50 protein-coding genes, 2 pseudogenes and 1 riboswitch (2 of these 53 cut by a window edge) are annotated in these 56,401 nt (G+C 72.3%); of the genes and pseudogenes, 22 read left to right on the top strand and 30 right to left on the bottom strand.

Annotated features, from left to right (window positions below; translation table 11 throughout):
• The 7 genes in view from DTB53_RS27850 to DTB53_RS27820 are tightly spaced (at most 9 nt apart) and all read right to left on the bottom strand, a layout consistent with a single transcriptional unit that may run on beyond the window.
• On the bottom strand, positions 1–26 hold the 5' end (the start) of the coding sequence (locus tag DTB53_RS27850) for an ornithine cyclodeaminase family protein (RefSeq protein ID WP_012378672.1). Its footprint begins 940 nt before the window's first position; the window shows 26 of its 966 coding nt (coding positions 1–26); the start codon lies at positions 24–26; its stop codon lies off the left edge, out of view.
• A complete protein-coding gene (locus DTB53_RS27845) occupies positions 23–1,126 on the bottom strand; it encodes a proline racemase family protein (protein WP_012378673.1) in 1,104 nt (367 codons plus the stop codon). Before DTB53_RS27845 ends, DTB53_RS27850 begins: the two co-directional genes overlap by 4 nt.
• Entirely contained in the window at positions 1,123–2,124 is a 1,002-nt protein-coding gene (locus DTB53_RS27840; protein ID WP_012378674.1) for a proline racemase family protein, read from the bottom strand. The genes DTB53_RS27845 and DTB53_RS27840 overlap by 4 nt, the downstream gene beginning before the upstream one ends.
• 1 nt (position 2,125) lies before the next feature.
• Complete coding sequence (locus DTB53_RS27835; RefSeq protein ID WP_003965666.1) at positions 2,126–3,040, bottom strand: dihydrodipicolinate synthase family protein; 915 nt, start codon at positions 3,038–3,040, stop codon at positions 2,126–2,128.
• Positions 3,041–3,049: 9 nt separating this feature from the next.
• Positions 3,050–4,546, bottom strand: a complete 1,497-nt coding sequence (locus DTB53_RS27830) for an NAD(P)/FAD-dependent oxidoreductase (RefSeq protein WP_012378675.1) — start codon at positions 4,544–4,546, stop codon at positions 3,050–3,052.
• Positions 4,539–4,793, bottom strand: a complete 255-nt coding sequence (locus DTB53_RS27825; protein WP_012378676.1) for a (2Fe-2S)-binding protein — start codon at positions 4,791–4,793, stop codon at positions 4,539–4,541. The genes DTB53_RS27830 and DTB53_RS27825 overlap by 8 nt, the downstream gene beginning before the upstream one ends.
• Positions 4,790–5,950, bottom strand: coding sequence for an NAD(P)/FAD-dependent oxidoreductase (locus tag DTB53_RS27820; protein ID WP_003965670.1), 1,161 nt, complete (start codon positions 5,948–5,950; stop codon positions 4,790–4,792). The genes DTB53_RS27825 and DTB53_RS27820 overlap by 4 nt, the downstream gene beginning before the upstream one ends.
• Positions 5,951–6,096: 146 nt before the next feature.
• On the opposite strand from DTB53_RS27820, the gene DTB53_RS27815 reads away from it, so the two are divergent.
• Entirely contained in the window at positions 6,097–7,881 is a 1,785-nt protein-coding gene (locus tag DTB53_RS27815; protein WP_012378677.1) for an aldehyde dehydrogenase (NADP(+)), read from the top strand.
• Here the strand turns inward: DTB53_RS27815 and DTB53_RS27810 are convergent.
• Both DTB53_RS27810 and DTB53_RS27805 read right to left on the bottom strand, forming a co-directional pair.
• The gene (locus DTB53_RS27810; protein WP_012378678.1) at positions 7,865–9,091 is read right to left on the bottom strand and encodes an FAD-dependent monooxygenase; all 1,227 of its coding nucleotides are present in this window, start codon (positions 9,089–9,091) and stop codon (positions 7,865–7,867) included. The genes DTB53_RS27815 and DTB53_RS27810 overlap by 17 nt on opposite strands.
• Positions 9,088–10,485: an MFS transporter gene (locus DTB53_RS27805; protein ID WP_012378679.1), complete on the bottom strand. Its 1,398-nt coding sequence runs from the start codon at positions 10,483–10,485 to the stop codon at positions 9,088–9,090. The genes DTB53_RS27810 and DTB53_RS27805 overlap by 4 nt, the downstream gene beginning before the upstream one ends.
• A 121-nt stretch (positions 10,486–10,606) precedes the next feature.
• Between DTB53_RS27805 and DTB53_RS27800 the strand changes: the two genes are divergently transcribed.
• The 5 genes from DTB53_RS27800 (at position 10,607) to DTB53_RS27780 (ending at position 14,776) form a co-directional block, all read left to right on the top strand.
• Positions 10,607–11,260 carry a TetR/AcrR family transcriptional regulator gene (locus tag DTB53_RS27800; protein WP_003965675.1) on the top strand — a complete coding sequence of 218 codons (654 nt, stop codon included), beginning with the start codon at positions 10,607–10,609 and terminating at the stop codon, positions 11,258–11,260.
• A gap of 111 nt (positions 11,261–11,371) precedes the next feature.
• Positions 11,372–12,019: an RNA polymerase sigma factor gene (locus tag DTB53_RS27795; RefSeq protein WP_012378680.1), complete on the top strand. Its 648-nt coding sequence runs from the start codon at positions 11,372–11,374 to the stop codon at positions 12,017–12,019.
• Positions 12,016–13,053, top strand: coding sequence for a CU044_5270 family protein (locus DTB53_RS27790; RefSeq protein WP_012378681.1), 1,038 nt, complete (start codon positions 12,016–12,018; stop codon positions 13,051–13,053). Before DTB53_RS27795 ends, DTB53_RS27790 begins: the two co-directional genes overlap by 4 nt.
• A gap of 56 nt (positions 13,054–13,109) precedes the next feature.
• Positions 13,110–13,925 carry a histone H3 family protein gene (locus tag DTB53_RS27785; protein ID WP_012378682.1) on the top strand — a complete coding sequence of 272 codons (816 nt, stop codon included), beginning with the start codon at positions 13,110–13,112 and terminating at the stop codon, positions 13,923–13,925.
• A gap of 149 nt (positions 13,926–14,074) precedes the next feature.
• Complete coding sequence (locus tag DTB53_RS27780; RefSeq protein WP_106431686.1) at positions 14,075–14,776, top strand: hypothetical protein; 702 nt, start codon at positions 14,075–14,077, stop codon at positions 14,774–14,776.
• A gap of 41 nt (positions 14,777–14,817) precedes the next feature.
• Here the strand turns inward: DTB53_RS27780 and DTB53_RS27775 are convergent, their stop codons facing one another.
• Positions 14,818–15,756 (bottom strand): EVE domain-containing protein, encoded by a 939-nt coding sequence (locus DTB53_RS27775; protein ID WP_003965680.1) that lies wholly within the window; start codon positions 15,754–15,756, stop codon positions 14,818–14,820.
• 339 nt (positions 15,757–16,095) lie between these two features.
• Here DTB53_RS27775 and DTB53_RS27770 point away from each other — a divergent pair, with 339 nt between their 5' ends.
• Positions 16,096–16,680 carry a S1 RNA-binding domain-containing protein gene (locus DTB53_RS27770; RefSeq protein WP_012378685.1) on the top strand — a complete coding sequence of 195 codons (585 nt, stop codon included), beginning with the start codon at positions 16,096–16,098 and terminating at the stop codon, positions 16,678–16,680.
• A gap of 377 nt (positions 16,681–17,057) precedes the next feature.
• Here the strand turns inward: DTB53_RS27770 and DTB53_RS37590 are convergent.
• From DTB53_RS37590 to DTB53_RS27755, 3 genes and pseudogenes are all read right to left on the bottom strand, one after another.
• A pseudogene (locus DTB53_RS37590) lies at positions 17,058–17,288 on the bottom strand (bifunctional 2-methylcitrate synthase/citrate synthase); the annotation flags it as partial.
• Positions 17,289–17,315: 27 nt separating this feature from the next.
• A pseudogene (locus DTB53_RS27760) lies at positions 17,316–17,579 on the bottom strand (enoyl-CoA hydratase/isomerase family protein); the annotation flags it as partial.
• Positions 17,580–17,594: 15 nt separating this feature from the next.
• A complete protein-coding gene (locus DTB53_RS27755) occupies positions 17,595–19,001 on the bottom strand; it encodes a short-chain fatty acyl-CoA regulator family protein (RefSeq protein ID WP_012378687.1) in 1,407 nt (468 codons plus the stop codon).
• 378 nt (positions 19,002–19,379) lie between these two features.
• On the opposite strand from DTB53_RS27755, the gene aceA reads away from it, so the two are divergent.
• From aceA to DTB53_RS27740, 3 genes are all read left to right on the top strand, one after another.
• Entirely contained in the window at positions 19,380–20,663 is a 1,284-nt protein-coding gene (aceA, locus tag DTB53_RS27750; RefSeq protein WP_012378688.1) for an isocitrate lyase, read from the top strand.
• A gap of 95 nt (positions 20,664–20,758) precedes the next feature.
• Positions 20,759–22,357, top strand: coding sequence for a malate synthase A (aceB, locus tag DTB53_RS27745; protein WP_012378689.1), 1,599 nt, complete (start codon positions 20,759–20,761; stop codon positions 22,355–22,357).
• Positions 22,354–23,247: a 3-hydroxybutyryl-CoA dehydrogenase gene (locus DTB53_RS27740; RefSeq protein WP_012378690.1), complete on the top strand. Its 894-nt coding sequence runs from the start codon at positions 22,354–22,356 to the stop codon at positions 23,245–23,247. Before aceB ends, DTB53_RS27740 begins: the two co-directional genes overlap by 4 nt.
• A gap of 882 nt (positions 23,248–24,129) precedes the next feature.
• Here DTB53_RS27740 and DTB53_RS27730 read toward each other — a convergent pair.
• Positions 24,130–25,542: a prenyltransferase/squalene oxidase repeat-containing protein gene (locus tag DTB53_RS27730; RefSeq protein ID WP_012378692.1), complete on the bottom strand. Its 1,413-nt coding sequence runs from the start codon at positions 25,540–25,542 to the stop codon at positions 24,130–24,132.
• 579 nt (positions 25,543–26,121) lie between these two features.
• On the opposite strand from DTB53_RS27730, the gene DTB53_RS27725 reads away from it, so the two are divergent.
• Genes DTB53_RS27725 through DTB53_RS27700 form a run of 6 tightly spaced genes read left to right on the top strand, consistent with a single transcriptional unit; the run spans position 26,122 to position 34,055 of the window.
• Positions 26,122–28,917 carry a prenyltransferase/squalene oxidase repeat-containing protein gene (locus DTB53_RS27725; protein ID WP_012378693.1) on the top strand — a complete coding sequence of 932 codons (2,796 nt, stop codon included), beginning with the start codon at positions 26,122–26,124 and terminating at the stop codon, positions 28,915–28,917.
• Positions 28,914–29,861, top strand: coding sequence for a hypothetical protein (locus DTB53_RS27720; RefSeq protein WP_012378694.1), 948 nt, complete (start codon positions 28,914–28,916; stop codon positions 29,859–29,861). The genes DTB53_RS27725 and DTB53_RS27720 overlap by 4 nt, the downstream gene beginning before the upstream one ends.
• Positions 29,862–29,865: 4 nt before the next feature.
• Positions 29,866–31,050, top strand: coding sequence for an energy-coupling factor transporter transmembrane component T (locus tag DTB53_RS27715; protein ID WP_012378695.1), 1,185 nt, complete (start codon positions 29,866–29,868; stop codon positions 31,048–31,050).
• On the top strand, positions 31,047–32,702 hold the full coding sequence (locus DTB53_RS27710; RefSeq protein WP_012378696.1) for an ABC transporter ATP-binding protein: 1,656 nt from the start codon (positions 31,047–31,049) through the stop codon (positions 32,700–32,702). Before DTB53_RS27715 ends, DTB53_RS27710 begins: the two co-directional genes overlap by 4 nt.
• Positions 32,699–33,523 (top strand): ECF transporter S component family protein, encoded by an 825-nt coding sequence (locus DTB53_RS27705; RefSeq protein WP_012378697.1) that lies wholly within the window; start codon positions 32,699–32,701, stop codon positions 33,521–33,523. The genes DTB53_RS27710 and DTB53_RS27705 overlap by 4 nt, the downstream gene beginning before the upstream one ends.
• A gap of 40 nt (positions 33,524–33,563) precedes the next feature.
• Complete coding sequence (locus DTB53_RS27700) at positions 33,564–34,055, top strand: DUF4430 domain-containing protein (RefSeq protein WP_012378698.1); 492 nt, start codon at positions 33,564–33,566, stop codon at positions 34,053–34,055.
• A 115-nt stretch (positions 34,056–34,170) separates the two neighbouring features.
• Positions 34,171–34,372: riboswitch (cobalamin riboswitch) on the top strand.
• Positions 34,373–34,426: 54 nt separating this feature from the next.
• On the opposite strand, the gene DTB53_RS27695 is transcribed toward DTB53_RS27700, so the two are convergent.
• Both DTB53_RS27695 and DTB53_RS27690 read right to left on the bottom strand, forming a co-directional pair.
• Positions 34,427–35,755, bottom strand: coding sequence for a class I SAM-dependent RNA methyltransferase (locus DTB53_RS27695; protein WP_012378699.1), 1,329 nt, complete (start codon positions 35,753–35,755; stop codon positions 34,427–34,429).
• Between the two features lie 256 nt (positions 35,756–36,011).
• Positions 36,012–38,060, bottom strand: a complete 2,049-nt coding sequence (locus DTB53_RS27690) for an APC family permease (protein ID WP_003965716.1) — start codon at positions 38,058–38,060, stop codon at positions 36,012–36,014.
• 322 nt (positions 38,061–38,382) lie between these two features.
• On the opposite strand from DTB53_RS27690, the gene DTB53_RS27685 reads away from it, so the two are divergent.
• Together DTB53_RS27685 and DTB53_RS27680 are read left to right on the top strand one after the other, a co-directional pair.
• Positions 38,383–39,051, top strand: a complete 669-nt coding sequence (locus DTB53_RS27685; protein WP_007454533.1) for a potassium channel family protein — start codon at positions 38,383–38,385, stop codon at positions 39,049–39,051.
• The gene (locus tag DTB53_RS27680; RefSeq protein WP_003965719.1) at positions 39,051–39,728 is read left to right on the top strand and encodes a potassium channel family protein; all 678 of its coding nucleotides are present in this window, start codon (positions 39,051–39,053) and stop codon (positions 39,726–39,728) included. The genes DTB53_RS27685 and DTB53_RS27680 overlap by 1 nt, the downstream gene beginning before the upstream one ends.
• A 96-nt stretch (positions 39,729–39,824) precedes the next feature.
• On the opposite strand, the gene DTB53_RS27675 is transcribed toward DTB53_RS27680, so the two are convergent.
• The 8 genes from DTB53_RS27675 to DTB53_RS27640 all read right to left on the bottom strand — a co-directional run bounded on the left by DTB53_RS27675 (position 39,825) and on the right by DTB53_RS27640 (position 47,476).
• Positions 39,825–40,616 (bottom strand): DUF3159 domain-containing protein, encoded by a 792-nt coding sequence (locus DTB53_RS27675; protein ID WP_003965721.1) that lies wholly within the window; start codon positions 40,614–40,616, stop codon positions 39,825–39,827.
• 3 nt (positions 40,617–40,619) lie between these two features.
• Positions 40,620–41,036: an OB-fold nucleic acid binding domain-containing protein gene (locus tag DTB53_RS27670; RefSeq protein WP_172595300.1), complete on the bottom strand. Its 417-nt coding sequence runs from the start codon at positions 41,034–41,036 to the stop codon at positions 40,620–40,622.
• A 75-nt stretch (positions 41,037–41,111) separates the two neighbouring features.
• The gene (locus tag DTB53_RS27665; RefSeq protein ID WP_003965723.1) at positions 41,112–41,807 is read right to left on the bottom strand and encodes a response regulator; all 696 of its coding nucleotides are present in this window, start codon (positions 41,805–41,807) and stop codon (positions 41,112–41,114) included.
• Positions 41,808–41,928: 121 nt separating this feature from the next.
• On the bottom strand, positions 41,929–44,472 hold the full coding sequence (locus tag DTB53_RS27660; RefSeq protein WP_003965724.1) for a DUF4118 domain-containing protein: 2,544 nt from the start codon (positions 44,470–44,472) through the stop codon (positions 41,929–41,931).
• Between the two features lie 178 nt (positions 44,473–44,650).
• On the bottom strand, positions 44,651–45,385 hold the full coding sequence (locus DTB53_RS27655) for an ABC transporter ATP-binding protein (RefSeq protein ID WP_003965725.1): 735 nt from the start codon (positions 45,383–45,385) through the stop codon (positions 44,651–44,653).
• A 204-nt stretch (positions 45,386–45,589) separates the two neighbouring features.
• Positions 45,590–46,363, bottom strand: coding sequence for a DUF3710 domain-containing protein (locus DTB53_RS27650; RefSeq protein ID WP_003965726.1), 774 nt, complete (start codon positions 46,361–46,363; stop codon positions 45,590–45,592).
• A 1-nt stretch (position 46,364) separates the two neighbouring features.
• Positions 46,365–46,895 (bottom strand): dUTP diphosphatase, encoded by a 531-nt coding sequence (dut, locus tag DTB53_RS27645; protein WP_012378702.1) that lies wholly within the window; start codon positions 46,893–46,895, stop codon positions 46,365–46,367.
• Positions 46,892–47,476, bottom strand: coding sequence for a PaaI family thioesterase (locus tag DTB53_RS27640; RefSeq protein WP_003965729.1), 585 nt, complete (start codon positions 47,474–47,476; stop codon positions 46,892–46,894). The genes dut and DTB53_RS27640 overlap by 4 nt, the downstream gene beginning before the upstream one ends.
• Before the next feature lie 58 nt (positions 47,477–47,534).
• Between DTB53_RS27640 and DTB53_RS27635 the strand changes: the two genes are divergently transcribed.
• Positions 47,535–47,993 (top strand): DUF3093 domain-containing protein, encoded by a 459-nt coding sequence (locus tag DTB53_RS27635; protein WP_003965730.1) that lies wholly within the window; start codon positions 47,535–47,537, stop codon positions 47,991–47,993.
• 115 nt (positions 47,994–48,108) lie between these two features.
• Here DTB53_RS27635 and DTB53_RS27630 read toward each other — a convergent pair whose 3' ends face one another.
• The 4 genes from DTB53_RS27630 to DTB53_RS27615 all read right to left on the bottom strand — a co-directional run bounded on the left by DTB53_RS27630 (position 48,109) and on the right by DTB53_RS27615 (position 51,666).
• Entirely contained in the window at positions 48,109–49,065 is a 957-nt protein-coding gene (locus tag DTB53_RS27630) for a hypothetical protein (RefSeq protein WP_012378703.1), read from the bottom strand.
• A gap of 13 nt (positions 49,066–49,078) precedes the next feature.
• Positions 49,079–49,369, bottom strand: a complete 291-nt coding sequence (locus tag DTB53_RS27625) for a DUF4193 domain-containing protein (RefSeq protein WP_069455706.1) — start codon at positions 49,367–49,369, stop codon at positions 49,079–49,081.
• Between the two features lie 405 nt (positions 49,370–49,774).
• Positions 49,775–51,007 (bottom strand): sensor histidine kinase, encoded by a 1,233-nt coding sequence (locus DTB53_RS27620; protein WP_012378705.1) that lies wholly within the window; start codon positions 51,005–51,007, stop codon positions 49,775–49,777.
• 5 nt (positions 51,008–51,012) lie between these two features.
• On the bottom strand, positions 51,013–51,666 hold the full coding sequence (locus DTB53_RS27615) for a response regulator transcription factor (RefSeq protein WP_003965735.1): 654 nt from the start codon (positions 51,664–51,666) through the stop codon (positions 51,013–51,015).
• A gap of 383 nt (positions 51,667–52,049) precedes the next feature.
• Between DTB53_RS27615 and DTB53_RS36970 the strand changes: the two genes are divergently transcribed.
• Positions 52,050–52,223 carry a hypothetical protein gene (locus DTB53_RS36970; RefSeq protein ID WP_003965736.1) on the top strand — a complete coding sequence of 58 codons (174 nt, stop codon included), beginning with the start codon at positions 52,050–52,052 and terminating at the stop codon, positions 52,221–52,223.
• Positions 52,224–52,325: 102 nt separating this feature from the next.
• Here DTB53_RS36970 and DTB53_RS27610 read toward each other — a convergent pair whose 3' ends face one another.
• Complete coding sequence (locus DTB53_RS27610; protein ID WP_012378707.1) at positions 52,326–53,129, bottom strand: inositol monophosphatase family protein; 804 nt, start codon at positions 53,127–53,129, stop codon at positions 52,326–52,328.
• A gap of 29 nt (positions 53,130–53,158) precedes the next feature.
• Entirely contained in the window at positions 53,159–54,286 is a 1,128-nt protein-coding gene (locus tag DTB53_RS27605; protein WP_003965738.1) for a ferrochelatase, read from the bottom strand.
• Between the two features lie 207 nt (positions 54,287–54,493).
• Between DTB53_RS27605 and DTB53_RS27600 the strand changes: the two genes are divergently transcribed.
• Complete coding sequence (locus DTB53_RS27600; RefSeq protein WP_003965739.1) at positions 54,494–55,741, top strand: MFS transporter; 1,248 nt, start codon at positions 54,494–54,496, stop codon at positions 55,739–55,741.
• Positions 55,698–56,401, top strand: partial view of a D-arabinono-1,4-lactone oxidase gene (locus tag DTB53_RS27595; protein ID WP_003965740.1) — the 5' portion only. Its footprint extends 619 nt past the window's final position; 704 of the gene's 1,323 nt are visible here — the first part of the coding sequence; the start codon lies at positions 55,698–55,700; the stop codon falls past the right edge of the window. The genes DTB53_RS27600 and DTB53_RS27595 overlap by 44 nt, the downstream gene beginning before the upstream one ends.

Raw genomic sequence — 56,401 nt, 5'->3', positions numbered from 1 at the left:
TCCGCGGCGTCGAGCGTCACCGTCATCGCAGCACGAACCCGGGCAGGAGGGCGTCGTCGGGATCGACGGTGAAACGGCTCGTCCCGGTGGCGTACGCGGTTCCCGTCACGGCCGGGACGACCGCGGGGCGGCCGTGGACGGTGGTGGACCGCTCGATCCGGGCGCGGAAGACGGAGCCCACCACCGACTCGTGCCGCAACTCGTCGCCGGGGCGCAGCTGCCCGTCGTCGGCGAGGAGCGCCACCCGGGCCGCTGTGCCCGAGCCGCACGGGGAGCGGTCGACCTGGCCGTCCGCGAACACCGTGACGTTGCGGTGGTGCAGCAGCCAGGTGCCGTCGAGCCGTTCGACCGGGGCGCCGGCCTCCTCGGTGAACACCGTCCCGTAGACGCCGGACAGCCGGGCGTCCTCGGGGTGTTCGGCGGCGTGGGCCGCGTTCAGGGCGTCGCGGATCTCGCGGCCGGCCGCGACGAGCGCGGTGACGTCCCGGGGCCGGACCCGCAGGCCGAGCCGGTACGCGGGGAGCACGGCGTACATGGCGCCGCCGTAGGCGATGTCGACGGAGACCGTGCCCTGCGAGGTGGCCACCTCGACGCCGCGGGCGTGGACATGGCCGGCGACGTTGACGAACGTCACGTCCGCGACCCGGCCGCCTGCCGTGCGCACGCTCGCCGTGACGCGGCCGGAGGGGACGTCGATGACGACGTCCGTCGTGCCGTCGGCCGGCGCCGCGACCAGGCCGGTGGCGACCGCCCAGGCGCCGAGGGCGATGGTGCCGTGCCCGCATGCCGTGGAGAAGCCGTCCTTGTGCCAGAAGAGGGCGCCGAGATGGGCCCCGGCGTCGTCCGGCGGCACCAGGAAGGCTCCGTACATGTCGGCGTGCCCGCGCGGTTCACCGCACAGCAGGGCTCGGGTCCACCGCACCCCTTCGTCGGCCATGGCGGCCGTGCGGCGCTCGGCGACGGTGGGCCCGTGCCCGGTCACGGCCGGCGGGGGCGCGGTCACGATCCGGAACGGTTCGCCCCCGGTGTGCCAGTCGACCGTGTCGATCGGCCCGGTGTACGGGAGTGCCGTCCCGGCCGGCCCGGTGTACGGGAGTGCCGTCCCGGCGTACGGGTCGGAGGTCATACGGTGAATCCCGTCGGATAGGGGTCCGTGGGGTCGAGGAGATACTGCGCGGTCCCGGTGATCCAGGCGCGGCCGGTGACCGAGGGCAGGACGGCGGGCCTGCCGCCGACCGTGGTCTCGCCGAGGATGCGGCCGGTGAAGCGGGAGCCGATGAAGGACTCGTTGACGAAGTCCTGCCCGGCCTTCAGCAGCCCCCGCGCGTGCAGTTGGGCCATGCGCGCGCTGGTTCCCGTACCGCAGGGCGAGCGGTCGAACCAGCCGGGGTGGATGGCCATGGCGTGCCGAGAGTGCTCGGCGGTCGAGCCGGGCGCCTCCAGGTAGACGTGGTGGCAGACGTCGATCGCGGGGTTCTCCGGGTGGGCCACCGGGTTCCGCTCGTTGATCGCCCCCATGACGGCGAGGCCCGCCTCCAGGAGCCGCCCCTTCTCCGACCGGTCGAAGGGGATGCCGAGGTCCTCGGTGCGCACGACGGCGTAGAAGTTGCCGCCGTACGCCATGTCGTAGCGGACCGGGCCGAACCCCTCGACCTCGACGATCTGGTCCAGCGCGTGGCTGTAGGAGGCGACGTTCTCCAGGGTGACGGACTCGGCGCGGCCCTCGCGCACGGCGACCCGTGCGGTGACGAGACCCGCGGGGGTGTCGAGGCGGATCAGGGTCTCCGGCTCGACCGCCTCGACCATGCCCGTCTCCACGAGGACCGTCGCCACGCCGATGGTGCCGTGGCCGCACATGGGCAGGCAGCCGGAGACCTCGATGAACAGCACGCCGAAGTCGGCGTCCGGCCGGGTCGGGGGCTGGAGGATCGCTCCGGACATGGCCCCGTGCCCGCGCGGCTCGCACATGAGCAGGGTGCGCAGTCCGTCGCGCTCCGCGATGAACCGCTGCCGTCGCTCGGCCATGGTCGCCCCCGGCAGGACACCCACCCCGCCGGTGACGACCCGGGTCGGCATGCCCTCGGTGTGCGAGTCGACCGCGTGGTAACAGACCGTGGAGCGCACGTCAGTTCACCCCGGCGTCGATGAGGGCCTGGGTGGCGGCGCGGACGACGGCCTCGGTCTCCGGGTCGAGGGCCTGCCGGGGCGGGCGGCAGCCGCCGCCGGTCCGGCCGATCATGTCCTGGCCGAGCTTGATCGCCTGGACGAACTCGGTCCTGCTGTCCCAGCGCAGTACGGAGTGGAGCTGCCGGTAGAGCGGGAGCGCGGTGGCGAGGTCGCCGGCCAGCGAGGCGTTGTAGAGGTCGAGGCAGGCGCGCGGAAAGACCTGGGGGTAGCCGGCGACCCAGCCCTTGGCGCCGGCGACGCCGACTTCCAGGAGGGTGTCGTCGGTGCCGACGATCAGGTCGAGTCCGGGGGCCAGCTCGTTGATGGCGTAGCAGCGGCGGACGTCGCCGGAGAACTCCTTGACGCCCACGATGAACCCTTCGGCGTGCAGCTTGGCCAGCAGCTCCGGGCGCAGGTCGACCTTGGTGTCGATGGGGTTGTTGTAGGCGGTGACGGGGAGTCCGGCGGAGGCCACCATCGCGTAGTGCTCCAGGACGGCGCGGTCGTCGGCCCGGTAGGCGTTGGGCGGCAGGCACATGACGGCCTGGCAGCCGGCGTCCTTGGCGAACCGCGCGTGCCGCCTCGCCTCGATCGCGCCGTACGCCCCGACGCCCGGCATCACGGTGAAGCCCTCGGGGGCGTTCGCGACGGCGGTCTCCACGACGCGGTCGCGCTCCTCGTACGTCAGGGTCTGGTACTCGCCCAGCGAGCCGTTCGGGGCGACGCCGTGCAGGCCCTGCTCGGCGAGCCAGGCGACGTTGTCACCGAAGGCGCCGTGGTCGACGGCGTGGTCCGGGCCGAACGGGAGGCTCGTCGCGACGATGACGCCGTGCCAGGGCATGCGGGTGGGAAGGGAGGTGCGGTCCAGGTCCATGGGAACTCCTCAGGTGTGATCGGAGGCGGGCTCGGCGGAATCGGCGAGCGCACCGAGAGTGACGGGGGTCGCGACGAGCCGCTCGGCGGGGGTGTACGGCTGGTCGCGGGCGGCGACGAGGCAGTGGACGGCGGGCCCGCACATACGGCCCTGGCACCAGCCCATACCGGCTCTGGTCAGCTGTTTGACCTGCCGGTGGTCGGCTGCCGCGTCGTCGGCGCGGGCGGACCGGACCGCCCCCGCGGTGACCTCTTCGCACCGGCAGACCGGTGTGTCGTCGGTCAGCCACGCGGGCCAGGCCGGGGGCAGGGGGTGCGCCCGTGCCATCGCCCGTGCGAAGGCGCGGTGCCGGGCCACGGCCCGGTGGTCCGCGGCCGGGCGGCGGGTGCCGGGCCGCCCGGGGGCGGCGAGGTCGGTGAGCACCGAGACGGCGGCGAGGCGGCCCTCGCTCACCGCGAGGGCGGCCCCGCCCACGCCGCAGGTCTCGCCGGCCGTGTACAGCCCGGGCACCGTGGTGCGCTGTCCGTCGTCGACGGCGGCGGCCATGGTGCCGTCGCCCGCGTCGGCGAGGTCGCAGCCGAGCGGGAGGAGCAGGTCGAGTTGGGGGACGAAGCCCCAGCCGACGCCCACGGTGTCGGCCTCGATCCGGCGCTCGGTGTCCGGGAGCGGGCGCCCGGCGGCGTCCAGGGCGGCGGTCCGCACGACGGCGACCCGCCCCCGCGTTCCTTCCGCGCCGACGATCGCGGTGCGGGTGCGGACCGGGACGCGGTGCCGGGCGAGGGTGGCCGCGTACCGGGCGCCCTCGGCCCACTTGGCGGGGTTGCGCAGCAGCGCGCCGGGGTGGCGCAGCCAGGCCGAGGGGGCCGCCGCCTCGCACACGGCGACGACCTTCGCCCCGTGCGCGGCGAGGGCGGCGGCGACCGGCAGCAGGAAGGGGCCCGTGCCGCCGAGGACGACCCGCCGTCCGGCGACGACTCCCCCGCCCTTGAGGAGCGACTGGAGCCCGCCGGCGGTGAGCACTCCGGGCAGGTCCCAGCCGGGGAAGGGGAGTTGGCGGTCGTAGGCGCCGGTCGCCACCAGCAGCGCCGGTGCGCGCAGCACGACGGCCCGTTCCTCGGGAGCACGGCCGCGGTCCACGGCGTGGACGGTGAAGCCGTCCTCGTCGCGGGCCGCGGTCCACACGTGGTGGTTCAGCAGCAGCGTGAGCCGTCCGGTGCGTTCGTGGGCGGAGAGGGCGGCGCACAGCGCACGGTAGGCGCCGAGCCCGTGGTGCAGACCGTCGGTCGGCACGGCCTCGCGCGCCGTGAGCGGCGGGTGGCGCCAGAACTGTCCGCCCGGGGCGGCGCCCGAGTCGACGAGAACGACCCGCAGCCCGCCGTCCAGGGCGGTGACGGCGGCGGCCATGCCGGCCGGTCCCGCGCCCACCACCACGAGGTCGCGGGGTTCGCCCGGCGCCACGGGGTCACGGACCTCGGGAGTCGTCCCGGGGCCGCGGGGCTCACTCATCGTCGGCCTCCCCGGTCGTGACGGCCATGCCCGCGCGGGCCTGCACCAGGCAGGCGCGCTGCCCGCGCGTTCCGTCGACGGTCACCAGGCAGTCGTAACAGACGCCGATCCCGCAGAAGATCCCCCGGGGCCGCCGCCCCTCCCGGGTGGTCCGCCAGGCGACCCGGCCGGAGGCGACGAGCGCGGCGGCCAGGGTCTGTCCCGCGACGAACGGCAGTGGTTCGCCGTCCACGGTGAACACGGTCACTGGGGCACACCTCCGGGGGCGAGGAATCGGTCGGGCAGGAGGCCGGTGTGGGCGGCCGGATCGGCTCCGCGCCACGGGCGGCCGAGAAGATGGGCGGTGACCAGGGCGCCGGTTCCGGGGGCGAGGCCGATGCCGGCGCCCTCGTGGCCGCACGCGTGGATGACACCGGGGACGCGGGGGTCGGGGCCGATGACGGGCAGGTGGTCGGGGCAGTACGGCCGGAAGCCCCGGTAGGCGCGGATCAGGTGGACGCCGCGCAGGAACGGGAAGAGGCGGCACGCCTGGGCGGCGAGCGTCGCCACCACGGCCGGGTTCATTGAGGTGTCGAAGCCGACGCGTTCGCGGCTCGCGCCGATCAGGATCGTGCCCGCGCGGGTCCCCTCGACGACGCACGAGGTCTCCAGGCCCTCGTCGCTGGAGGCGACGTTGGCCACGTAGTCGGCGGAGTAGACCTTGTGCCGGATCATCGGGGGCAGTGGCTCGGTGACGAGGACGAAGCCCCGACGGGGCAGGATCTCGACGGGCGCTCCGAGCCGGCGGCCGACCTCGCCGCCCCAGGTGCCGGCGGCATTGACCACGGCGTCGGCGGGCAGCACCGCGCCGTCGGCGGTGCGCACTCCGGTGATCCTGCCGTCGGCCCCGGTGACCGCGCCCGCGGCCTCGCCGGTGTGCGTCCGTGCCCCGTGCCGGACCGCGGCGCGCAGCAGTGCGGCCGCCGCGAGAACGGGCTGCACCTGGGCGTCCTCGGGGTAGTGGACGCCGCCGGGGAGGCCGGGAGCGCTGTGGGGTTCGAGGTCGCCGACGTGCTCGACGGCCTCGGTGCGCACGCCCGCGGCCGTCTGGCGCGCGGCGAACGCGTGCAGGGCCCCGAGGGCTTCGGGGGTGCTCGCGACGACCAGGCCGCCCTTGGCCTCCAGCTCCAGGGATTCCGGCCCGAGTTCCTCCCCGGCCCGGTCCCAGAGGTCACGGCTGAGCCGGGCCAGCTCCAGTTCGGGGCCGGGCTCCTTGTCGGAGAGGAGGATGTTGCCCTCCCCCCGGCTGGTGGTGCCCGCGCCGACGGGACCACGGTCGAGGACCGTGACGCCGAGCCCCGCCGCGGCGGCGTGGAACGCGCACGCGGCGCCCACGATGCCCGCTCCGACGACGACGACTTCCATGGCCGCTCCTTAGTGCAATGTCACATGCCATTGCTTAGGCTATACATCCGGACGACCCGAGGACAACGCCACCGCCCCGGTGACTTTCAGCCGGGCACCCGACGACGGCACGCCGCCCACCGGCGCGCACAGGGAGACGCATCGCTGTGAACCCGACCGAGAACCCGCCCCTGCCCGGGGACCCGCACCCGGACCGGCCCGCCCCCGCGCCCCTGACCGGACACGAACCCCCGACCGGGAAAGCACCGTTGCCCGGCCACGCACCCCCGGCAGGCACCGCCCCCCTCACCGGGGACGCACCCCCGCCCGGGAACGCACCCCCGCCCGGGCATGCGCCCCTGACCGGGCCCCCGCCCCCGACCGAGCCTCTGCCCCTGACCGGCCACTCGCTCCTGGCCGGTCGCGAGGTCCCCGGCACCGGGGACGCCTGGTACGCGGTCGCCGCCGCGACCGGCGAACCGTTCGGCCCCCCGCGCCGGGACGCCTCGACGGAGCAGGTCGCCGAGGCGGCCCGGCTCGCAGCGGCGGACGCCCGCGCCTTCCGCGCCCTGCCGCCCGAGCGGCGGGCGGCGTTCCTCGACGCCTGCGCGGAGGAGATCGAGGCCCTCGGTGACGTCCTGACGGCACTCGCCGCCCGGGAGACCGGGCTCCCGCCGACCCGGCTGACGGGCGAACGGACCCGCACCTGCGGGCAGTTGCGCCTCTTCGCCGACCTCGTCAGGAGTGGGAGCGCCCTCGGTGCCCGCATCGACTCCGGCCCCTCGGGCACGGACGTACGGCTCCGGCGGGTCCCGCTCGGCCCGGTGGCCGTGTTCGGGGCGAGCAACTTCCCGCTGGCGTTCTCGGTCGCGGGCGGTGACACCGCGTCCGCGCTCGCCGCCGGCTGCCCCGTGGTGGTCAAGGCGCACCCCGCGCACCCGGGCACCGGGGAGGCGGTGGCCCGCGCCGTCTCGGCCGCCGCCGCGCGCACCGGCATGCCGGCCGGCGTGTTCTCCCTGCTGGTGGGCCGGGGCCACGACGTCGGGCTCGCCCTGGTCGGCGACCCGCGGATCGCCGCGGTGGGGTTCACGGGCTCCCGGCCCGGCGGGCTGGCGCTGATCGCCGCCGGCCGGGCGCGCCCGGTGCCCGTGCCGGTCCACGCCGAGATGTCCGCGGTCAATCCCGTGATCATGCTCGACGGGGCCCTCGCCGAACCGGAGGCCGCGGCCGACGCGTATGTGGCGTCGCTGACGGCCGGCGCGGGGCAGTTCTGCACGAACCCCGGCCTCCTGCTGCTGCCGGCCGGACCTGCGGGCGACGCCTTCCTCTCCGCCGCGGCCCGGGCCGTGAAGGCCGCGGCGGGCCAGGTCATGCTGACCCCCGACATCGCCCGGGCGTACACCGAGGGCGTACGGCGGTGGGAGGGCGTCCCCGGCGTACGGGAGGTGGCCCGGGGCGCGGCCGGGGCCGGCCCGTACGCACCGGCCCCCGTCGTCCTGGCCTGCGACGCGGCCACGTACACCGCGCACGAAGATCTCTCCGGCGAGGTATTCGGCGCGGCGGGGCTCGTCGTGCGCTGGTCGGACACGAACGAACTCCTGCGCCTCCTCGTGGAGTTGGAAGGCCAGCTGACGGCCACCCTGCACGCGACGGACGCCGACCGTCCGACGGCCCTCGAACTGCTGCCGGTGCTGGAGGAGCGGGCGGGCCGCGTCCTGTGGGGCGGCTGGCCCACCGGCGTCGAGGTCTGCCACGCGATGGTGCACGGGGGGCCGTGGCCGGCGACGAGTTCGCCCGGAGCGACGAGCGTCGGCACCCTCGCCGTCGAGCGCTGGCTGCGCCCGGTCTGCTACCAGTCCTTCCCCGATGCCCTCCTGCCCTCCGAACTGCGCGACGGCAACCCGCTGGGGGTTCCCCGGCAGACGGGGGCGGTGCTCACCGCGGGATCCTGAACTCCGGCAGCACCAGCGCCTCGTGGGCCGGCCGCCCCTCCGCCGGGGGCGGCAGGGCGCCCAGTCCGCGCAGCAGGGCGTTGCGCCGCTCCAGCCCCCGGGCGGTGGTCGGGAAGAGGGTGGCGTCGCCCTCGCCGACCTGATCCTGGTTCAGGGTCACGAACGCACGGGTGTCGCGCTCGTAGGCGGCGAAGCCCGCGGTGTGGTCGCGTTCGGCCGCCAGGGAACCGGCGAGCATGTACGCGCCGACCAGGGCGAGGCTGGAGCCCTGGCCGGTGAGGAAGGAGGGCGCGTACGCGGCGTCGCCCACCAGCGCGACCCTGCCGCCGGACCAGCGGGGCATGCGGATCTGGCTGACCACGTCGAAGAACAGGTCGTCCGCTTCGCGCAGCGCGGCGAGCATGCCCGGGACCTCCCAGCCCGCGCCGACGAAGACCTCGGCGACCAGGTCCCGTTGGGCCGTCGGGTCACGGAACGCGTCGAGCGGCGGTTCCGCGCGGGCGAAGGTGAGGAAGCCGTGCACATCGCTGTCGTCGCCCACGGCGTACAGCACGGCGGCCCGGCCCGGGGCGTTCCACATCGCGGTCTCGCGGACGAGCCCGAAGGTGTTGCGCAGGGTGAACCCGGCGAAGCAGTGGCCGAGATAGCGGTGGAAACGCTCCTCGGGCCCGAACAGGAGCGCGCGGGTGCGCGAGTGCAGTCCGTCCGCCCCCACCACGAGGTCGAACGTACGGACACCTCCCCCGCGGAAGGTGACGTCGACGCCGCCGCGGTGCTGGTCGAGGGTGTCGACGGAGTCGTCGAACAGGAACTCCACCTCGTCCCGGACGGCCTCGTGGAGGGCGTCGGCCAACACCCCGCGGCGCACCTCCAGGTCCCTTCCCGCGACCCCGCCGGTGACGGCGTGCGGGTCGACCGATGCCACGTGGGAGCCGTCCTCGTCGAGGAAGGTCAGCCGGCGCAGATCGACGTGCGCGTCCCGCAGCCGCGGCAGGAGCCCCATCCGCCGGACGACGTCGAGCGCGGTGCCGCGCACGTCGACGGGATAGCCGCCGTCGCGGACCGCGCCCGCCTTCTCGACCACCGTGACCGCGAATCCGTGGCGGTTCAGCCAGTACGCGAGGGCGGGCCCCGCGATACCGGCCCCCGAAACCAGGACCGTGCGCCCGGGTGCGGCGGGCCCGGTCACCGTTGTGTCGTGACGGGTCATTCCTTGACTCCTTTGTTCAGGGTGCGGACGACGAGCAGGGACAGCACGGTGACGGCTCCGGCCAGGACGAAGCCGAAGACGTAGGCCGATTCGGCCGGGAGGTCGGACCCGGCGGGGGTTCCGGCGGTGAGGATCGCGCCGCTGATCTGGACCCCCACGGCGAAGCCGATCACGCGCGTGACCAGGACCAGACCGGTGGCGATGCCGGTGTCACCGCGGTCGACGGAGGTGGCGGTACCGGTCACCGTCGCGGTGACGCAGAGCCCGTTGGCCAGCGCGATCAGCGTCTTGCCGACGACGAGGTGCCAGACCTCGGTGTGCACGGCCGCCAGGCCGAACAGGCCGACGGCCATGATGAGGATCCCGGCGGTGACCACGGCCCGCGAACCGAACCTCCGCACCCCGAAGCCGCCGAGCGGCCCGGCCAGCGAGGCGGCCACGGCCCCGGGCAGCAGGAAGAGGCCGATGTGCGTCGCGCCGGCCCCGAACCCGTACGCGTCGGCGTCCACCGCGAACAGCGCCGGGACGAGGTAGGCCGCCACCGACGTACCGACGCAGATCGTGAACGTCAGCACGCACGCCTTCCACACCTCGGGCCGCGCCACCATGCGCAGATCGACCACGGGCGAAGCGGCGCGACGTTCGACGGCCACCCATCCGCTCGCGAGGCAGGCGAGCAGCGCCAGGAGGGCGAGGAGTACGAGGGGCCGCGCGAGGATCTCGGGCGCCAGCGCCAGGACGAGCATCAGCGTGACGAGCGTTGCCCCCAGCAGGACCAGGCCCGGCCGGTCGATCCCGGCGCCGCCCGACCGGCGCGGCGGATCCTCGGGCATCAGCCGGCGCACCAGCGCGGTGGCCCCGATGACCGCGAACGTCGGCAGCGCGAACATCCAGTGCCGGGACAGCCCTTCGGCCACCGGTCCGGCCGCCAGCGTCCCCGCCATCGTGCCGGCCACGAACAGCCCGCTGACCACCCCGATGGCCACCTTGGACCGGCCCTCGGGCAGGTGTTCGCGCACCAGGATGAACGACAGGGGCAGCGCGCCCACCATCGCTCCCTGGAGTATCTGGCCGAGCAGCAGCACCGGCAGGTTCGGCGCCAGGGCGGAGACCAGACCCCCCGCGCAGACCACCGCCATCAGCCGGACGAGGACCCGTTTCCCGCCGTAGCGGTCGCCTAACTTCCCCGCCACCGGCGTGATCAGCGCACCGGTGACGAGGAGCACGATGCTGAGCAGCGCCCCTTCGGCGTGGCTCATGCCCAACTCGCGCCGCAGCAGCGGGAGCGTCGGCGTCACCACCGATTCCAGCGCGCCGGTGGCCAGCGCCAGGAAGCCGAGGGCCCGGACGGCGCCCCTCCCGATACGGAGCGGAGGGGCCGAGGTCGTGGTCATGGAGGTCCTTTCCGTCACGGCCCGGCGGAACGGTGCCGACCGCGCACGGAGGAACGCGCACGGCGCCCACCGGACCGCAACTACACTACACCGTGCAGTGTAGAACGGTTACGATGAGCCCATGCCGACCACCAAGACCCTGCGCGAGGGGTCCACACGGAAGCGGGCCGCCATCCTCACGGCGGCCCGGGAACTGTTCCTCGCCGACGGCTTCGACCGCTCCAGCGTCGACGCGGTCGCCGCCCGGGCGGAGGTGTCCAAGCGGACGGTCTACGACTACTTCGGCGACAAGCGCACCCTGCTGCGGGCGGTCGTCGACTCGGTCGGCCAGTCGCTGGTCACCACGGTCCGGCGCACCCTCGACGACACCCTCCCGGAACCGGCCGGAGCCGCCGAACTGGAGGACGGCCTGGTCGCGTTCGCGATGCGCATCGCGACGGACATGCTCGGCTCGGCGGAGTACACGACCCTGCAACGCCTGGTCCGGACGGAGTCCGGCCATCTGCCGCAGCAGGACTACAACCCCATGGCGGACACCCCCGACGAGGCGATCGCCGAGCGGTTCGCGGCCTTCGCCGAGGCCGGGCTGCTCGACGTCCCCGACGCCCGGCTGGCCGCCGACCAGTTCCTGGCACTGACCTTCGGCGTGGCACTGGACCGCCTCGGCTCCGCGAACGCCGCGCAGGACCCCCGCGTACGCCCGCTCGTCGTCGAGGGAGTGCGGACGTTCCTCCGCGCGTACCGGGCGGACCGGGGCGCGGGCGGCACCGCCTGATCCGTCGGAAGCGGGCAGCACCGCCTCATCCGGCCGAAGCGGTCGGCACGCCGTCGGGCGGGCGGTCGCGGATGCCGCTGGACGGGAACCGAGCGGGCCGCGCGGACATTCATGGGTGTGAAGTCTTCACTGAACGAGCGGATTCGATCCGGCGAGCGCGAGGCGTTCGCCGAGATCTTCGATCAGCATGCGCGCGTGGTGTACGCGCACGCGATCCGGAGTACGGGTGACTGGGCCGCCGCCGAGGACGTGATGTCCCTGACCTTCCTCGAAGCCTGGCGGCTGCGCCACAAGCTCCACGGCGATGTGGGCAACGTTCGGGCCTGGTTACTGGGCATCGCCACCAACGTGCTCCGGAACTCGGCGAGGACGGCCCGGCGGCACAGCCGGGCCATGGCCCGGCTGCCGGCGTCCGAGGACGCGCAGGACTTCGCCGACGAGGTCGTCGGTCAGCTCGCCGACGCGCAACGCCTGGCAGCGACGGCGAAGGCGCTGAGCCGCCTCAAGCGCAGCGAGCGCGAGGTCTTCACCCTCGTCGTCTGGTCCGGCCTGAGCTACGCGGCGACCGCCGAAGCGCTCGGGTTGCCGACGGGAACGGTGCGATCACGCCTCTCGCGCGCCCGGACGAAGCTGCGCCGTTTGGTGGAGGCCGAGTTACGGGCGGACGTCACCGCCGCCCCGATCGCCGAGCCCGGCAACCGGCGCGGCACACGAGGCCCCGCACCCGAGGTCGCGGACGCATACCGGAGGAACACATGACGGACCCCCGCGAAGGCGCGGAACTGACCGAGACCCGGAAGGAGTTCCCGCCGCCCTCCTCCCCCCGGCCCCGCCCCGGGGTGGTTGAGCTGCACCGGCGGATCCTCCTCGCGGAGATCGACCGCACAGGTCCGGACGGGCACCGGAGGGCTCGTACGAGACGACGGGCCGCCGTCGCCCTGGCCACCGCGGCGGTCGCCTCCATCGCGACCGTCACGGTGGTGCTCCTGGACTCCGCCGCTCCCCCGGCGCCGGGCTCCGAGCCCGCTTCGCGCGCGTCGGTACGGCTCCTGGACCGTGCGGCACGCGTGGCCGCCGCAGGGCCCGCCCACTCCCCGCGCGACAGCCAGTTCGCGTACGTCAAGGTCACCGGCCACACCACCTCGCTGTCGGAGACCCCGACCGGGGGGATGAAACGGACTAGGGAGGACGAGAGCTACGAACAGTGGACCTCCGTGGACGGCAGCAGCCGTACGCTGCAACGGGACAGAGGCGCCCCCGGGACACTGCTGGAAGCCCCGGGGAAGGGCAGCTTCAGCTCACCGACCTACCGCTTCCTCGCCGGGCTTCCGGCCGACCCCGGGGAAGTCCTCGCGGCCATCTACCGTGAGGCGAAGCTCAACCACGGGGAGGGCTCCGGCTCCACCACCGGTCCGGACCAGGAGGCCTTCGTCATCATCGGCGACCTGCTGCGCGTTTCGGTGGCGCCACCGCAGGTGACAGCGACCCTCTACCGCGCGGCAGCACGGATTCCCGGCGTCGTCGTGGTCCCGAGCTCCGTGGACGCCGCAGGCCGTCGGGGTGTCGCCGTGGCCCGCGCGCACGACGGGGAGCGAACCGAGTGGATCTTCGACCGGGAGACCTCCCGGCTCCTCGGCGAACGAACCGTGCTGCTCGAGGACTCCGCCTGGGGCCGAGCCGGAACAGCGGTCGACGCGACGGCCATCATCGCCGGCGGCTTCACGGACGAGCCGGGCGAAAGACCTGCGGAACCCCTCGACGGAGGATGGGAGAAGGGAGCGCCCCCCGAGTGACGAGGCCCGCCCTCCGACGAACCGCGCCACTCCGACAGCAGGAAGCGTTCCCTCCCATGACCGCACGCCGCACCCGCCCCGGACTCACCGGACGCACCGGACGCACCGGACGCACCGGACGCACCGGCACCGAAACGCCCCCGGCCCTGGATGTCCCACCGTTCAAGCTCTCTCTCGTCAGAGCGGTCTTCAAGGAGGTGACCTCGATGCACCTCTCCAGGCCGGCGGCACAGGCCGCCGCGTCGGTGACGCGAACGGTCCTGACCGAGATCATCGACGGCGCGAGGAGATCGGCGGCCCACGAAGCACGGAAGAAGCTGCTCCCCCGGGACCTCCTCGCGGCGCTCGACCGGAACGTCGAACTCGAGGTGGGGATCGGGTGGTACGACCACAGCCCGACGTTCCGAGGCCTGACCGGTGGCCCGTACGACGCCGACGGCGCCCCGGTGACGTCTCCCGAGCGCAGCAGATCACGCAAACCGAGCCCCTTGGCCGGCGCCCACAGATTCGAGTCCGGGGTGAGGAGAATCCTGCGCAGCCGGGGTGCGACGGCCGCCCCCGTGCTGCTGCGCGACCTGGACGGCATAGCGAGCACGTTCCTGACGGACCTCGCCCGGGACGCGACCAGAGCCGCCCGCGAGAGCGCGCCAACCCGTTTCGGTACGGTCACCCTGGTGGCGTCGGGCGAACCGGCCCCGCCCCCGCCCCTCATGGATCCTCCCCGGCCCCCGTCCGCTCGCGGAGGAGACCGGCGGACCATCCGCAAGGACGACGTCCTGACCGCCGCCACCTTCCAGCTGTTCGGCGGCAACCTCAGACACCAAGCCCTCAACGAGGCGCACAGGGCGACGGAGACCGCCTCGACCGCCTGAACGCCCCCAACTCAGGATCCGTGAACCCGCTGGACCCCTTCCAACTCCACGAGTGCTTGGGCTGACAGCCCAAGCAAAGGGCTCTCTGCGCCGATGACCGGTCGGCACAGGGACGGCCCGCTCTCAGGATGCTCGTAGGCTTGCCTGCCATGACGACGCGGACAGAGGGGGATCAGGTGCTCAATCCGTGGACTCGCACGACCAGGAACGCACCGTACGCGGTCCCCGAGGACCTGCCGCACTTGCGGGCCCTCGCCGACACCCAAGTCCACCCCTCGCACGCGCGATACAAGCTCAACCTGACACTCCCGCCGGAACCGTTCGTCGGCCTCCACGACGCGCCCCTGGTCATGCTGTTGGCCAACCCGGGCGTGAGTGACGCGGACCCGGCCGCCTATGCCCGGCCCGGCGCGACCGAGCGAACTTTGCACCACATCGCGAACGCCGGCGGTTCTCCCAACCACTTCCTGACGCACGCCGACAAGACCCACCCAGGCTTCCGGTGGTGGTCCCGAACCCTGAACGGCCTGACGAAGCGGGGGCACAGTCACGACGAACTCACCCGGAAGATCCTTGCCGTGCAGTTCCACGGCTACCATTCGCGATCGTGGCGGCCCATCCCGTACACACTGCCCTCCCAGCCCTTCGCCTTCCACCTGGTGCGCCGCGCCATGTCCCGTGACGCGGTGATCGTCCTCGGCCGCATCGCGGCCACCTGGAAGATCGCCGTACCGGAGTTGGCGTCGTATCCGTTTGTGGTGACGCCGAGACAGAACCGGAGCGTGCAGATCAGCCGGGGCAACTTCAGCCCCGAGGACTTCGAGCGGATCGAACAAGCCATCAAGAGCTGAGCACGCACGGCGATGTGGTGTGCGCCCAGCGGGACGGGCTGTCAGAGGTTGGCACGCGCTTCGGCCAGCTTCACGTCCGCCGCCCGCATCTCCCCGCATGCCTGCGGGTGCTTCTGATCCATCTCCTCAAGCCGTACCGGTGACTTGGACAGAGCCGTGGTCGCCCTCAGGTCCAGTTCGGCGTCGAACTCGTACGGCTTGTGCGAACCGATCGGCGCCGGTCGCGGTGACGACTTCACGCGCGCCATCGCCGCGATCTTTCCTTCGCCCCCGCCGAAGTAGATCCACAGCCGGTCGCCCTCCCTCATCCGCTTCAGCGGCTTCCCGAGCCACCACTCGGTCGAGCCGGGGTCTTCGCCCGCCAGCCTCGCGACCCGCGCTGGGGTGGAGGGACCGTTCTCCATCGTGTCGCGCTCCGGGTCCAGGCAGTACAGCCAGTCCCGAGGACTGACGAGCTGGTAGACGGCTCGTCCGCCGCGATTCGGAATCTTTTCCAGCACCTCGTGGTCGGTCAGCGCCCGCAGCAGTGCGCGGGCCCGCCTGTCGTCGGTCTCCCAGCCGTAGCTGTTCATGGTGGCGACGACGCGGGCCGGGTCCCATTCTCCCTCCTCGGAGGTAACCCGGTTCTCCAGCACCTCCACTTGGGTCAGTCGAGTCTGATTGCGTGGCCGGCCGTGCCGCTCCAGCAAGTCGTACAGCTTTGCCGCGCCCATGCTCGCGGCGACGCCGAGGGAACTCCGGTCCACGGCGCCGCTTTCGTCGACCGCCACGATGGCCCTCTCCCGCCAATCCGCCAGGCCCTCCAGCAGTCTGGTCACGGCTGCGATGTCCCGCCACAGGTCATGAGGCGCGGTCCGCTCCGACAGCAGCACCTTGTCTTGCAGTACGGCGCTCACCACTCGGGCGAGCTGGTCGGAGCTGACCACGACGCTCTCCTGGCTTCCGTCGTCACCAAAATTGAAGTCAACCCGCGTCACCATGGAAACTCCTCTCCTCTGTATCGGAGAGGAGGTTACGTTCCACGTCTGAGGACGCGCCACCGTTTCGACCACACGTCTTCCCCAATACCGACATCAGCACCTGACTGTGGGGCTCAGCAACCGTGAGCCGGCACAGCGCCGAGATCACCGGGCTCTACCTGGACGACGTGTCCGCCGACCCCGCCCAACAGCCGGACGACCGGGTCCGCATGGTCTCCCCGCACGAACCGATGTACCGACGCGGCACGGTCGATCAACGACCATGTCTGCGCTGGCAATTTATGTGCAACAGTGGTGCGGGGGTGGACTCTCAGGCCGAGCGGAGGCCAGGGTGGCGGCATGGATTGGCAGTCTGAGAGCCCGGAACTCTGGGCGTTTCTGGAGTCCCTCCACCCCGGGGACATCCTGTCCGGCAGCGTCGCGGCGATCGAACGATTCGGGGTCTTCGTGGCCCTGGACGACGGGCCTGCCCATCCCCTCTTCCCTGGTGTCGGGTTCATCGTCATCCCCGAACTGTCCTGGCGGCACATCGACGCTCCCACCGATGTCGTTCAGGTAGACCAACGTGTCGCGTGCGAGTTCCTCCAGTTCGACACCTACAACGCTGAGGCCAGGCTGTCCTTGAAGGCACTGGAGCCAGATCCTCTCCAGGCTTTCGCCGACCGCACGGCCCTGGGCCAGGAACTCCGTGGGACGGTTGAGAGGACGGTCTCCTTCGGCGCCTTCGTCGACCTCGGGGACGGGATCGTAGGGCTGCTTCCTCTCAGGGAAGCCCACGGTCGGCCTGCGACAGGTCCGCGGGAAGACTTCGAGGCCGGAGAGGAGATCACCGTCGTCGTCACAAAGATCGACCCGCCGACCCGCCGGGTCCTCCTCACCAGACCGCAGGGGGCTGACACGCAAGGCATCGCGCAGGCCACCTGACGGCCGACCTGCCCCAGCCGTTGAACGGAGCACGGGACGGGGTGATCTGAGTGATGATGAGCAGGAACGACCGCGTGCGTACCTGCCGGTCGGTACCAGACGCTGTGGCCGGTGGCGGGATCGCCGGCAGGTGATCGCCGGGGCGCCTGCTCCAGCAGCTCCAGGCCGCGGCCGACCCTGCGGGCAAGATCGACGGGGACGTCTCGGTCGCCTCCGCGGCTCACCATCTGGCTCCGGACATGATCCGGCCCGACGAGTCCTAGCTCGTGGGCAGCGGGCGCTGGTCCGGCCCGTTGTAGGCGCCGAGGGAGCGGATCAGGGCGTTGTGTTCGAGCTGCTCGGCGATGTGGGCGGTCCACCCCGTGACGCGGCTCATTCCGCAGCACGTCCATCGGGTGGCAGGTCTCGGGCAGTCGCGCGAGAACCTCGGCCGTGGTGCGGTCGAGGGGGCGCAGGGCACGTTCCTGTGCCTGGAATTCGTTGCGGCGGGCGGCGGGGTCCTGGACCGGGTAGCCCCGGTAGGTGCGGGAGTTGGTCTCCTGGATAGCGGTGGTGTCGACGACGACACCGGCCAGTCCCCGGTGGATCTCGGGAGCGGTGGCGGTCATGGTGGTCTCCGGTGCTGTCGGTCAGTTGCCGGGCGGAGCCTGGCCCACGTGCGCGGCCAGGGCCTCGTGCCCGGAGGTCCGCGCGCGGTCCTCCACCAGCCGGTCGAGTCGTTCGGACGGTACGAAGTGGTCGGCGAGCCCGCACAGCAGGGCGTCGGCGGCGCCGACGGCTGCTCCGGTCAGGGCGAGGTGGGCGCCCGGCTCGCCGGGTGCCAGGGCGAGGAGGCAGGTGCCGCCGACGTCGGGGACGAAGCAGATGCCGGTCTCCGGCACGGCGACGCGGGAGCGCTCGGCCTGATCCCCGGCTCAGGCCGACGGGTCGGCGACCGGGTACGGGACGAAGGTGCTGGCGTTCTGGTCGATCCTAAGCGGGCGCCCGAGGGGCGGAGCCGCGCGCTGGGGGCAGTCGAGGCGCTCGCAGACGCGGCAGCCCATGCCGATCGGGGTCGCCGCCGACGCGTTGTCCAGGTCCAGGCCGTCCGAGTACACGAGCCGGTGGGCGTGGCGGATCTCGCAGCCGAGACCGATCGCGAAGGTCTTCCCGGGCTCGCCCCAGCCGCCCCGGTGCCGGGTGACGGCGCGGGCCGTCCACAGATGCCGCTGTCCGTCGGGCATGGCGGCGATCTGGACGTGGATGCGGCCGGGCGAGGCGAACGCCTCGTACACGTTCCACAGGGGGCAGGTGCCGCCGGCACGGGAGAAGTGGAAGCCGGTGGCGGACTGCCGCTTCGACATGTTGCCCGCCCGGTCGACGCGGACGAAGGAGAAGGGGACACCGCGCAGCCTGGGGCGTTGCAGGGTGCTGAGGCGGTGGCAGACCGTTTCGTAGCCGAGTCCGAAGCGGTCGGTGAGCCGTTCGATGTCGTACCGGAACTCCTCAGCCGCCGTGTGGAACGCCTCGTAGGGGAGGATCAGCGCGGCGGCGAAGTAGTTCGCGATGCCGATGCGCGCCAGTCGGTGGGCCGGGCCGCCCGGCGGGAAGTCCTCGGCCGCCTGTCCGTCCAGGCCGTCTCCGTATTCCAGGAGCGCGAGCTGCGTGGCCATGCGGAAGGCGCGCTGACCGGGGCGGAGGCGGGTGGACAGCCGCAGGGTGCGGGTCTTCTCGTCGTAGGAGTGCAGCCGGTCTCCCGTCTCGGTGGAGAAGCGGACGCCGTGCCGGTCGGCGAGCCGCCCGCTGAGGGCGCTGATGATGTCGCCCGGCCTGATGCCGATCTCCGCCGCGACCGCCTCCGCCGCGAGGTCGGTCTCGTGGAGGTAGTTCTGCCTGCGGTAGAAGAAGTCGCGGATCTCCTCGTGCGGGGAGCGCGGCAGCTCCGGGTCCGATCCACGCGGGTCCCCCGCGTCCGCGATCCGTTCGGAGAGCCGCTGGTTGCGCCGCCCCAGGTCGACCAGGACGCGGGCGACAGCCGGCATGCGCGCGGCGAGGTCGGCGAGGTCGGACGGGGAGACCCGAGCTGCGGCGAGCTCCCCCGACAGCGCTTCACGGAGGTCCGCGACGAGGCGGCTGGTGTCCCGCTCGGAGAAGAAGCCGGGATCGACACCGAAGGCCTCGGTGAGGCGCAGCAGCACGGGCACGGTGAGCGGTCGGGCGTCGTGCTCCATCTGGTTGAGGTAGCTGGGCGAGATCGCCAGGGTGCGCGCCAGCTCGGCCTGGCTCATTCCACGGTCCTCACGCAGTCGCCGCAGCCGCGCCCCCGCGTACGTCTTGCTCACCCTTGGCCTCCCGATCGTTCAGGACCTCGGCGTCAGCGTAGGCCAGCTGGACACCCCCTCACCCTTGGCAAGGTTGGCAAAACGCATCGGAACAATTCGCAAAACTTGGCATGGGTCCACGATTGATGGCACTGCGTGCCAATGCCAGAGTCTGAGTGCGGCCCGCCGGACCCGACAGGTCCAGGGGCTAGATCGGGAACCGATCCATGCCCTGGCTTCGGCAAACCCGACCTGGTCACACCTGGATCGGCACAGTTCGCTCACCGCCGCCCGTCCGGGCGTCGGCGGGCCGCACTCTCTCGAAAAGACACTCAGTGCCAAGCTGCACAGGTTCATAGCCGCATTGGCAAGGCACGACCGAAGGAGACGGTGACGGTCATGGCAGACACCCACACGACGACGGCGGAGATGCTGGCCGAGCGCTGGGCGACGGACCCGCGCTGGAAGGGCATCGAGCGCACGTACACCGCCGAGGACGTGGTCCGGCTCTCCGGCAGCGTCCGCGAGGAGCACACCCTGGCCCGGCGCGGCGGCGAGCGACTGTGGCGGCAGCTGCACGACCTGGACTACGTCCACGCGCTCGGCGCCCTGACCGGCGGCCAGGCCGTGCAGCAGGTCCGCGCCGGCCTCCAGGCCGTCTACCTGTCTGGCTGGCAGGTCGCCGCCGACGCCAACCAGGCCGGCCACACCTACCCCGACCAGAGCCTCTACCCCGTCAACTCCGTCCCGCAGGTGGTCCGCCGGATCAACAACGCGCTGCTGCGCGCCGACCAGATCGCCACCGCCGAGGGCGGCACGGACACCACGGACTGGCTCGCGCCGATCGTCGCCGACGCCGAGGCCGGCTTCGGCGGTCCGCTGAACGCCTTCGAGCTGACGAAGGCGATGATCGCGGCCGGCGCGGCGGGCATCCACTACGAGGACCAGTTGGCCTCGGAGAAGAAGTGCGGCCACCTCGGCGGCAAGGTCCTCGTCCCCACCGCCCAGCACATTCGCACCCTCAACGCGGCCCGGCTCGCCGCCGACATCGCGGACACCCCGACCCTGGTCGTCGCCCGCACCGACGCCCTGGCCGCCACCCTGCTCACCAGCGACATCGACGAACGCGACGCCCCGTTCGTCACCGGTGAGCGCACCGCCGAGGGCTTCTACCACGTCCAGAACGGCATGGGCCCCGTCATCGCCCGCGGCCTCGCCTACGCCCCGTACGCCGACCTCATCTGGGTCGAGACCGGCACCCCGGACCTGGCGCAGGCCCGCGAGTTCGCCGAGGCGATCCACGCCGAGCACCCCGACCAGATGCTGGCGTACAACTGCTCGCCGTCCTTCAACTGGAAGGCGGCCCTGGACGACGACCAGATTGCCAAGTTCCAGCGCGAACTCGGGGCCATGGGATACAAGTTCCAGTTCATCACGCTGGCCGGCTTCCACTCCCTCAACCACGGCATGTTCGACCTGGCCCGCGGCTACGCCGAGCACGGCATGACCGCCTACGTCGACCTCCAGGAACGCGAGTTCGCCGCCCAGGAGCACGGCTTCACCGCCGTCAAGCACCAGCGCGAGGTCGGCACCGGCTACTTCGACCTGGTCTCCACCGCCGTCAACCCGGCCTCCTCCACCACCGCGCTCGCCGGGTCCACCGAGGAGGAGCAGTTCCACTAGGCACCACCGCGACCGGACAGTTCGCGTCCCGGCCGAACGGGGGCGAACGACCGTCTCCGCCCGCCCCCGTTCCCCCCGCAGCCCAGGAGAATCCGATGACCACCAGCGCCCCGACCCGTGAGATCCGTGTCCTGGCCGCCCCCGGTGACCGCCACGGTGAGATCCTCACCCCCGCCGCCCTCGACTTCGTCGGCAAGCTGGCCGCCGCCTTCGGCGAGCGCCGCCAGTGGCTCCTGAAAGAGCGCCGCCGGCAGGCCATCCGGCTCGCCACCGGTTCCCCGCTCGACTTCCCGGTCACCACCTCGGGCGTCCGCGCGGACCGTGCCTGGCGGGTGGCCCCGCCCGCACCCGGGCTGACCGACCGCAGGGTCGAGATCACCGGCCCGCCCGAGCGCCGCATGGCCGTGAACGCGCTCAACTCCGGAGCGCGCGTGTGGAGGGCGGACTTCGAGGACGCCACCGCGCCAACCTGGGACAACGTCATCGGCGGGCAGCTGGTCCTGCTCGACGCGATCGAGCGGCGCATCGACTTCACCACGCCGGAGGGCAAGGAGTACCGCCTCGGGGAGCACCCCGCCACCATCATGGTCCGGCCGCGCGGCTGGCACCTCGACGAGGCGCACCTGGAGCTCGACGGCCGTCCCGTCCCCGCCTCCCTTGTCGACTTCGGCCTGTACTTCTTCCACTGCGCGCAGCGGCAGATCGACGCCGGGTACGGCCCGTACTTCTCCCTCCCCAAGCTGGAGAACCACTACGAGGCCCGGCTGTGGAACGACGTGTTCCTCCTCGCCCAGGAGCTCCTGGGCATCCCCCGGGGCACGGTCCGCGCCACCGTCCTGATCGAGACGATCACCGCCGCCTTCCAGATGGAGGAGATCCTCCACGAACTCCGCGAGCACAGCGCGGGCCTCAGCGCCGGGCGCTGGGACTACCTGTTCAGCCTGATCAAGACCTTCGGCCACCGCACCGACTTCCTCCTCCCCGACCGGGCGAAGGTCACCATGACCGCGCCCTTCATGCGGGCGTACACCGAACTCCTGGTCCGCACCTGCCACCGGCGCGGCGCCCACGCCATCGGCGGCATGGCAGCCCAGGTCCCCGGCAAGGACCCGGCGGCGAACGAGGCCGCCCTCGCCAAGGTGCGGCTCGACAAGGAGCGGGAGGCCGAGGACGGCTTCGACGGCTCCTGGGTCGCCCACCCGGGCCTCGTCCCGGTCTGCCTGGAAGTCTTCGACGGTGTCCTGGGCGGCCTTCCGGAGCAGATCCACCGGACCCGTGACGACGTGGCGGCCACGGCGGCGGACCTGCTCTCCGTGCGCCGCATCAGCGGCCCGCCCACGGCCGAGGGGGTGCGCACCAACATCGCCGTGGCCCTGCGCTACTTCGACGCCTGGCTGCGCGGGCAGGGAGCCGTCGCCATCGACGGGCTGATGGAGGACGCCGCCACCGCCGAGATCGCCCGCGTCCAGATCTGGCAGTGGCTGCGCCACCGGGTCATCGAACGGGAGGAGGTGCTCCTGGTCCTCGACGAGGAGCTGGCCCGGGTCGGCGCGGAGTACCCGTGGGCCGCGCTCGACGAGATCCGCGCGCTGTTCGAGAGGACCGCGCTCGCGCCGGAACTGCCGCTGTTCTTCACCCCCGAGGCGTACACGCGCCGCCTCGTCCGGACCACCACCTCGGAAGCGACGGCATGAGCGGCACCGACATCCGCCGCGTCGGGATCGTCGGCGGCGGCCAGATGGGGGCCGGCATCGCCGAGGTGTGCGCACGAGCCGGGCTCGACACCCTGCTCTGCGAAGCGAACTGCCCCGCGGCCACCGCCGCCCGTGAGCGGATCGCCGTCTCACTGGAACGAGCCGTCCAGCGCGGCAAGCTCGACCGCTCCTCGGCCGAAGCCGCCCTCGCACGGATCATGGCCACGGCGGAACTCACCGATCTGGCCGACCGGCAGCTCGTCGTCGAGGCCGTCACCGAGGACGCCGATGTCAAGACCTCGTTGTTCACGGCCCTCGACAAGATCGTCGAGGACCCGGCGGCGATCCTGGCCACCAACACCTCCTCCCTGCCCGTAATGCGCCTGGGCATGACCACCGGCCGGGCCGACCGGGTCGTGGGACTGCACTTCTTCAACCCCGTACCCGTGCTCCCCCTCGTTGAGGTCGTCACCACCCTGCACACCTCGGCCGACGTGACCGCCGATGTGACGGAGTTCGCCACGGACGTGCTCGGCAAGACCGTCATCCACGCGCACGACCGCGCCGGCTTCGTGGTCAACGCCCTCCTCGTCCCGTACGTCCTCTCCGCGATCCGCGTGACCGAGTCCGGCTTCGCCACCGCCACGGACGTCGACCGCGGCATGGAACTCGGCTGCGCCCACCCGATGGGTCCCCTGCGACTCGCGGACCTGATCGGCCTCGACACGGTCGCCTCGATCGCCGTGTCGCTGTACGACGAGTTCAAGGAACCCCTGTACGCCCCGCCGCCGCAGCTCATGCGCATGGTCGAGGCGGGGCTGCTCGGCCGGAAGACGGGACGCGGGTTCCACACGTACCACCGGGAGGAGAGACCCGGTAGCCCGGGCTGAGGGGCCCTGGGCGGCGCGCGAGTACCGGGTGAGGGTCCGGTGCGGCGTGTACGAAGGAGGGCGGGGAAGCGTGGAGGCTTCCCGCCCTCCTGCGTGCTCCCCCTCCTGCGTGCTCCCCCTCCTGCGCGCTCCCCCCCTCCTGCGTGCTCCCTCATCCCGCGTGGCACCCCACCCACCGGGCGACGGCGGCCGGTCCTCCGCGACCTGGTCCGGTCCACCCCTCACCGGGTCCGATCCGGATCCGGCGAACCTGGCGCGGCCGGGTCCTCCCTCACCGGCCTCCGACGGGCCGTGCTCGCCGAACACGCCTCCCGCCCGCATCGCGTGGTCGAGGCCGAGGACCCGTGGCGCGACCGCGCCCAGGGCGCCCGGGGCGGCAGCACCGAGGCGGTCCACGACTGGCGGCGCGCCACCGCGTCGGTCGAACCGGGTGGGCCGCCCGATCCACATCACGCCCGGACGGAGACTGGCCGAGACGGTGGGCGACGACGACGGAGACATCGTCGTCATGCCGGACGCCCACGAATCGTTCCGGCAGTTCGTCAGCGGCGGCACGTGGATCCAGTGGGGCGCCTGTCCCGGCGCCCCGGACGAGATCCTGATCTCCGCCCCGCTGGACGAGGCCGCCGAGGACATCAGTCGGACACACGCCGCGGCCAGGGCGGAGCACGGCAGGATCATGGACCGGCCGTCGACCGTCGTCGTCGCGGGCTCGCTCCTGGCGGTCATTGCTTCCCCGTTCTTCCCGCTTCGCGGGAACCGGACGTGTCCGGACCGCCCCGGCCCGCGGTCCGGTCCCCGGCCGCGGGCCGTGTCCGCGTGCTTCCGGTCCCGCGCCGCGGCGGGTGAGGGCTCAGCAGCGGGCCCTCACCCGCGCGGTCCTCAAGCGCCCCAGCGCAGCGCGATGGTGTCGCCCACGTTGATCGTCTTCTCGCGGAGGGCACCGGCGAAGGCGGAGCCGTCGACGCTGACCTTCCAGGTGTTCGAGCCGCTGTTGGCCTTGCCGTTGACTGCGGTGATCGTGCCGGTTCCCGAGGCCGGGGTCACCGAGGTGACACATCCGGACGGGGTCGCGGCGCTCATGGCGGCGGCGAGGACGTCGCCGAGGGTCGTGGTCGTCCCCGTGGGCGTGAAGGCCACCGAGCACACCTTGAGGTTTCCGGCGCCGTCGTCGACGGTCAGGGCCAGCTTGGTGGCGGTTCCGGCCGTGAAGGCGGGCTGGGCGACCCACTGGGGGGCGCCCGGGGTGGCCGGGACCGGCGGGGCGGTGGTGAAGCCGCCTCCGGCGACCGCGCGGAGCGCGTCGATGGAGGAGTAGGCGGAGGGCACGGTATCGGCCGGCTTGTACTTGAAGCCGCCCGCCGGGTTGTACTGGTTGGCGATGAGGAAGTCGACCGGCGTCTTGCCGGGGACCGTGGTGAAGTCGGCGGACTGCGGGTTGATACCGCAGGCGTTGAGCCCGGCGATGCCCCAGCCGTTGGAGCTGGTGTTGACGCCGTACAGGGAGTTGAACGCGCCGGAGGAGGCGACCAGTTTGCCCTTGAGGAAATTCTTGGCCTGCACGACGTCGGTGTCGGTGCTGGGGACGCCGGAGACGCAGAGGGCGGCCATCGCCGCGCCGGTCATGTCGATGTCGCTCGCCGAGGCGAGGCCCGTGGGGTTGCCCTCCACCTTCTGGTAGGTCCAGCCGCCGTCGTTGTGCTGGTTGGCCCGGAGACGGGCGACGATCGAGTCGGTCAGGGTCTGGGGGATGCGGGCGGTGCCGGCCTGGGTCTTGGCACCGCGCAACGCGAGGGCGGCGAAGACGGTGCCGTTGAAGTTCGCGGACGGGCCGAAGTAACCGGACTCTGCGGTCTGCCAGTACGCGTAGATGTCCGCGACGAGGTTGCGCGAGGCGGACACGCGGGCCGGATCGATGCCCGCGGCATAGGCGTTGAGCGCGCCGCGCTCGTAGTCCGTGACCACCGGGGTGGCCGACGGCCAGCCGGCCGTCGACAGCAGGTTCCGGTAGACGGTTCTGGCGTTCTTGGTGGTGTCGCCGCCGGGGGCCACGTCGACGACGGCGGTACCGGCGGCGGCGAGCGCGCTGAAGGCCCATTCGTTGGAGAGACCGGAGCCGGCGTACGAACCGTCGGCGGCCTGCAGGGACTTGATGTAGGCGACGCCGTTGGTCTTGGACGTGGCTATCTGCGCGGGCGTGGAGGTCGCGAACGCGGGCAACGTGCCGAGGGCGAGGGCGCCGAGCGCCGCGGGCACCGCGAGAGAGAGACGGCGGGAGGTACGGGGAAGGGGCATGGGCCTGCTCCTGGAGGTCGGCGGACGCCGGCCGCTCGGCACATGCCCCGCGTCGCCCCGACGGGGCACGGCCGGGGAATCTCCGGGGAGCCGCCGTCCGGAACGCGTGGTACGGCTTCTGTGCTGCGTCGCCGTATGGGCATTCGGGCTCGGAGACGGCCCCCGCCGTCTCGACACCGTTGCGCGTCAGCTCCGGATTCGCACCGGATTCCCCCACTTGGCAGCCCAGGACGCTACCCGAACGACCACAGGACCGCCAGCGGCACCACCGGAAGCGGCCTCGGGGGCGACGCGCCGGATCCCGATGAGACGGACGGCATATTGACGGTGCCGACGGATCCGTGTTGCACTCCGTCCGATAAGCAGTCAGCACCAGGGGAAGCCGGTCGAATTCCGGCACTGACCCGCAACCGTAGGCCCGGATCGTCCCGGGTGAGTCGGAATGCCTGGAGCTGGATCTCCGTACGAAGAACGCCGTCGCGGACTACGGTGTGGTCGTCGCCGCCTCTCCACGGCACCAGAGCCGTTCGAGGGCGCACCGCCACGCGCGCGGTCCGCCCGGCAGAGACGAGGGCCGCGGTGGGGACCGAACAGCAGGCGAGACGGGGGCCGAGGGCGAGACGGGGGCTCTTGTCCGCCCTGACCGCTTCCCTTCTGACGCTCGGTGCGGCTCTGACCCACCTCACGACGGCCTCGCCTGCGAGCGCCGACCCGATCGCGAAGTGCACCCGCACCAAGGGCGCCATCGTCGCCGTGGACTTCGGGAAGTGGGGCGGCCCCGTCGTCCGCGGCTGCGACACCACCCCCACCACCGGCTACGACCTGCTGCACGCGGGCGAGTTCACCACCGAGGGCACCGGCCACGACGGTCCCGCGTTCATTTGCCGCATCGGCAATCGCGCCTTCAACTCCGGTAAGAAATACCCCACTCCGGCCCAGGAGGACTGCGTCCTCACCCCGCAGGCCACCGCCTACTGGTCGTACTGGATCGCCTCCCCCGGCCAGAAGAAGTGGACGTACAGCCCGTTGGGCGCCATGTCACGCACCCTGAAGCCGGGTGACGTGGACGCCTGGGTCTTCGGCGCTACGGACATCGGCGGCACCAAGGGCAGGCCGTCGTTCACTCCCGACGACGTCCGCGCGGACGGTGGCGACCCGCCGGCCCCCGGCGACCCACCGGCGCCGAACGTGCCCCCGGGCACGATTGATCTGCCCGCAGCGACCCGCTGGCTCACCGAGCGGCTGACCAACGGACAGCGCGTCGTCAACGACGGCGACACGACGCCCAACTACCCCGCCACAACCGAGGTCGCCTATGCCCTGGCGGCCACCGACAGCGAGAACGCCACGGCCCGGCGGATCGCGGCCTTCCTCGGCCGGCCCGAACACACCGACGCGTACGCCTACCCGGCCGGGAAGGACGAGGCGCCGGACGCAACCGCCGCCGCACGCCTCGCCCTCCTCGCAGAGGCCACCGGCAAGGACCCCCGGAACTTCGGCGGCCACGACCTCCTCGGCGACCTCATGGCGAACGTCTGCCTCAGCGGCTCGGACGCACCTCAACCCGTCCCCGGCTGCACGACCAAGGGCGACTTCCGCACGACCGGACAGACCGAGGGCCAGACCCTGGCCGTCATCGCGCTGCTGAACGGAGGCATTACCCCGCCGGCCGATTCGGTGACCCGTCTGACCCAACTCCAGTGCGACGACGGCGGGTTCCCCAGCTTCCTGATCCTGGACGGCCAGGTCTGCGAGAGCGAGGCACCGACCACCGCACTCGTCGCGCTCGCCCTCCAGCACGCCGGCGGCCACACCCCGGCGGTCACCAGGGCCCGCTCCTCCCTCAAGAAGGCCCAGTTCGAGACGGGTTCCTGGCCGGCCGCCTCGTACAGCGTCCCGGGCAGCGCGTACGCCACCGGCTGGGTCGCCCAGACCCTGCGCGCCCTGGGCGACCGCGCCCACGCGGACGCCGGCCTCTCCTGGCTCTCCCGGCAGCAACTCCCCGGCGGCGGCTTCGCCTTCGAGGAAGGCACCACCGACCCGCTGTTGTACGCCACCACCGCGGCCGTCATCGCCGGCGCGAAGAGCGACCTGGTGACGCTCACGACGAAGGAGCCCGTCCCGCCGACCACGCCCCCGACGACCCCGCCCACCACGCCTCCCACGACGGGCCCCACCGCTCCCCCGGCCGGTGACGGACCGGACCTGAAGAAGGGTTCGGCCTACCTCACCGACCACAAGCGGCTGATCCAGGGCCGGTATTACGAGGGCAGCCCCCGCTTCGCGGACTACGGCATGACCATCGACGGCGCCTACGCGCTCGCCGCCACCGGCCACGACAACGCCACCCTGCGCAACATCGTCGACTTCCTCGACCAGGGCGGCAAGGACGCCTCGGGCCGCGGAGTCCACGACTGGACGAAGATCGGTACGAAGTACGCGGGCGGCGGCTTCATCGGCAAGACCGCGGTGCTCGCCGAGTCCGTGGGCCGCGACCCCCGGAACTTCGGTGGGAAGAACCTGATCGCCGCGCTCGCCAAGAGCATCTGCGCGGCCGCGACCCCGGCCGAGCCCCGCAGGTGCGCGGGCAAGGGCAACTACACCTACGCCACCTCGGTCTTCTCCCAGTCCCTCGGCATCATCGCCCAGGTCCGGGCGGGCGAGACGGCAGCCGCCGCGCAGCCCGTCACCTATCTCAAGAGTCTCCGCGACCCGTCGACGGGCGCCTGGCCCAGCCTCATCGGCGAGCCGAGCGACATCGAGGTCGACTCGACCGCCATGGCCGCCATGACCCTGGACCTGCTGCCCGACGCCGACTCGAAGGCGGCCGTGGACCGGGCCCTGAAGTGGCTGGCCGGGCGACAGCTCCCCGACGGCGGCTTCACCGGCGCCTCCGGCAACTCCGTGAACTCGGCGGCGCTCGCCGTCCAGGGTCTGTCACTGGACGCCGACACGTACGCCACCGAGATCGCGAAGGCCCGCACGTTCCTCGCCTCGCAGCAGAACAAGGACGGCGGATTCAACGTCATCAAGGGCGGCCAGCCGGGATCGGACGTCCGGGCCTCCACCCAGGCGGTCGGCGGCGCCACCGGCATCTCCTTCGGCGTCCTGACCCGCGACCTGAGCGGCACCACCCCGCAACCCGTCCCGAGCATCTCCGGGCAGCCCGGCACCTCCACCCCCGTGATCATCACCGAGGGTGAGAACGGCGGAGCCTCCGGAGGCCAGGCCACCGGTACGGGCGGTGGCAGCCTCGCCGCGACCGGATCCCAGGTCACCGGCCTCGCCGTCGCGGCCGTCCTCCTCGTCCTCGCCGGCTGGGGCGCGACCCATGCCGCCCGCAGGCGCCGCGAGACCGCCGGCGGTCAGGCATGACCGCCCGACAGGGCGCCCGCGGCCTCGCCCGTACGACGACCGCTCTGGGGCTGACGGTGGCGGCCTTCGCCGCCACCACCGCCCCGGCCGCAGCCGCCCCCCAGCCCATGGGACAGTGCACCACCTCCTCCGGCGCCGTGCTCGCCGTCGACTTCAGCCACTGGGGCGGGCCGATCTACCGTTCCTGCGGCACCACGCCCACCACCGGGTACGAACTCCTCAACCAGGGCGGCTGGCGCACCACCGGCACCGGCCACGACGGCCCCGCCTTCATCTGCCGCATCGGCTACAGCGGCCACCAGGGAGGCAAGCAGTACCCGACGCCCCAGCAGGACGACTGCGTGCTGACCCCGCCCGCCTCGGCGTACTGGTCGTACTGGCACGCCGACCCGGGGCAGAACACCTGGACGTACAGCCAGCTCGGCGCCATGCTCTACAAGCCCAGGCCCGGCAGTGTCGACCTGTGGATCTTCGGTGGCACCAACATCGAGGGAACGCAGGGGCGCCCGACCGTCACCCCCGACCAACTGCGCGCGAAGAACACGAGGCCCACCGGCGGCGGGCCCGTGCCCCGCGACACTCGGACGGCGGCTCCGCTGCCCCCGGGCGTCGACACCGGGCCGGCACCGGGAAATCCGCCCCCGGCCGACCGGGCCACGCCTCCCCCGCCGTCCCCCTCCCGCTCGGTCACGGCGAGCCCGACTCCGTCGAAGATCGTCTCCCCGACACCGACACCGACACCGACTCCGTCCGCCACGCCGTCGGCGACGACCGGCTCTCCGGCGGTGGCAGCACCCAGCCCCAAGGTGGTCGACGCGGCACCGGCGGCGGACGCGGCCCATGACGCGGGCTCCTGGGTGCCCGCCGTCATCACCGGTGCCCTGGGTCTGCTGATCGGCGCCGCCGCCGTGTTCGCGGCCAAGCGCCGCCGCCGTACGGAGTAGCCGCGTGCCCCGCACCTCTGCGGCGACCGCTCGGTCGTCCGCGCCCGGCCTCGCGCCGGACGCGGGCGGCCGCCGGCTGCCCCGCACCCTCCATCCCGTCGCCTGGTGGATCTGGGCCCTGGCCCTCGCCACCGCGGTCAGCCGCACCAACAACCCGCTGCTGCTGTTCCTGGTGCTCGCCGTCCTCGGCTACGTCATCACCGTGCGCCGTACCGAGGCCCCCTGGGCACGCGGCTTCAAGTACTACCTCTACCTGGCGCTCACCGTCGTCGCGATCCGGGTGGTGTTCCGCGCGGTCTTCGCCACCGGGATCACCCCCCATGACCACTTCATCTTCTCCCTCCCCCACCTGCCCACCCCGGACTGGTACGCCGGCATCAAGATCGGCGGACCGGTCTCCCTGGAAGCGCTGCTGTCCGCCGCCACCGACGGGCTCCGGCTCGCGTGCATGCTCTGCTGCATCGGCGCCGCCAACACCCTCGCCAACCCCAAGCGGGCGCTACGGGTGCTCCCCGGCGCGCTGTACGAACTCGGCGTCGCCGTCACCGTCTCCATCAGCGTGGCACCCCAACTGGTCCAGAGCGTCCAGCGGGTGCACCGGGCACGACGTCTCCGGGCCGGGCGTTCCCAGGGGTTGCGCGCCCTGCGCGGCATCATCGTCCCCGTCCTCGAAGACGCCCTGGAACGCTCCCTGCGCCTCGCCGCGGCCATGGACTCCCGAGGCTACGGCCGGGCCGGAACGGCCACCCGCCGCTCGCGCCGGGCGACCGGCGCCCTGATGCTGCTCGGCATGTGCGGCCTCTGCGCGGGTGCGTACGGGCTCCTCGACGCCACCGCACCCGCCCTGCTCGGCTTCCCGGCGCTCGTCCTCGGCGGACTGCTGTGCGTGGCGGGCCTTCGTCTCGGCGGGCGCCGGATCACCCGGACCACCTACCGGCCGGACCCCTGGCGGGCCGCCGAGTGGGCCGTGGCCGGCTGCGGTGTCCTGTCCGCCGTACTCCTCTTCAGCAACGCGGGTTTCAACGCCGCGGAACTCAACCCCTCCATCTACCCGCTCAGCTGGCCCACCCTCCCGCTGGTACCGGCCGCCGCGATCCTCCTCGCGGGAACCGCCGGATTCCTGGCCCCACCACCGAGCGCACCGGTCCGTCCGAGCGTCCCCGCACAGCGCACCGAGGAATCCACGTGATCACCTTCGACCAGGTCACCGTCCAGTACGAGGACACGGCGGAGCCCGTCCTGCGGGACGTGAACCTGACCGTGGAGGAGGGCGAACTCTGCCTCGTCGTCGGCCACACCGGCGTCGGCAAGTCGACCCTCCTCGGCGCCGTCAACGGGCTCGTCCCGCACTTCACCGGCGGCACCCTGTACGGCAGAGTCACCGTCGACGGCCGGGACACCGCCGAACATCCGCCGCGCGAACTCGCCGATGTCGTGGGCGTCGTGGGACAGGACCCCCTCGACGGCTTCGTCACCGACACCGTCGAGGAGGAACTCGCCTACGCCATGGAGCAGTTGGCGGTCGCGCCCGCCACCATGCGCAAGCGCGTCGAGGAGACCCTCGATCTCCTCGGGCTCGCCGACCTCCGCCACCGGGCCCTCCACGAACTCTCGGGCGGGCAACAACAGCGCGTCGCCATCGGATCCGTCCTCACCGCGCATCCCCGCGTCCTGGTCCTCGACGAACCCACCTCCGCGCTCGACCCGACGGCCGCCGAAGAGGTCCTGGCCGCCGTCACCCGGCTCGTCCACGACCTCGGCGTCACCGTCCTGCTCGCCGAACACCGCCTGGAGCGCGTCGTCCAGTACGCCGACCGCGTCATCCACCTCCCCGGGGACGGGCGCGTGGTCTCCGGGCCGCCCGCCGAAGTCTTCCGTACGTCGTCCATCGCCCCGCCCGTCGTCGATCTCGGCCGCATCGCCGGATGGTCGCCGCTGCCCCTGTCCATCCGCGACGCCCGACGTGCGGCGGCGCCCCTGCGGACCCGGCTGGACGGTGTCGTACCCCCGCCGGTACGGACGGCTCTCCCGGCGGACCGGCCCCGACTGCTGAGCGCACGCGGCATCACCGTGACGTACCAAGGCGTCCCCGCCGTCCGCGAGGTCGCCCTCGACCTCCGCGGCGGGGAGATCACCGCGCTGATGGGCCGCAACGGCTCCGGCAAGTCCTCCCTGCTCTGGGCGCTCCAGGGCTCCGGCCCCCGCAAGGCCGGTTCGGTCTCCGTAGGAGAGTCCGACGGCCCGGGGACGCGAGATCCCCGGAAGGTCTCGGCGACCGAGGCCCGCCGCCTCGTCGGTCTGGTGCCGCAGACACCCACCGACCTGCTCTATCTGGAGAGCGTCAAGCAGGAACTCGACCAGGCCGACTCCGAGTCCGCGGTGCAGGCCGACGGCATCCCGGCCCGCACCCTGCTGGACCGGCTCGCTCCCGGCATCCCCGACACCACCCACCCCCGTGATCTGTCGGAGGGCCAGAAGCTCGCCCTCGTCCTGGCGATCCAACTCGCCGCCGCACCCCGGGTCGTGCTCCTCGACGAGCCCACGCGCGGGCTCGACTACCGGGCCAAGGGCGAACTGATCGGGATCGTCGACGGCCTCGCGGCAGAGGGCCGCACCGTCGTCATCTCCACCCACGACGTCGAGTTCGTCGCCCGGGCCGCCGACCGGGTCGTCGTCATGGCCGAGGGGGACGTCGTCGCCGACGGACCCACCACCGAAGTCATCGTCGCCTCGCCGGTCTTCGCCCCGCAGACCGCGAAGGTTCTCGCTCCTCTGCCCTACCTCACCGTGGACCAACTGGCCTCGGTACTCGATGCCCACGGAACGGACCCGAGCGCGTGAGCACCTCCTCCGCGGCCATCCGCATACGTCCCCGGGCCGCGCTCGTCATCGCCATGGCGGCCTTCCTCGGAGTCGTCGCGTTCTTCTGGCCGTTCCTCGTCGCGCCGGGAAAGTTCGGCTCGAACTACGCTCCGCCGCTGATCTTCGGCGTGCTGCTGGTCATCGTGCTCGCCGTCGTGATCTCCGAGATCTCCGAGGGCGGCATCAACTCCAAGGCCCTGGCCATGCTGGGCGTCCTGTCCGCCGTCAACGCCGCGATCCGGCCCCTCGGGGCCGGGACCGCCGGTATCGAGACGGTCTTCTTCATCCTCGTCCTCGCGGGCCGCGTCTACGGCCCCGGCTTCGGTTTCACCCTGGGCTGCACCTCACTCTTCGCCTCGGCGCTCATCACCGGCGGTGTCGGCCCCTGGATGCCGTACCAGATGTTCGGCTGCGCCTTCGTGGGCATGCTCGGCGGCTTCCTCCCGAGGGCCACCGGCCGCCGGGAGATCGCCCTCCTCGCGGTGTACGGCTCGCTCTCCGGCTACCTGTTCGGCTTCCTGCTGAACCTCTCCTTCTGGCCCTTCTCCCTGGACCCGAACAGCTCCATCGCCTACCTGCCCGGCCTCCCGTTCACCGAGCAGTTCCAGCGGTACCTCGCCTTCGACCTGGCGACCTCGCTCGGCTGGGACACCGGCCGCGCCGTCACCAACCTCGTCGCCATCACCCTGGCCGGACCCGCCGTCCTCACCGTCTTCCGCCGTGCCGCCCGCAAAGCCCGCTTCCAGGCCCCGATCCGCTTCGCGGGCCGGGACGCGAGCCCGGACGGCACCGCCGGATGAACCACGCACCGACCACGCATTCCTTACCGAAGGGAACCTCATGGGCACCACCCTGCTCCGCCGCACCGCCCTCACCACCGCCGCCCTCGGTCTCGCCCTGACCGCCGCCCCCGCGGTCGCGCAGGCTCAGACGGCAGCGGCGTTCACGAACGCTCCGGTGAGAGTCACCGTCACGGTCCAGGGCCCCGACGGCCTGCTCTTCCAGAAGAAGGTCTTCACCTGGGGCCACGACGTCACCACCGCCACCGGCGGCACCCACAAGTGCGACGGCACCAACGGCAGCGCCCACGCTACGAAGGTCCCGACCCCGACGGCCGCCCTCGACCACGCGGCCAAGCGCAACGGCTTCACCTGGGACGGCACCTGGTACGCGTCCTTCGACGACTTCTCCGTCGACACGGTCAAGGGCGTGAGCGGGGGCGGCTCGGCCTACTGGAGCATCTCCGTGAACGGCACCCCGACCCCCGTCGGCGGCTGCCAGTTCGAGATCGAGAACGGCGACCAGGTCGCCTTCACCTGGACCTCGTTCTGACCGTCGGCGTTTCTCAGGGCGTCCCGGACCTCCCCGGTCCGGGCCGCCCGCACGCGATGTGGCGTGAACCGCACGGATCGGGGTGGCCGAAATTGCGTTCACCTGCAGAGATTCGGCCGTTCCGCTTGCTGGCGGACGTACAACCGAATGCGTACGCGAGGGAGGGAAGCCGGTGCGATTCCGGCGCTGACCTGCAACCGTGAGCGGTGGAGCACTCGTTGCCGCGAGCCGGATCACTCTCTCGTGTCCGTGTACTGCTTCTCACTGTCATGGTCTGCAGCGTGGAGCCCGGTCACCGCCTCCCGGACCCTGGTGGGTGCGTCAAGGTATCGCACCTGACGCACGTAACGCCCACTCGGGGAAACGCCAGTTCAGCGGCCCTTTTCAGCAGGCTCAAGGATCGCGACGCACTCGACATGATGCGTCATCGGGAAGAGGTCGAACGCCCGCAGCGTCCGCACCTTGTATCCGCCGTCCCGGAAGTACGCCAGGTCCCGGGCCAGGGCCGCCGGGTCGCAGGCCACGTAGGCGATCCTGCGGGCGCCCAGACCCGACAGGTGCTTGACGACCTGCTTGCCCGCGCCCGCGCGCGGCGGGTCCAGGACGATCAGGTCGCACTCCGTGATGCCGGTGCGGGGCAGCACCTGGTCGACCTTGCCGTGTTCGATGCGGACCCGGTCCAGGTCCTTCAGGTTGTGGCGGGCGTCCTCGACCGCGCGCTTGCCGGACTCGATGCCGAGGACCGCGCCCTTCTCGCCGAGGCGCTGGCCGATGGCGCCGGCGAACAGGCCGACGCCGCAGTAGAGGTCGAGGGCGGTGTCGTTCTTGCGGGGCAGCAGGCCCTGCATGACCGCGCGGACCAGGGTGTTGGCCGCCTGCGGGTGGACCTGCCAGAAGCCGCCGGAGCCGACGCGGTACGTGCGGTCGTCGGCGCGCTCGCGGACGAAGGCGCGGCCGTGGACGCGGTGGACTCCGCCGTCCTTCTCCTCGACGCGGAGCACGGAGACCGGCTTGTCGAGTTCGACCAGGGGGAGCCGGCCGCCGGGCTTCGGGGTGAGGATGACCTGGCGGTCGTTCGAGCCGGTGGCGGTGATGGCCTCCACGGCGGCGATCTGGGGCCATTCGCGCTTCTCGACGCCGAGTTCCGAGACACCCGGCGCGGCGATCAGGCAGCGGTCGATCGGCTGGACGTCGTGCGAGCGGTGCTTGCGCAGGCCCGCGCGGCCGTCGGCGTCGATCGTGTACTGGACGCGGGTGCGCCAGGCCGGCACCTCGCCCGCGGGCAGCTTGTCGCCCTCGGCCGGCATGACCGTGCCGTCCCAGCCGGCCTCCTCGGGGGTCAGGCCCGCCAGCCGCAGGAGCTGCTCGGCGATGACCTCGCCCTTGAGGCGGCGCTGCGCGCCCGGTTTGGCGTGCTGCCAGTCGCAGCCGCCGCACATGCCGGGGCCGGCGTACGGGCAGGGCGCCTCGACGCGGTCCTTGGACGGCTCGATGATCCGTACCGCGTCGGCCCGCAGGAAGCGGGAGTCCGAGTCGCCGTCGGTGACCTTGGCGATGATCTTCTCGCCGGGGAGCGTGTGGCGTACGAAAAGCACCTGGTTCTCTGCGGTGCGGGCGATGCAGTGACCGCCGTGTGCGACGGGCCCGACCTCGACCTCGTACTCCTCCCCGACCAGCGACGACGTGGGTTCGTTCTGCATGAGGGGAGGCTCCAGGGAGAAGGGGGCGAACGGTCGGGCCCGCGGCCGGACGACAGCCCACCAGTCTACGCGGACGCGGTCGGGGTGCTGACCACGCCCGGCCAGGCACCGCCGCGCGCCCTCCTGCGGGCCCGCGCCGCCGCACCGGTCCCGCGCCCTCCGGGCGGGCCCGCGCCGCCCTCGCCTCCGGCCCCCGGTGTCCGCGCGCCACCCGCCCGCCGTCCCGGACCGTCGTCGTGCCGAGGCGCCGACGGTCTCATCCCCTGCGGGTCGGCTCCTTGTGCCTGCGCTCCACCGGGCCCCGGCGGACCGAGCCCGGGGCGCTCCAGTCGGCACGTCGGCGGGCCCGCTTCTTCGCGGCTTCGGAGGACTGGAGCTGGTACGGGACCGACGTGACCATGACGCCCGGGGTGAACAGCAGGCGGCCCTTCAGGCGCAGGGCGCTCTGGTTGTGCAGCAGGTGCTCGTACCAGTGGCCGACCACGTACTCCGGGATGTAGACGCTGACCACGTCGCGCGGGCTCTGGCGGCGCAGGCCCTTCACGTACTCGATGACCGGCCGGGTCACCTCGCGGTAGGGCGAGTCGAGGATCTTGAGGGGGACGTTGACGGCGCGGCGTTCCCAGTCCTCGCGGAGCGCCTTCGTCTCGTCCGGGTCAACGCTGATGGAGAGCGCCTCCAGATGGTCGGCGCGGATCAGTTGGGCGTAGGCGAGGGCGCGGAGCGTGGGGCGGTGGAGCTTGGAGACCAGGACGATGGCGTGGACGCGGGAGGGGCGCACGCTCTCGTCCCCGGGCGTCTCGTCGGCGGCGATCTCCGCGGCGACCCGGTCGTAGTGCTTCCGGATCGCGGTCATCGTGCCGTAGAAGATGACCATGCCGAGCAGCGCCACCCAGGCGCCGTGGGTGAACTTGGTGGCCAGGACGATCACCAGGACCATGCCGCAGAAGAAGGCGCCGAAGGCGTTGATCGCGCGGGAGCGGACCATGTGGCTGCGCTTGGCCTGATCCTTCTCGTCGGCCAGCAGGCGGTTCCAGTGCCGCACCATGCCGGTCTGGCTGAGGGTGAAGGAGACGAACACCCCGACGATGTACAGCTGGATGAGCCGCGTGGAGTCGGCTCCGTAGATCCAGACGAGCAGGATCGCGGCGCCCGCCAGCAGCACGATGCCGTTGGAGAACGCGAGCCGGTCGCCGCGCGTGTGCAGTTGGCGCGGCAGGTAGCGGTCCTGGGCGAGGATCGAGCCGAGCAGCGGGAAGCCGTTGTACGCGGTGTTCGCGGCGAGGAAGAGGACGAGAGCGGTGGCCGCGGCGAGGGCCATGAAGAGGAAGGAGCCGTGGCCGAAGACAGCCTCGGCGACCTGGGCGATGACCGGGTCCTGGGTGAAGCCGGCGCCGACCGGGGCGCCGTCGCGGATGAGGTCGACCGCCGGGTTCTCGGCCATCTTGACGTCGGTGGCCAGGGCCAGGCCGATGATGCCGCAGAACATGGTGACGGCGAGCAGCCCCATCATGGCGAGCGTGGTCGCGGCGTTCTTGCTCTTGGGCTTCCGGAAGGCGGGTACGCCGTTGCTGATCGCCTCGACCCCGGTGAGGGCGGCACAGCCGGAGGAGAAGGCCCGCAGGAGGAGGAAGACGAGCGCGAACCCGGCCAGTCCCTCGTGCTCCGGCCTGATCTCCAGGTCGGAGGTGGGGGCGTGCATCGCGTCGCCGAGGACCACTCCGCGGAAGGCGCCCCAGAGGATCATGAGGAAGACGCCGGCCACGAAGAGGTAGGTGGGGACGGCGAACAGCTTCCCGGACTCCTTGACCCCGCGCAGGTTCATCAGGGTGAGCAGGACGATGGCGCCGATGGCGCAGAGTGTCTTGTGCTCGATGACGAACGGGATCGCGGAGCCGAGGTTCTCCACGCCCGAGGAGATCGACACGGCGACGGTGAGGACGTAGTCGACGAGCAGGGCGCTGGCGACGGTCAGTCCGGACTTGGGGCCGAGGTTGGTGGTCGCGACCTCGTAGTCGCCGCCGCCGCTCGGGTAGGCGCGGACGTTCTGCCGGTAGGAGGCGACGACCGTGAACATGAGGACGACGACCGCGACGGCGATCCAGGGGCTGAAGTGGTACGCCGACACCCCCGCGATGGACAGCACGAGGAGGACTTCTCCCGGTGCGTACGCCACCGAGGACAACGGGTCGGACGCGAAGACGGGGAGCGCGATGCGCTTGGGGAGCAGGGTCTCCCCGAGCTTGTCGCTGCGCAGCGCCCGGCCGATCAGGATCCGTTTGGGCAGGTCGGTCAGTTTGGACACGCTGAGGATCGTAAGCGGAGCCCGTGACCAAAACGCACGCCCTTTCGACGCGCCCCCGCAATCTCCTGCGGTCGGCGGAGAAAGCCTCGCCATTCTTTAACGCAATCCTTGCGCCCGTTCGGCCTATTTTGCTTTCCCTTTGCCGGAGTGCGCGAGGATGCGGACACTCGGATGAGGGATTGCCCGCCCCGGCGCATAAGCTCGACTCCGGGCCGCGCCGCGGGCGTCGGTCCCGTTGTGTGACCAGCAAGCTGAGAGAGAAGTGTGAGCAGCGTGTTTTCGCAGGTCAGCCGGATGACCAGGACGGCGGGGTAGGCGCACAGTGCACATCGTCATCATGGGCTGCGGGCGCGTCGGAGCCGCTCTCGCGCAGACCCTGGAACAGCAGGGGCACACAGTCGCGGTGATCGACCAGGACCCCACCGCGTTCCGTCGCCTCGGGTCCGGTTTCGGCGGTCGCCGGGTCACCGGGGTCGGCTTCGACCAGGACACCCTCCGCGAGGCGGGGATCGAGGACGCCGGGGCGTTCGCGGCGGTCAGCAGCGGCGACAACTCCAACATCATCGCGGCCCGGGTGGCCCGCGAGATGTTCTCCATCGAGAACGTCGCGGCGCGGATCTACGATCCCCGGCGCGCCGAGGTCTACCAGCGTCTCGGCATCCCGACCGTGGCGACGGTCCGCTGGACGGCGGACCAGATGCTGCGGCGGCTGCTGCCTTCGGGCGCCGAGCCCCTGTGGCGCGATCCGAGCGGGGGTGTGCAGCTCGCCGAGGTGCACACGACGCCGTCCTGGATCGGCCACAAGATCAGCACGCTCCAGGAGGAGACGGGGGTCCGCGTCGCCTTCCTCACCCGGTTGGGCGAGGCCATACTGCCGAGCTCGCAGACCGTCCTCCAGGAGGGCGACCTGGTCCACGTGATGATGCGTACGGACGAGATCGCCAAGGTCGAAGAGGCCTTCGCCCAGGGTCCCGAGGAGGACGGTCACTGATGCGTGTGTCGATTGCCGGGGCGGGCGCGGTGGGCCGTTCCATCGCCGCCGAGCTGCTGGAGAACGGGCACGAGGTGCTGCTGATCGACAAGGCGCCGACCGCCATCTCGGTGGAGCGGGTCCCGATGGCCGAGTGGCTGCTCGCGGACGCCTGTGAGATCACTTCGCTGGACGAGGCGGCGCTGCAGCGGTGCAACGTGGTCATCGCCGCGACCGGGGACGACAAGGTCAACCTGGTCGTCTCGCTGCTCGCCAAGACGGAGTACGGCGTGCCGCGTGTGGTGGCCCGGGTGAACAACCCGAAGAACGAGTGGCTGTTCAACGAGTCCTGGGGCGTGGACGTCGCCGTCTCGACACCGCGGCTGATGTCGGCCCTGGTCGAGGAGGCGGTGAGCGTCGGTGATCTGGTCCGGCTGCTGCGTTTCAGCCACGGGGACGCCAACCTGGTGGAGCTGACCCTGCCGCCGGAGTCGGCGCTGGCCGGTACCCGGGTCGGGGACGTCGCCTGGCCCGAGGACACCTCGCTGGTGACGATCATCCGGGGTACGCGGGTGCTGACGCCGAGCCCCGAGGAGTCGCTGGAGTCCGGTGACGAGCTGTTGTTCGTGGCCGCCCAGGCGCGCGAGGAGCAGTTGGAGGACCTGTTGTCGGTCCGCCGCGATCCGTCGGAGGACTGACCGGCGGAGTGACAGGGAAGGGGCCCGCAACCGCCGAGCGGTTGCGGGCCCCTTCCCTGTGAAGCCCTGCGGCGTCCGGGTCGCGGAGCTCCCGGGTCAGGCGTCCGGGTCGCGGACCGCCGCGGCGGCCTGCGCCTTGCGCTCCTTCTCGGCCTGTTCCTCGGCCTCCATCTCGGCGAAGACGTCGATGGGCGGCGGCGCCTTCGCGAGGAAGATCCAGGTGAGATAGACCGCCAGCAGGAACGGCGGGATCTTCAGCGCGATGAGCACCCAGCCGAATTCGGTGGTGTCGGCCCACCAGTAGAGCGGGAAGAGGATCGCGCACTTGGCGAGCAGGATGAAGCCCCAGGCGTAACTGGCCTTGGTGTACGCCTTCTTCCGGCCCGGGTTGCGGGTCCGCCAGGAGAGGTTCTCCTTGAAGACCGGACCGAGGACCAGGCCGATCAGCGGCACCCCGGCCACCGCGGTGCCGATGTAGGCGACCGCGAGCCCCAGGGTGTAGAGCATGCCCGGCAGGTAGAAGTCCTTGGCCTCACCCGTCATCTTCGCGAAGACGACGCCGAAGGCCACCCCGAAGACGCCACTGAAGGCGTGCTTCACGGTGTCGCGGCGGATCAGCCGCACGACGACGAGGGCCAGGGACACCGCCAGGGCCGCGATGGCCGAGGCGTTCAGGTTCTTGTTGATGGTGAAGATCGTGACGAAAAGCAGCCCGGGGAGGACGGTCTCCACCATGCCGCGCACGCCGCCGAAGGCCTCGAAGAGGGCGGCCTCGGTGACGGCCTTCGTCTCGTCGTCCTGCTGGGCCGCGTGCCTCCCGCCTGCGTGCTGCGGGTCCGTGCGGTGGGGCTGGTCCGTTTCGGACGTCGGCTTGTCGAGAGACGTCACCGGCTACTCCTTGCCGAGCGGTCGGAGTTCGTATGTGGGGTTGAACAGCACCCGGCGGCCATGGCTCATGGCGACCCGCCCCGAGGCGATGATCCTGCGGCCGGGCTCGATGCCGACGATGGAACGACGGCCGAGCCAGACCACGTCCAGCGGCTCGGTGCCGTCGAAGAGCTCCGCCTCCAGGGCGGGCACTCCGGCCCGGGGACGGAGGGTGACGGTCCGCAACGTACCAGCCACCTTCACGATCTGCCGATCGGAGCACTCGGAGATCCGGGTGCATCCGGTGGCCTGCGCGTCCTCCTGCAGCTCCTGGGACTCCAGGTCCTCCTGGGAGCTGGAGAGCCGGTCGAGCATACGGCGGAAGCGCCCGGAAGGTCTCGCCGCCTTCCCGGCTTTCTCGGATCGGGGAACAGCACTCATACCCGAAGGGTACCGGTCCCGCGGGCGGTACACGGAGGCGTCGGGATACCACCCGAAAGAGTGACCCGGGGCCCGTCAGCCGCGCTCGAAGCGGTAGCCCATGCCCGGTTCGGTGACGAAGTGCCGGGGGTGCGAGGGATCCGCCTCCAGCTTGCGGCGCAGCTGGGCCATGTAGACCCGCAGATAGTTGGTCTCGGTGCCGTACGAGGGGCCCCAGACCTCCTGGAGCAGCTGCTTCTGGCTGACCAGCCGGCCGCCGTTGCGGACGAGGACCTCCAGCAGATGCCATTCGGTGGGGGTGAGCCGCACGTCGCGCCCGGCCCGGTGCACCTTCTTCGCGGCCAGGTCGACGGTGAAGCCCGCCGTCTCGACCAGCGCGATGTCCTCGGCTCCCCCTTCCTGACCGACCGGTTCCGCCCGCCGTACCGAGGCGCGCAGCCGGGCCAGCAGCTCGTCCATGCCGAACGGCTTGGTGACGTAGTCGTCCGCGCCGGCGTCCAGGGCCTCCACCTTCTCGTCGGAGGTGTGGCGCGCCGAGAGTACGAGGATGGGCACCCGGGTCCAGCCGCGCAGGCCCCTGATCACCTCGACCCCGTCCATGTCGGGCAGCCCGAGGTCGAGGAGGACGACGTCGGGATGGCGGGCGGCGGCGAGCTGGAGGGCGGTCGCCCCGTCGGGCGCGGCGTCGACCTCGTACTGGCGCGCCTTCAGGTTGATCACGAGGGCGCGGACGATCTGCGGCTCGTCGTCGACCACAAGCACCCTGGTCATCGCGGACCTGCCTTTCTGCTGCACGGGGAGGAGGGAAGAACCCCGTTGGACGGGGAAGCGGAGGGGCGGGCAGGGAGGCGGGCGGCGTACGCCCCGGGGCGCGACGGGGGGCGGGGAGCCGTCATGAGGTGGCCCGGGCCGGCAGTTCGGTCTCCGTCCGGACGCCGCCCGGCGCCGCGGTGAGGGTCAGGACCATGGTCAGCCCGCCGCCGGGGGTGTCCTCGGCGTCGAGGGTGCCGCCCATGGCCTCGGCGAAGCCCCGGGAGACGGCGAGGCCGAGGCCCACTCCGGCGCCGCGCGGGGCGTCCCCGTACCGCTGGAAGGGTTCGAAGATCCGTTCCTTGGCCTCGTCGGGGACGCCCCGGCCGCGGTCCACGACCCGCAGCTCGACCCGGCCGCCGAGGGCGCTGGCGGCCACGGCGACGGGCTCCTGGCCGGGGTTGTACTTGACGGCGTTCTCCACGATGTTGGCGACGACCCGCTCCAGGAGTCCCGGGTCCACGGCGACCATCGGCAGCGTCTCGGGGATGTCGAGATCGACGCTGCCCTCCGGGACGCCGCCGAGCGCCATCGGGACCACCTCGTCGAGGTCGATCTCGCGGATCAGCGGGGTGACGGTGCCGGTCTGGAGGCGGGACATGTCCAGCAGGTTGCCGACGAGGTGGTCCAGCCGGTCGGCGCCGTCCTCGATGCCCTCCAGGAGCTCCGCCTCGTCCTCCTCGGACCAGGCGACGTCGTCGGAGCGCAGCGAGCTGACGGCCGCCTTGATGGAGGCCAGCGGGGTGCGCAGGTCGTGGCTGACGGCGGCGAGCAGGGCGGTCCTGATCCGGTTGCCCTCGGCGAGCCTGCGGGCCTGCTCGGCCTCCCCGACCAGGCGCTGGCGGTCCAGGACGACGGCGGCCTGGGCGGCGAACGCGCCGAGCACCCGGCGGTCCTCGGCGGGCAGCACCCGGCCGGACAGCGCGAGGGCCATGTTGTCGCCGACCGGCATGTCCACGTCGGCGTCCTCGGGGCGGGTCACCGGCGCCGGCCCGACGTATCCGGCGCAGGTCCACGGTTCGACGTCGCTGCTGCGCTCCAGCAGGGCGACGGACTCCATGGCGAAGGTCTCGCGGACCCGGTCCAGCAGGGCGTCCAGGGCGGTCTCGCCGCGCAGCACGCTGCCCGCGAGGAAGGAGAGGATCTCCGACTCGGCGCGCAGCCGGGCGGCCTGGTGGGTGCGCCGGGCCGCGAGGTCCACCACGGAGGAGACCGCCACGGCCACCGCGAAGAAGATCACGATGGCGACGAGGTTCTCCGGGTCCTGGACGGTCAGGGTGTGGGTGGGCGGGGTGAACCAGTAGTTCAGCAGCATGGAGCCGACGGCGGCCGAGGCGAGCGCGGGCCGCACCCCGCCGAGCAGGGCGGCTGCCACCGTCAGGAAGAGGAAGAGCAGGACGTCGTTGGCGAGGCCGGGGGCGTCCTCCATGGAGCGCAGCACCACCGCGAGCAGGACGGGGCCGACGACGCCGACGAGCCAGCCCCAGAGGATCCGGGCCCGGCCGAGCCGGGCGCCGCGCGCCATGGGCAGGCCGCGGCCCTTGGCGACCTCCTCGTGGGTCACGATGTGGACGTCGAGGTCGGGCCCGGACTCGCGGGCGACGGTCGCGCCGACCCCGGGGCCGTAGATGTACTGCCAGGTCTTGCGGCGGCTGGAGCCCAGCACGATCTGGGTGGCGTTGACGCCGCGGGCGAACTCCAGCAGGGCGGCGGGTATGTCGTCGCCGATGACGTGGTGGAAGGTGCCGCCGAGGTCCTCGACCAGGGTGCGCTGGACGGCCAGCTCCTTCGGGGACGCGGAGGTCAGGCCGTCGCTGCGGGCGATGTAGACGGCGAGGATCTCGCTGCCGGAGCCCTTGGCGGCCATCCGGGAGGCGCGGCGGATGAGGGTGCGGCCCTCGGGCCCGCCGGTCAGTCCGACGACGATGCGTTCGCGGGCCTGCCAGGTGGTGCGGATGTTGTGCTCGCCCCGGTACTGCTGGAGGTACTCGTCGACCCGGTCGGCGACCCAGAGCAGGGCCAGCTCGCGCAGGGCGGTGAGGTTGCCGGGGCGGAAGTAGTTCGAGAGGGCCGCGTCCATCTTGTCGGGCCGGTAGATGTTGCCGTGCGCCATCCGGCGGCGCAGCGCCTGGGGCGACATGTCGACCAGCTCGATCTGGTCGGCCCGGCGCACCACCTCGTCGGGCACCGTCTCCCGCTGCCGGACGCCCGTGATCGACTCCACGACGTCGCCCAGCGACTCCAGGTGCTGGATGTTGACCGTGGATATGACGTCGATCCCGGCCTTCAGCAGCTCCTCGACGTCCTGCCAGCGCTTGGCGTTGCGGGACCCGGGGACGTTGGTGTGGGCCAGCTCGTCCACCAGCGCCACCGCCGGGGCGCGCTCCAGGACCGCGTCCACGTCCATCTCGGTGAAGACGGTGCCCCGGTACTCCAGCTCACGGCGCGGCAGCAGCTCCAGCCCGTGCAGCATGACCTCGGTCCGCGGCCGGTCGTGGTGCTCCACGAACGCCACCACGCAGTCGGTCCCGCGCTCGACCCTGCGGTGCGCCTCGGACAGCATCGCGTACGTCTTGCCGACGCCCGGTGCCGCGCCGAGATAGATCCGGAGTGTGCCGCGTCCCATGGCCCCATTGTCTTCTTCCGTCCGGCTCTGTCGTCCCGACGGCCGGTGGCGCCCGGTGCGGTTGCCGTCCTCGACGCTACTCCGCCCGGGGCCGTGGTTCGGTCCCGGGAGTGCAGGTGGGGAGCGTATTGACGGAACTCTGATGCGCGCCGGGGCGGGTGCGGGGCCCCGGAGAACGTCAGCCGTGTTCGACGATGTGGCCGTCGCTCAGCTCCAGGACCCGGTCGGCGAGACCCAGCAGCTGGGGGTCGTGGGTGGCGACGAGGGCGGTGACGTTCTCGCTGCGGACGACCGCGCGGAGCAGTTCCATCACGGCGAGCCCGGTCTCGGCGTCGAGCTGCCCGGTGGGCTCGTCGGCGATCAGGAGGGCGGGGCGGTTGGCGAGGGCGCGGGCGATGGCGACGCGCTGCTGCTGGCCGCCGGAGAGCTCGCCGGGGCGCTGCTCGGCGTGGTCGGCGAGGCCGACGAGGGAGAGCAGCAGGGCGACGCGCTCGTCGCGCTCGGCCGGGTCGGCCTTGCGCAGCCGCAGGGGTACGCCGACGTTCTCGGCGGCGGTCAGGATCGGGATGAGGCCGAAGGACTGGAAGATGAAGCCGACCCGGTCCCGGCGCAGCTCCAGGAGCCCCTTCTCGCCGAGGCCCGACAGCTCGGTGCCGTCGACGGTGATCCGGCCGCCGTCCGGGGTGTCCAGGCCGCCGACCAGGTTGAGCAGGGTGGTCTTGCCGGAGCCGGAGCGGCCCTTGAGCGCGACCAGCTCGCCGCGGGGGATCTCGAACGAGACCCCGCGCAGGGCGTGCACGGCCGCCGCACCGCTGCCGTACGAGCGGTGCAGGTCCTCGACCGTGACCATGACCGTGCGGGCCGGGTCCTCGGCCAGGGCCGTGCCGGACTGCCCGCTGGTGCTCTCGGTCATGCTGCTCCCCCGTCGTACGTACGTGGCCTGCGTCGTCGCCCGCCAAGTATGTGCGTACGGCACGCGGCCGGGCAATGGCCGATGGGCCGCACCCGTGGAAAGGGTGCGGCCCATCGGCCTGTGCTGGGGTGCGGCCGGCGCCGGGGCGTGTCCTCAGCGTCTCGTCCGGCCGACGGACGGCCGACGAGACGTTGCGGACACTTCCTAGCGGACCTCGGTGATCTCGGGGCCGCGCTGGAGCTGGCCCATGCCGCCGGAGAACTTCGAGCTCTCCTGGTCCTCCTGCTGCACGCCCTCGGGCACCATCTGGGCGTCGTTGGGGAGCTTGAGGACGATCGGGTCGCGGGGGGCCATCGGGCCGTCGCCGCGGACGACCACGGTGTCCCGGAAGATCGTCTCCAGCAGCCCGGCGGCCTCCGGCTGGACGGCGCCCTGGCCGGAGATCACTCCGCGCAGGAACCAGCGGGGCCCGTCGACGCCGACGAAGCGCACGAGCTGCACACCGCCCGTGCCGTCCGGGAGCTGTACGGGGACCTGCGCGCGCAGCTCCCAGCCCAGCGGGCCCTCGACCTCGTCGATGATGCCGCCCTGCTGGGTGATGCCCGAGGCGATCTCGTCGCGGACCTCGCCCCAGATGCCCTCCTTCTTGGGGGCGGCGAAGGCCTGCAACTGGATGGCGCTGTCGCGCAGCACCACGGTGGCGGCGACGATCGCGTCCCCGGCCACCTCGACGCGCAGCTCCATGCCCTCGACCCCGGGCACGAAGATGCCGCCCAGGTCGACCCGGCCCTCGCCGGGCTGGGTGACCTCGGTGCTGTCCCAGGGGCCGTCCGGCCGGGGGGCCGGCGGAAGGTTCATCCGACGGGCGCCCGTGGCGGCTCCGTCACTGCCCTCGGGCTCGTCGGCGACCTGCTCGGCCTCGCGCACCTCGTCCGCCGCGTCCTCGGCGGAACCACTCTTCTTGCGACGTCCGAACACGTCACTGTCCTTCCCGGTCGGATACGACCGAAGCGTAGCTGTTCCCACCGTGGGTGATCCCGCCCTCGGCGCCGTCCACCGACGCGTGGCCGCCGGTGGACCCGAAGCCCCCTTCGGCCCGCGCCGAGCCGGGAAGTTCCGCCACCTCGTGGAAGCGCACCTTCTCGACCTGCTGGACAACCAATTGGGCAATCCGGTCGAACCGTTCGAATCGCACGCTCTCGCGCGGATCGAGGTTGACCACGATCACCTTGATCTCCCCACGGTACCCGGCATCAACCGTCCCTGGGGCATTCACGAGGGCCACTCCGCAGCGGGCCGCGAGGCCGGAGCGCGGGTGGACGAAGGCGGCGTACCCGTCGGGCAGGGCGATGGAGACCCCGGTGGGGAGGACCGCGCGCTCGCCGGGGGCGAGTTCCGCGGCCTCGGTGGTCACCAGGTCGGCTCCGGCGTCTCCCGGGTGCCCGTAGGACGGAATCGGCACGTCCGGGTCGAGCAGGCGGATCAGTACGTCGACGGGACCTCGGGTCACGGGTTCACCTCGAAGGCACGGGCACGCCTGACCTGGTCGGGGTCGGACATGGCGGCCTGGATCTCGGCGGGCCTGCCGTTGTCGATGAAGTGGTCGACCTTGACCTCGATGAAGAGGGCGTCGGCCCGGACCGCGACGGGCCCGTCGGGGCCGCCGATGCGGCCGGTGGCGGTGGAGTAGATCTTCCGGCCGTGCACGGCGGTGATCCGGGCGTCGAGGTGCAGCACGGTGTCCACGGGGACGGGGCGGACGAAGTCGGTCTCCAGCCGTCCGGTCACCGCGATCGTGCGCAGCAGCCAGTTCAGCGAGCCGAGGGTCTCGTCGAGCGCCGTGGCGAGCACCCCGCCGTGGGCGAGGCCGGGGGCGCCCTGGTGGGCGGGCTGCACGGTGAACTCGGCGGTGACGCTCACGCCTTCACCGGCCCGCGCCATCAGGTGCAGTCCGTGCGGCTGTCCCCCGCCGCAGCCGAAACAGTGTTCGTAGTGCGCTCCGAGGAGTTCGCCGGGGGCGGGCGCGTCGGGGTGCCGGACCGGCGCGACGGCGTCGGCCGGGGGTTTCAGAGCTGCTGATGTTCCACTCACAGGCGCAGACCTTACCCGCGCGGCGGTGCGGCGGTCGCGCCGTGCCAAGCTTGGTGCCATGCAGCCTTCCGCACCGCCCTTCGACGAACGTCTCACCGCGCCCCGCTCCTGGTGGTTCATCGCCTTCGGGGTCGGTATCGCCTGCGCTCTGATGCTGCTGCCCCTGGGCACCCTGCCGCTGCTCGCCGGGCTGGCCGGCGGCACGGTCGCGGCCGCGCTCGTGGTGAGCGCCTACGGCTCCGCCCGGATCCGGGTGGTGGCGGGGGCGCTCGTCGCCGGCGACGCCCGGATTCCGCTGTCGGCGCTCGGCGAGCCCGAGGTGCTGGACGCCGAGGAGGCCCGGGCCTGGCGCACGCACAAGGCCGACGCCCGTGCGTTCATGCTGCTGCGCGGCTATGTGGAGACGGCGGTGCGGGTGGAGGTCACGGACCCGGACGACCCCACTCCGTACGTCTACCTCTCGACCCGGAACCCGCAGGGCCTGGCGGCGGCGCTGAGCACCGTCCCGACCGCCTGAGCGGGCGTCGCGGGCGGGGCTCCGGACCCGGTGCGGGTTCAGGGGCCCCTGGTCGTCGCGCGGGCCCCCTCGTCTCCTCGTGCAGGACCCTTGGACGCTCAGGAGCCCTCGTCGCTCAGGGGCCCTCGATCTCCTTGGGCAGCTCGGCCGGGTTCGCGGGCTGCTCCAGCGGAGGCAGCTCGGGGAGCCGGTCCCAGGCGATGCGGTCCTTGCGCAAATCGCTCCTGACCCGGTCGGCGAGCTTGCGGGTGTCGCGGCGGTTCATCGTGGCGCCGACGGCGGCGCCGATCATGAACGGGATCAGGTTGGGCAGATTGCGCGCCATGCGCTTCATGATCTGCTGGCGCAGCTCGCGCTTCATCTGACCGCCCAGCGCCGCGTTGAGCGTGGTGGGGCGGGTGATGTCGATGCCGCGCTCCTCCGTCCACGACGTCAGATACGCGGTGCTGCGCTGGCCGAGATTGCCGGGAGGCCGGCGGCCGTAGACCTCGTGGAGCTCGGCGACGAGCTTCATCTCGATCGCGGCGACCCCGGTCACCTCCGCCGCCAGCTCGGCGATCATGGCGGGCGGTACGGGCATCATGGCGGCGGCGCCGATACCCGCGCCGACGGTCGCGGTGGCCCGGCAGGCTCCCGTGACCAGCTTGTCGGCCAGCTCCTCGGGCCCCAGCCCGGGGAACTGCTTCCGCAGGGTCGCGAGGTCGCGCACCGGCACACGCGGGGCCGTGTCGATGATGCGGTCGGCCAGCTGTGCGGCCAGTGCCTTCGCGCTCTCCCGGCCCTTGCGCGCACCCCGTTTCACCGCGTGCAGGCGGCCCCCGGTCGTGGGCTCCGCCTGACCCTGCTCCTGCTCTGCGGGCCGGTCCGGCGACGCCGCCCCGGCCACTTCGAGCGAGGCCGAACGGCCCCGCTCGTCGTCGAAACCGCCGGAGTGGTCCGGCGGGGCGGCGGACCGCTCGGCAGACGCGTCTCCGCCTTCTGCCGGGCCTGTGCCGCCTGTACCGTCCTGGCTCGTCTCCGGGCCGCGCCGACGCCAGGGGCGCCGCTTCCGGAACGGTGTCTCGCCTGCCACGGCCGACTCGACCTCAGTCGCAGTCGCGGCAGATGGGCTGACCGTTCTTCTCGCGGGCCAGCTGGCTGCGGTGATGCACCAGGAAGCAGCTCATGCAGGTGAACTCGTCGGCCTGCTTGGGCAGCACCCGGACGGCCAGCTCCTCGTTGGAGAGGTCCGCGCCGGGCAGCTCGAGTCCCTCGGCCGCGTCGAACTCGTCGACGGCGGACGCCGTCTTGTCGCTCCGACGCGCCTTGAGCTCTTCGAGGCTGTCCTGGTCCACGTCGTCGTCGGTCTTGCGTGGGGTGTCGTAATCCGTTGCCATGTCGCTCTCCCCCTCTTGGGTGTCTACGGGTGTCTCAGCGCACGTAACGCGTGAGAGGCCGGACTTGTGCCCGACCTGAGGCGGAGATTTTGCCTCACATCAAGGTCTGTTACTCAATCGACACCCAACCGGGCACCTCGGCGAGGCTCGGCTTGGGTGGCGATGGGGACCGTACACGGTCCCGACCGCGCAGTTCACAGGCGCTACCCCGTGTACTTCCCGTGATAATGATCCCCGAAAACCCGGACGATTACCGGCTTTCCGATGGAGTTGCGGTCACGGAGGGTAGATGGTCGGAAAATCGCCTCTGTGATCGATCACACACGACCCGCCCGGGAACGGGTCCTGAAAATTCCGCCCAAAGCGAACATGAAAATTCGGTGCGGAGTCACACCGCGCAGCCTCTCAGACCGGCAGGGTGACGCGCATCACGAGACCACCGCCCTCGCGGGGCTCCGCGATGATACGGCCTCCGTGGGCCCGCGCGACGGACCGGGCGATCGACAGGCCGAGCCCGACCCCCTTGTCGCTGCCCGTGCGCTCCGTACGCAGCCTCCTGAAGGGCTCGAAGAGGTTGTCGATCTCGTACGCCGGGACCACCGGGCCGGTGTTCGAGACGACGAGCAGGGCCTGCCCGTCACGGGCCTCGGTGGTGACCTCCACCCAGCCGTCCTCCGGCACGTTGTAGCGCACGGCGTTCTGCACCAGGTTCAGCGCGATCCGCTCCAGCAGGACGCCGTTGCCCTGGACCACCGCCGTGGAGCGCTCGCCGCGGATCTCGACCTTCTTGGCCACCGCCTCCGACCGGGCCTGGTCGATGGCGCGCTCCGCGACCTCCGCGAGGTCGACCGGCTTGCGCTCGACGATCTGGTTGTCGCTGCGGGCCAGCAGCAACAAGCCCTCGACCAGTTGCTCGCTGCGCTCGTTGGTGGCCAGGAGGGTCTTGCCGAGCTGCTGGAGCTCCGGCGGGGCCTCCGGGTCGGAGAGGTGGACCTCCAGCAGGGTGCGGTTGATCGCCAGCGGCGTGCGCAGCTCGTGCGAGGCGTTGCCGACGAACCGCTGCTGCGCGGTGAAGGCCCGCTCCAGCCGGTCCAGCATGTCGTCGAAGGTGTCCGCGAGCTCCTTCAGCTCGTCGTCCGGGCCGTCCAGCTCGATCCGCCGGGTGAGGTCCGTCCCGGCCACCCGGCGCGCGGTCCTGGTGATCCGGCCGAGCGGGGACAGCACGCGTCCGGCCATCGCGTAGCCGAAGGCGAAGGCGATCACGCTGAGGCCGACCAGGGCGAGCAGCGAACGGTTGAGCAGGGTTTCGAGCGCCGCCTTGCGCTGGTGGTTGACGCAGGCGTTCATCGCCGCGTTGAAGTCGTTCGGGCTGGCGTTCGCGGGCAGGTCGCAGATCTCGCTGGTGACCTTGCCGCTGACGATCTCGAACGGCAGGTCCGTGCCGACGCTCAGCGCCTGGGCGGCCAGCATGTAGATGATCGACAGCAGCACGATGCCCGCGATCAGGAACATCCCGCCGTACAGCAGCGTGAGCCGTATCCGGATGGTCGGGCGCAGCCAGGGGTACGGGGGCTCCTGCTGCTTGGGCTCCCAGGTGGGCTTCGGAGGCGCCGCGGGGGGCCCCTGAGTGGTGGCCATGACTCTCAGATCCGGTATCCGGAGCCCGGCACGGTGACGATGACCGGCGGTTCGCCGAGCTTGCGGCGGAGCGTCATGACCGTGACCCGCACCACGTTGGTGAAGGGGTCGGTGTTCTCGTCCCAGGCCTTCTCCAGCAGTTGCTCCGCCGAGACGACCGCGCCCTCGCTGCGCATGAGGACCTCCAGCACCGCGAACTCCTTCGGGGCGAGCTGGATCTCCACCTCGTCACGGAAGACCTCGCGGCGGTTCGGGTCGAGCTTGATGCCGGCGCGCTCCAGGACGGGCGGCAGCGCCACCGTCGTACGGCGGCCCAGCGCGCGCACCCGGGCGGTCAGCTCGCTGAAGGCGAAGGGCTTGGGCAGATAGTCGTCGGCGCCCAGCTCCAGGCCCTCGACCCGGTCGCTGACGTCGCCGGACGCGGTGAGCATGAGCACCCGGGTGGGCATGCCGAGCTCGACGATCCTGCGGCAGACGTCGTCCCCGTGCACCACCGGGAGGTCCCGGTCCAGCACGACGACGTCGTAGTCGTTGACCCCGATGCGCTCCAGGGCCGCGGCACCGTCGTAGACGACGTCGACGGCCATGGCCTCCCGGCGCAGTCCGGTGGCCACCGCATCGGCGAGCAGCTGCTCGTCCTCGACGACGAGTACGCGCACGGCGCAGTCCTTCCTTCGGTCCTTCGATGGGTTCACAGAGCCGGCGACCCACGCGGGGCCCGCCCGGAAGCGGGCAGCGAGGGCTGACTCTGCGCCTCCATCCTGCCCGCAACACGCATAAACCGGCGGTAAGGCGGCGGTGGGCCGGACCGGCAAACGGCCGCCCGCCGGGAAACCGGCGGATTTCCGGGCCAGTTGAGGTTTCTCCGAACCACGGTAGGGGGAAGAGGGCTTCACACCCGCGATCACGCCTGTCACGTGGCATGCCACTGCTCGTTCCGTTTCCCCGGAGCGGCGGCGCGATCACCCGCTCCTCCGGTCCTCCGGCCGGGGAGATCCCGGGCACACCCCCGTGCCACCGACCCACGATGAGGGGGCGCATCATGGACGCTTTCACCGCAGGTCTGCTGCAACGCATCAGGACGACCGAGACCGTCCTCACCCGGGCACGCGAGGACGGCGACGACTTCCTCGCGGACGTCGAGCAGGGCGAGCTGGACGACCTGCGCCGTCTCGCCGCCGAGCACGGCGTGGAGATCGGCGCCACCAGCGTCTGAGCCGTACGCCACGGGGCCCCGGAACACCGTCACGGTGTTCCGGGGCCCCTGGCGTGTGCGGCGGCCTCAGGCCCCTCGTCAGGGCCTTCCCGGCGGGCCCCGTCAGTCGTGCCAGGCGCCCAGCTCGTCGAGCGCGGCCTGCAACGGCTCGAAGACGCCCGGGGTGGCGGCCACCGTCAGGTCGCCGTCGGCGGGCAGTCCCGGGCGTCCGCCGGTCAGCGCGCCCGCCTCCCGGGCGATGAGGTCGCCCGCCGCCAGGTCCCAGGGGTGCAGCCCGCGCTCGTAGTAGCCGTCCAGCCGCCCCGCCGCCACATCGCAGAGGTCGACGGCCGCCGAACCGCCGCGCCGGATGTCCCGGAGCCTCGGGATGAGCTGCTGGGCCACGTCCGCCTGGTGGGCGCGGACGTGGCCGACGTAGTTGAAACCGGTCGAGACGAGGGCCTGGTCCAGCGGCGGGGCGGGTCGGCGGCAGCGCAGGGCCTCGCCGTTCGCGAACGCACCGCCGCCGAGCACCGCCTGATACGTCTCCCGGCGCATCGGGGCCTCCACGACGCCCACGACCCGCTCCCCGTCGCGCTCCGCGGCGATGGACACCGCCCAGGTGGGCAGACCGTAGAGGTAGTTCACCGTGCCGTCGAGCGGGTCGATGACCCAGCGGATGCCGGTGGAGCCCGGGGAGCCGGCTCCCTCCTCACCGAGGAAACCGTCGTCGGGGCGGAAGTCGGAGAGGTAGCCGATGATCAGCTTCTCGGCGGCGATGTCCATCTCGGTGACCACGTCGATGGGGCTGGACTTCGTCGCGGCCACCCCCAGGTCGGCCGGGCGGCCGTCGCGCAGCAGGGCTCCCGCACGGCGGGCCGCCTCCAGGGCGAGGTCGAGCAGTTCGGACAGGGCGGGGTCGGTCACGGTGCTCCCAAGGGTGTCGGTGCGTCGGGTTACACGTACGGGCTGTCCGCGCCCGCGGCGGCCGGCTTCGGGGCCCTGGCCGGACAGCAGCCGACCGGGCAGAGGTCGTGGGAGGGCCCCAGGGAGCCCAGAGCGCAGCGCTCCACCGCCCGGCCGCGCTCGGTCGCGGCGCGCTCCAGGAGCAGGTCGCGCACGGCGGCGGCGAACCGCGGGTCGTCGCCCACCGTGGCGGACCGGCGGACCGGCAGACCGATCTCGGCCGCCTTCGCGGTGGCCTCGGTGTCGAGGTCGTACAGCACCTCCATGTGGTCGGAGACGAAGCCGATCGGCGCCATCACGACCGCGGGGACGCCCTCGGCGCCCAGGGTCTCCAGGTGGTCGCAGATGTCGGGCTCCAGCCACGGGATGTGCGGGGCGCCGCTGCGGGACTGGTAGACGAGCCGCCAGGGGTACTCGATGCCGGTCTCCGCGCGCACCGCGTCCACGATCAGCCGGGCCACGTCGAGGTGCTCGGCGACGTACGCCCCGCCCTCGCCGTGCGCCTCCACCGGGCCGGAGGCGTCGGCGGCGGAGGTGGGGATGGAGTGGGTGGTGAACGCGAGGTGCGCGCCCGCGCGGACGTCCTCGGGGAGGTCGGCGAGGGAGGCGAGCACGCCGTCCACCATGGGCGCGACGAAGCCCGGGTGGTTGAAGTAGTGCCGCAGCTTGTCGACCCGGGGGACCTCCAGCCCCTCGGCCTCCAGGGCGGCCAGCGACTCGGCGAGGTTCTCGCGGTACTGGCGGCAGCCGGAGTAGGAGGCGTAGGCGCTGGTGGCGAGGACGGCGATCCGGCGGTGTCCGTCGGTGGTCATCTCGCGCAGGACGTCGGTCAGGTACGGGGCCCAGTTGCGGTTGCCCCAGTAGACCGGGAGGTCCAGGCCGTGGTCGGCGAAGTCCTTGCGCAGGGCGCCGAGCAGGGCCCGGTTCTGCTCGTTGATCGGGCTGACCCCGCCGAACAGGAAGTAGTGCTGGCCGACCTCCTTGAGGCGTTCCTCGGGGATGCCGCGGCCGCGGGTCACGTTCGCCAGGAACGGGACCACGTCGTCCGGGCCCTCGGGGCCGCCGAAGGAGAGCAGCAGCAGGGCGTCGTAGGGAGCGGGATCGCGCAGATCGGACATGACATCGATCCTGCCACCCGCCTCCGGCAGGGCGGCACCCGACATCCGACGCCCCGTCGGAAAGACCGGGAGGGCCGGGGCATCGGCGGCCGGGCGGCCGCGCCGCTCCCCCGGGCCGCCGCCCGTGATCCGGTGTCCGGGACGGCCGGCCCGGCCGTAAGCTGTATCGGCCAGCTACACGCATGACAGGCATGACCGGAGTACCCCTTGCCCAGCCCCTACCGCGCCATCTTCTCCGCCCCCGGTTCGAGGGAATTCTCCGCCGCAGGCTTCTTGGGCCGGATGCCGTTGTCCATGATGGGCATCGGCGTCGTCACGATGATCTCCCAGCTCACCGGCCGCTACGGGCTGGCCGGGGCGCTCTCCGCGACCCTGGCGATGTCGGCGGCGGTCTGCGGCCCCCAGGTCTCCCGGCTGGTCGACCGCTACGGGCAGCGCCGGGTGCTCCGCCCCGTCACGCTGGTCGCGGTGGCGGCGGTGGCGGGTCTGCTGATCTGCGCCCAGCAGGGGGCTCCCGAGTGGACGCTGTTCGTCTTCTCGGTGGGCGCGGGCTGTGTGCCGAGTGTGGGGTCGATGATCCGGTCCCGCTGGGCGGAGATCTACCGGGGCTCCAGCCGGGATCTGCACACCGCGTACGCGTGGGAGTCGATCGTCGACGAGGTGTGCTTCATCTTCGGCCCGATCATCTCCATCGGTCTGTCCACCGCCTGGTTCCCGGAGGCGGGGCCGCTGATCGCCGGCGGCTTCCTGCTGGTCGGCGTCTTCTGGCTGACCTCGCAGCGGGCCACCGAGCCGGTGCCGCACCCGAAGTCGCAGCAGACCGGGGGCTCGGCGCTGCGCTCGCGCGGGCTCCAGGTCCTGGTGGCCACCTTCGTGGCGACGGGCGCGATCTTCGGGGGCGTGGACGTGGTGACCGTGGCCTTCGCCGAGGAGCGCGGTCACAAGGCCGCGGCCTCCCTGGTGCTGGCCGTCTACGCGCTCGGCTCGTGCCTCGCGGGGGCCGTGTTCGGGCTGCTGCACCTCAAGGGGAACCCCTCGACCAGGTGGCTGGTGGGTGTCTGCGCGATGGCCGTGAGTATGATCCCCCTCCTACTGGCCGGGAACCTTCCGTTGCTGGCCGTGGCGCTCTTTGTCGCGGGCCTCGCCATCGCACCGACGATGGTCACCACCATGGCCCTCGTCGAAGCGCACGTACCGCGCACCAAGCTGACCGAGGGCATGACCTGGACCAGTACCGGGCTCGCGGTCGGAGTGGCGCTCGGCTCCTCGGCCGCCGGCTGGGTGGTCGACGCCGCCGGGGCGAAGGCGGGGTACGCGGTGCCCGTCGTGGCGGGAGCGCTCGCGGCGGCGGTGGCGGTCCTGGGATATCGCCGGCTGGCCGGGCCGGCTGCGACGGGAGGGCGCGGGGAAGATGACCGACACCTACGCACGGACGAGGACGAGCGCGTGGCGTAACTGGGCGGGCACCGTCACCGCCCGGCCCGCCCGCGCCGAGTCCCCCGCGTCCGTGGACGAGCTCGCGGACGTGCTGCGCCGGGCGGCCGCGGAGGGCCTGCGGGTCAAGCCGGTCGGCGCGGGCCACTCCTTCACCGCGGCGGCCGCCACGGACGGGGTGCTGATACGCCCGGACCTGCTGACCGGGATCCGGGACATCGACCGCGGGGCGATGACCGTGACGGTGGAGGCGGGCACTCCGCTCAAGCGGCTCAACACCGCGCTCGCCCGCGAGGGCCTCTCGCTCACCAACATGGGCGACATCATGGAGCAGACGATCGCCGGGGCGACCTCCACCGGCACGCACGGCACGGGCCGGGACTCGGCGTCCATAGCGGCGCAGATCCGCGCGCTGGAGCTGGTCACCGCAGACGGCACGGTCCTGGTCTGCTCGGCCGAGGAGAACCCGGAGATCTTCGCGGCGGCCCGGATCGGCCTCGGCGCCCTCGGGGTGATCACCGCCGTCACCCTGGCCGTGGAGCCGATCTTCCTGCTGACGGCCCGTGAGGAGCCGATGACCTTCGACCGGGTCACGGCGGACTTCGACTCCCTGGTCGCCGAGAACGAGCACTTCGAGTTCTACTGGTTCCCGCACACCGGGAACTGCAACACCAAGCGCAA

It is taken from the genome of Streptomyces griseus (genome assembly GCF_900460065.1).
In the GTDB taxonomy this organism is placed as follows: domain Bacteria; phylum Actinomycetota; class Actinomycetes; order Streptomycetales; family Streptomycetaceae; genus Streptomyces; species Streptomyces griseus.
This window is presented reverse-complemented; position numbering and strand designations above follow the sequence as displayed.

Bases quoted from the DNA above. Each gene is read 5' to 3' on its own strand.
- DTB53_RS27845 (WP_012378673.1), bottom strand. From the start codon at position 1,126: ATGACCTCCGACCCGTACGCCGGGACGGCACTCCCGTACACCGGGCCG.
- DTB53_RS27835 (WP_003965666.1), bottom strand. From the start codon at position 3,040: ATGGACCTGGACCGCACCTCCCTTCCCACCCGCATGCCCTGGCACGGC.
- DTB53_RS27830 (WP_012378675.1), bottom strand. From the start codon at position 4,546: ATGAGTGAGCCCCGCGGCCCCGGGACGACTCCCGAGGTCCGTGACCCC.
- DTB53_RS27820 (WP_003965670.1), bottom strand. From the start codon at position 5,950: ATGGAAGTCGTCGTCGTCGGAGCGGGCATCGTGGGCGCCGCGTGCGCG.
- DTB53_RS27810 (WP_012378678.1), bottom strand. From the start codon at position 9,091: ATGACCCGTCACGACACAACGGTGACCGGGCCCGCCGCACCCGGGCGC.
- DTB53_RS27805 (WP_012378679.1), bottom strand. From the start codon at position 10,485: ATGACCACGACCTCGGCCCCTCCGCTCCGTATCGGGAGGGGCGCCGTC.
- DTB53_RS27800 (WP_003965675.1), top strand. From the start codon at position 10,607: ATGCCGACCACCAAGACCCTGCGCGAGGGGTCCACACGGAAGCGGGCC.
- DTB53_RS27795 (WP_012378680.1), top strand. From the start codon at position 11,372: ATGGGTGTGAAGTCTTCACTGAACGAGCGGATTCGATCCGGCGAGCGC.
- DTB53_RS27790 (WP_012378681.1), top strand. From the start codon at position 12,016: ATGACGGACCCCCGCGAAGGCGCGGAACTGACCGAGACCCGGAAGGAG.
- DTB53_RS27785 (WP_012378682.1), top strand. From the start codon at position 13,110: ATGACCGCACGCCGCACCCGCCCCGGACTCACCGGACGCACCGGACGC.
- DTB53_RS27780 (WP_106431686.1), top strand. From the start codon at position 14,075: ATGACGACGCGGACAGAGGGGGATCAGGTGCTCAATCCGTGGACTCGC.
- DTB53_RS27775 (WP_003965680.1), bottom strand. From the start codon at position 15,756: ATGGTGACGCGGGTTGACTTCAATTTTGGTGACGACGGAAGCCAGGAG.
- DTB53_RS27770 (WP_012378685.1), top strand. From the start codon at position 16,096: ATGGATTGGCAGTCTGAGAGCCCGGAACTCTGGGCGTTTCTGGAGTCC.
- aceA (WP_012378688.1), top strand. From the start codon at position 19,380: ATGGCAGACACCCACACGACGACGGCGGAGATGCTGGCCGAGCGCTGG.
- aceB (WP_012378689.1), top strand. From the start codon at position 20,759: ATGACCACCAGCGCCCCGACCCGTGAGATCCGTGTCCTGGCCGCCCCC.
- DTB53_RS27740 (WP_012378690.1), top strand. From the start codon at position 22,354: ATGAGCGGCACCGACATCCGCCGCGTCGGGATCGTCGGCGGCGGCCAG.
- DTB53_RS27730 (WP_012378692.1), bottom strand. From the start codon at position 25,542: ATGCCCCTTCCCCGTACCTCCCGCCGTCTCTCTCTCGCGGTGCCCGCG.
- DTB53_RS27720 (WP_012378694.1), top strand. From the start codon at position 28,914: ATGACCGCCCGACAGGGCGCCCGCGGCCTCGCCCGTACGACGACCGCT.
- DTB53_RS27700 (WP_012378698.1), top strand. From the start codon at position 33,564: ATGGGCACCACCCTGCTCCGCCGCACCGCCCTCACCACCGCCGCCCTC.
- DTB53_RS27695 (WP_012378699.1), bottom strand. From the start codon at position 35,755: ATGCAGAACGAACCCACGTCGTCGCTGGTCGGGGAGGAGTACGAGGTC.
- DTB53_RS27680 (WP_003965719.1), top strand. From the start codon at position 39,051: ATGCGTGTGTCGATTGCCGGGGCGGGCGCGGTGGGCCGTTCCATCGCC.
- DTB53_RS27670 (WP_172595300.1), bottom strand. From the start codon at position 41,036: ATGAGTGCTGTTCCCCGATCCGAGAAAGCCGGGAAGGCGGCGAGACCT.
- DTB53_RS27665 (WP_003965723.1), bottom strand. From the start codon at position 41,807: ATGACCAGGGTGCTTGTGGTCGACGACGAGCCGCAGATCGTCCGCGCC.
- DTB53_RS27660 (WP_003965724.1), bottom strand. From the start codon at position 44,472: ATGGGACGCGGCACACTCCGGATCTATCTCGGCGCGGCACCGGGCGTC.
- DTB53_RS27655 (WP_003965725.1), bottom strand. From the start codon at position 45,385: ATGACCGAGAGCACCAGCGGGCAGTCCGGCACGGCCCTGGCCGAGGAC.
- DTB53_RS27635 (WP_003965730.1), top strand. From the start codon at position 47,535: ATGCAGCCTTCCGCACCGCCCTTCGACGAACGTCTCACCGCGCCCCGC.
- DTB53_RS27625 (WP_069455706.1), bottom strand. From the start codon at position 49,369: ATGGCAACGGATTACGACACCCCACGCAAGACCGACGACGACGTGGAC.
- DTB53_RS27620 (WP_012378705.1), bottom strand. From the start codon at position 51,007: ATGGCCACCACTCAGGGGCCCCCCGCGGCGCCTCCGAAGCCCACCTGG.
- DTB53_RS36970 (WP_003965736.1), top strand. From the start codon at position 52,050: ATGGACGCTTTCACCGCAGGTCTGCTGCAACGCATCAGGACGACCGAG.
- DTB53_RS27605 (WP_003965738.1), bottom strand. From the start codon at position 54,286: ATGTCCGATCTGCGCGATCCCGCTCCCTACGACGCCCTGCTGCTGCTC.